Annotated in this window: 54 protein-coding genes and 4 pseudogenes (2 of these 58 cut by a window edge); 47 read left to right on the top strand and 11 right to left on the bottom strand. The window is 34.7% G+C overall.

Features of this window, described 5'->3' with window-relative positions; all coding sequences use genetic code 11:
• From MHH42_RS16230 to MHH42_RS16135, 20 genes and pseudogenes are all read left to right on the top strand, one after another.
• On the top strand, positions 1-362 hold the 3' end of the coding sequence (locus tag MHH42_RS16230) for an MATE family efflux transporter (RefSeq protein WP_000706168.1). The gene continues 1,075 nt to the left of window position 1, outside the view; the window shows 362 of its 1,437 coding nt (coding positions 1,076-1,437); the start codon falls outside the window, past its left edge; the stop codon is at positions 360-362.
• A gap of 45 nt (positions 363-407) precedes the next feature.
• Positions 408-689, top strand: a complete 282-nt coding sequence (locus tag MHH42_RS16225) for a cupin domain-containing protein (RefSeq protein ID WP_000464526.1) — start codon at positions 408-410, stop codon at positions 687-689.
• Positions 690-878: 189 nt separating this feature from the next.
• On the top strand, positions 879-2,339 hold the full coding sequence (locus MHH42_RS16220) for a CoA-acylating methylmalonate-semialdehyde dehydrogenase (protein ID WP_000261824.1): 1,461 nt from the start codon (positions 879-881) through the stop codon (positions 2,337-2,339).
• Positions 2,340-2,369: 30 nt separating this feature from the next.
• Positions 2,370-3,725 carry an aspartate aminotransferase family protein gene (locus MHH42_RS16215; protein ID WP_165406227.1) on the top strand — a complete coding sequence of 452 codons (1,356 nt, stop codon included), beginning with the start codon at positions 2,370-2,372 and terminating at the stop codon, positions 3,723-3,725.
• 91 nt (positions 3,726-3,816) lie between these two features.
• Entirely contained in the window at positions 3,817-5,436 is a 1,620-nt protein-coding gene (locus tag MHH42_RS16210; RefSeq protein ID WP_000642584.1) for an amidohydrolase, read from the top strand.
• Positions 5,437-6,204: 768 nt separating this feature from the next.
• A complete protein-coding gene (locus MHH42_RS16205) occupies positions 6,205-7,440 on the top strand; it encodes a CapA family protein (RefSeq protein WP_000903056.1) in 1,236 nt (411 codons plus the stop codon).
• A gap of 48 nt (positions 7,441-7,488) precedes the next feature.
• Complete coding sequence (locus MHH42_RS16200) at positions 7,489-8,220, top strand: M15 family metallopeptidase (RefSeq protein WP_000241997.1); 732 nt, start codon at positions 7,489-7,491, stop codon at positions 8,218-8,220.
• A 444-nt stretch (positions 8,221-8,664) separates the two neighbouring features.
• A complete protein-coding gene (locus tag MHH42_RS16195) occupies positions 8,665-9,087 on the top strand; it encodes a hypothetical protein (RefSeq protein ID WP_000883458.1) in 423 nt (140 codons plus the stop codon).
• A gap of 26 nt (positions 9,088-9,113) precedes the next feature.
• Positions 9,114-9,419 carry a WXG100 family type VII secretion target gene (locus tag MHH42_RS16190; RefSeq protein WP_000014533.1) on the top strand — a complete coding sequence of 102 codons (306 nt, stop codon included), beginning with the start codon at positions 9,114-9,116 and terminating at the stop codon, positions 9,417-9,419.
• A 22-nt stretch (positions 9,420-9,441) separates the two neighbouring features.
• The gene (locus MHH42_RS16185; protein WP_070173504.1) at positions 9,442-10,161 is read left to right on the top strand and encodes a DUF5081 family protein; all 720 of its coding nucleotides are present in this window, start codon (positions 9,442-9,444) and stop codon (positions 10,159-10,161) included.
• Positions 10,161-10,487, top strand: a complete 327-nt coding sequence (locus MHH42_RS16180) for an MFS transporter (RefSeq protein WP_070173503.1) — start codon at positions 10,161-10,163, stop codon at positions 10,485-10,487. The genes MHH42_RS16185 and MHH42_RS16180 overlap by 1 nt, the downstream gene beginning before the upstream one ends.
• 32 nt (positions 10,488-10,519) lie before the next feature.
• A complete protein-coding gene (locus MHH42_RS16175; protein WP_255253920.1) occupies positions 10,520-12,277 on the top strand; it encodes an AHH domain-containing protein in 1,758 nt (585 codons plus the stop codon).
• A gap of 22 nt (positions 12,278-12,299) precedes the next feature.
• Positions 12,300-12,809, top strand: coding sequence for an ankyrin repeat domain-containing protein (locus tag MHH42_RS16170; RefSeq protein ID WP_048529192.1), 510 nt, complete (start codon positions 12,300-12,302; stop codon positions 12,807-12,809).
• Positions 12,810-12,946: 137 nt separating this feature from the next.
• The gene (locus MHH42_RS16165; RefSeq protein WP_079998551.1) at positions 12,947-13,138 is read left to right on the top strand and encodes a hypothetical protein; all 192 of its coding nucleotides are present in this window, start codon (positions 12,947-12,949) and stop codon (positions 13,136-13,138) included.
• Positions 13,139-13,210: 72 nt separating this feature from the next.
• Positions 13,211-13,952 (top strand): annotated as a pseudogene (locus MHH42_RS16160) (HNH endonuclease).
• 32 nt (positions 13,953-13,984) lie between these two features.
• Positions 13,985-14,377 (top strand): SMI1/KNR4 family protein, encoded by a 393-nt coding sequence (locus tag MHH42_RS16155; RefSeq protein WP_340894752.1) that lies wholly within the window; start codon positions 13,985-13,987, stop codon positions 14,375-14,377.
• 35 nt (positions 14,378-14,412) lie between these two features.
• Positions 14,413-14,889, top strand: coding sequence for an SMI1/KNR4 family protein (locus tag MHH42_RS16150; protein WP_340893601.1), 477 nt, complete (start codon positions 14,413-14,415; stop codon positions 14,887-14,889).
• A 490-nt stretch (positions 14,890-15,379) separates the two neighbouring features.
• A pseudogene (locus MHH42_RS16145) lies at positions 15,380-15,990 on the top strand (DNA/RNA non-specific endonuclease).
• Positions 15,991-15,992: 2 nt separating this feature from the next.
• Complete coding sequence (locus tag MHH42_RS16140; protein WP_070173498.1) at positions 15,993-16,478, top strand: antitoxin YezG family protein; 486 nt, start codon at positions 15,993-15,995, stop codon at positions 16,476-16,478.
• A gap of 642 nt (positions 16,479-17,120) precedes the next feature.
• The gene (locus MHH42_RS16135) at positions 17,121-17,447 is read left to right on the top strand and encodes a DUF3895 domain-containing protein (RefSeq protein ID WP_001071903.1); all 327 of its coding nucleotides are present in this window, start codon (positions 17,121-17,123) and stop codon (positions 17,445-17,447) included.
• Positions 17,448-17,549: 102 nt separating this feature from the next.
• Here the strand turns inward: MHH42_RS16135 and MHH42_RS16130 are convergent, their stop codons facing one another.
• A complete protein-coding gene (locus MHH42_RS16130) occupies positions 17,550-18,257 on the bottom strand; it encodes a DNA alkylation repair protein (RefSeq protein WP_070173497.1) in 708 nt (235 codons plus the stop codon).
• Positions 18,258-18,623: 366 nt separating this feature from the next.
• Between MHH42_RS16130 and MHH42_RS16125 the strand changes: the two genes are divergently transcribed.
• Positions 18,624-19,082, top strand: coding sequence for a hypothetical protein (locus MHH42_RS16125; RefSeq protein WP_340893599.1), 459 nt, complete (start codon positions 18,624-18,626; stop codon positions 19,080-19,082).
• Between the two features lie 171 nt (positions 19,083-19,253).
• Here MHH42_RS16125 and MHH42_RS16120 read toward each other — a convergent pair whose 3' ends face one another.
• Positions 19,254-20,498: an MFS transporter gene (locus tag MHH42_RS16120; RefSeq protein ID WP_070173496.1), complete on the bottom strand. Its 1,245-nt coding sequence runs from the start codon at positions 20,496-20,498 to the stop codon at positions 19,254-19,256.
• A 226-nt stretch (positions 20,499-20,724) separates the two neighbouring features.
• On the opposite strand from MHH42_RS16120, the gene MHH42_RS16115 reads away from it, so the two are divergent.
• The 12 genes from MHH42_RS16115 (at position 20,725) to MHH42_RS16060 (ending at position 33,188) form a co-directional block, all read left to right on the top strand.
• Entirely contained in the window at positions 20,725-21,306 is a 582-nt protein-coding gene (locus tag MHH42_RS16115) for a TetR/AcrR family transcriptional regulator (protein WP_000113325.1), read from the top strand.
• Between the two features lie 467 nt (positions 21,307-21,773).
• A complete protein-coding gene (locus MHH42_RS16110) occupies positions 21,774-22,430 on the top strand; it encodes a uridine kinase family protein (RefSeq protein WP_053445829.1) in 657 nt (218 codons plus the stop codon).
• 321 nt (positions 22,431-22,751) lie between these two features.
• The gene (locus tag MHH42_RS16105; RefSeq protein ID WP_070173494.1) at positions 22,752-23,489 is read left to right on the top strand and encodes a DnaD domain-containing protein; all 738 of its coding nucleotides are present in this window, start codon (positions 22,752-22,754) and stop codon (positions 23,487-23,489) included.
• Between the two features lie 72 nt (positions 23,490-23,561).
• On the top strand, positions 23,562-25,952 hold the full coding sequence (locus MHH42_RS16100) for a penicillin acylase family protein (protein ID WP_340893595.1): 2,391 nt from the start codon (positions 23,562-23,564) through the stop codon (positions 25,950-25,952).
• 286 nt (positions 25,953-26,238) lie between these two features.
• The gene (locus MHH42_RS16095; RefSeq protein ID WP_000025021.1) at positions 26,239-26,604 is read left to right on the top strand and encodes a hypothetical protein; all 366 of its coding nucleotides are present in this window, start codon (positions 26,239-26,241) and stop codon (positions 26,602-26,604) included.
• Between the two features lie 81 nt (positions 26,605-26,685).
• Positions 26,686-27,459, top strand: a complete 774-nt coding sequence (locus MHH42_RS16090; protein WP_000738998.1) for a DUF6612 family protein — start codon at positions 26,686-26,688, stop codon at positions 27,457-27,459.
• Positions 27,460-27,639: 180 nt separating this feature from the next.
• Positions 27,640-28,707 carry a glycoside hydrolase family 113 gene (locus tag MHH42_RS16085; protein WP_016108788.1) on the top strand — a complete coding sequence of 356 codons (1,068 nt, stop codon included), beginning with the start codon at positions 27,640-27,642 and terminating at the stop codon, positions 28,705-28,707.
• A gap of 89 nt (positions 28,708-28,796) precedes the next feature.
• Positions 28,797-28,988 (top strand): DUF378 domain-containing protein, encoded by a 192-nt coding sequence (locus MHH42_RS16080; RefSeq protein WP_000670800.1) that lies wholly within the window; start codon positions 28,797-28,799, stop codon positions 28,986-28,988.
• A gap of 207 nt (positions 28,989-29,195) precedes the next feature.
• A complete protein-coding gene (gene serC / locus MHH42_RS16075) occupies positions 29,196-30,278 on the top strand; it encodes a 3-phosphoserine/phosphohydroxythreonine transaminase (RefSeq protein ID WP_016108787.1) in 1,083 nt (360 codons plus the stop codon).
• Between the two features lie 12 nt (positions 30,279-30,290).
• Positions 30,291-31,463, top strand: coding sequence for a 3-phosphoglycerate dehydrogenase family protein (locus tag MHH42_RS16070; protein WP_000490244.1), 1,173 nt, complete (start codon positions 30,291-30,293; stop codon positions 31,461-31,463).
• A gap of 13 nt (positions 31,464-31,476) precedes the next feature.
• Positions 31,477-32,724 carry a DUF1015 domain-containing protein gene (locus MHH42_RS16065; RefSeq protein ID WP_340893594.1) on the top strand — a complete coding sequence of 416 codons (1,248 nt, stop codon included), beginning with the start codon at positions 31,477-31,479 and terminating at the stop codon, positions 32,722-32,724.
• 86 nt (positions 32,725-32,810) lie between these two features.
• On the top strand, positions 32,811-33,188 hold the full coding sequence (locus tag MHH42_RS16060; protein ID WP_000776365.1) for an enoyl-CoA hydratase: 378 nt from the start codon (positions 32,811-32,813) through the stop codon (positions 33,186-33,188).
• A gap of 200 nt (positions 33,189-33,388) precedes the next feature.
• Here MHH42_RS16060 and MHH42_RS16055 read toward each other — a convergent pair whose 3' ends face one another.
• Together MHH42_RS16055 and MHH42_RS16050 are read right to left on the bottom strand one after the other, a co-directional pair.
• Entirely contained in the window at positions 33,389-33,784 is a 396-nt protein-coding gene (locus MHH42_RS16055; RefSeq protein WP_000454076.1) for a DUF3224 domain-containing protein, read from the bottom strand.
• A gap of 194 nt (positions 33,785-33,978) precedes the next feature.
• Positions 33,979-35,010: a S66 family peptidase gene (locus tag MHH42_RS16050; protein WP_016108784.1), complete on the bottom strand. Its 1,032-nt coding sequence runs from the start codon at positions 35,008-35,010 to the stop codon at positions 33,979-33,981.
• A 288-nt stretch (positions 35,011-35,298) separates the two neighbouring features.
• Between MHH42_RS16050 and MHH42_RS16045 the strand changes: the two are divergent.
• A pseudogene (locus MHH42_RS16045) lies at positions 35,299-35,673 on the top strand (hypothetical protein); the annotation flags it as partial.
• A gap of 182 nt (positions 35,674-35,855) precedes the next feature.
• On the opposite strand, the gene MHH42_RS16040 reads toward MHH42_RS16045, so the two are convergent.
• The 4 genes from MHH42_RS16040 to MHH42_RS16025 form a co-directional block, all read right to left on the bottom strand.
• Positions 35,856-36,560 (bottom strand): alpha/beta hydrolase, encoded by a 705-nt coding sequence (locus tag MHH42_RS16040; protein ID WP_445286051.1) that lies wholly within the window; start codon positions 36,558-36,560, stop codon positions 35,856-35,858.
• A gap of 268 nt (positions 36,561-36,828) precedes the next feature.
• Positions 36,829-37,209 carry a DUF6262 family protein gene (locus tag MHH42_RS16035; RefSeq protein WP_340893592.1) on the bottom strand — a complete coding sequence of 127 codons (381 nt, stop codon included), beginning with the start codon at positions 37,207-37,209 and terminating at the stop codon, positions 36,829-36,831.
• Complete coding sequence (locus MHH42_RS16030) at positions 37,202-39,313, bottom strand: tyrosine-type recombinase/integrase (RefSeq protein ID WP_340893591.1); 2,112 nt, start codon at positions 39,311-39,313, stop codon at positions 37,202-37,204. The genes MHH42_RS16035 and MHH42_RS16030 overlap by 8 nt, the downstream gene beginning before the upstream one ends.
• Positions 39,237-40,448: a tyrosine-type recombinase/integrase gene (locus MHH42_RS16025; protein ID WP_340893590.1), complete on the bottom strand. Its 1,212-nt coding sequence runs from the start codon at positions 40,446-40,448 to the stop codon at positions 39,237-39,239. The genes MHH42_RS16030 and MHH42_RS16025 overlap by 77 nt, the downstream gene beginning before the upstream one ends.
• 224 nt (positions 40,449-40,672) lie before the next feature.
• On the opposite strand from MHH42_RS16025, the pseudogene MHH42_RS16020 reads away from it, so the two are divergent.
• The 8 genes and pseudogenes from MHH42_RS16020 to MHH42_RS15985 all read left to right on the top strand — a co-directional run.
• A pseudogene (locus tag MHH42_RS16020) lies at positions 40,673-40,981 on the top strand (hypothetical protein); the annotation flags it as partial.
• 179 nt (positions 40,982-41,160) lie between these two features.
• A complete protein-coding gene (locus tag MHH42_RS16015; protein WP_000438987.1) occupies positions 41,161-41,430 on the top strand; it encodes a 2TM domain-containing protein in 270 nt (89 codons plus the stop codon).
• 352 nt (positions 41,431-41,782) lie between these two features.
• A complete protein-coding gene (locus tag MHH42_RS16010) occupies positions 41,783-42,622 on the top strand; it encodes a YitT family protein (RefSeq protein ID WP_000747489.1) in 840 nt (279 codons plus the stop codon).
• A 181-nt stretch (positions 42,623-42,803) separates the two neighbouring features.
• A complete protein-coding gene (locus tag MHH42_RS16005) occupies positions 42,804-43,481 on the top strand; it encodes a response regulator transcription factor (protein ID WP_000781963.1) in 678 nt (225 codons plus the stop codon).
• A gap of 1 nt (position 43,482) precedes the next feature.
• A complete protein-coding gene (locus MHH42_RS16000; protein WP_000839538.1) occupies positions 43,483-44,859 on the top strand; it encodes a sensor histidine kinase in 1,377 nt (458 codons plus the stop codon).
• Positions 44,860-45,059: 200 nt separating this feature from the next.
• Positions 45,060-45,530: a DinB family protein gene (locus MHH42_RS15995; protein WP_000831964.1), complete on the top strand. Its 471-nt coding sequence runs from the start codon at positions 45,060-45,062 to the stop codon at positions 45,528-45,530.
• Between the two features lie 329 nt (positions 45,531-45,859).
• Positions 45,860-46,924, top strand: coding sequence for an ABC transporter permease (locus tag MHH42_RS15990; RefSeq protein WP_070173469.1), 1,065 nt, complete (start codon positions 45,860-45,862; stop codon positions 46,922-46,924).
• Positions 46,924-47,595: an ABC transporter ATP-binding protein gene (locus MHH42_RS15985; protein ID WP_000202616.1), complete on the top strand. Its 672-nt coding sequence runs from the start codon at positions 46,924-46,926 to the stop codon at positions 47,593-47,595. The genes MHH42_RS15990 and MHH42_RS15985 overlap by 1 nt, the downstream gene beginning before the upstream one ends.
• Positions 47,596-47,659: 64 nt before the next feature.
• Here MHH42_RS15985 and MHH42_RS15980 read toward each other — a convergent pair whose 3' ends face one another.
• Both MHH42_RS15980 and MHH42_RS15975 read right to left on the bottom strand, forming a co-directional pair.
• Positions 47,660-48,772, bottom strand: coding sequence for an LPXTG cell wall anchor domain-containing protein (locus tag MHH42_RS15980; RefSeq protein WP_340893589.1), 1,113 nt, complete (start codon positions 48,770-48,772; stop codon positions 47,660-47,662).
• Between the two features lie 147 nt (positions 48,773-48,919).
• Complete coding sequence (locus tag MHH42_RS15975; protein WP_070173467.1) at positions 48,920-49,501, bottom strand: AAA family ATPase; 582 nt, start codon at positions 49,499-49,501, stop codon at positions 48,920-48,922.
• Positions 49,502-49,716: 215 nt separating this feature from the next.
• Between MHH42_RS15975 and MHH42_RS15970 the strand changes: the two genes are divergently transcribed.
• From MHH42_RS15970 to MHH42_RS15950, 5 genes are all read left to right on the top strand, one after another.
• Positions 49,717-50,637: a class I SAM-dependent methyltransferase gene (locus MHH42_RS15970; RefSeq protein ID WP_081339595.1), complete on the top strand. Its 921-nt coding sequence runs from the start codon at positions 49,717-49,719 to the stop codon at positions 50,635-50,637.
• Positions 50,638-50,847: 210 nt separating this feature from the next.
• Positions 50,848-52,389, top strand: a complete 1,542-nt coding sequence (locus MHH42_RS15965; RefSeq protein WP_070173465.1) for a serine hydrolase domain-containing protein — start codon at positions 50,848-50,850, stop codon at positions 52,387-52,389.
• A gap of 197 nt (positions 52,390-52,586) precedes the next feature.
• Complete coding sequence (locus MHH42_RS15960; RefSeq protein WP_070173464.1) at positions 52,587-53,819, top strand: DUF4073 domain-containing protein; 1,233 nt, start codon at positions 52,587-52,589, stop codon at positions 53,817-53,819.
• Between the two features lie 354 nt (positions 53,820-54,173).
• Positions 54,174-55,169, top strand: a complete 996-nt coding sequence (locus tag MHH42_RS15955) for a D-cysteine desulfhydrase (RefSeq protein ID WP_097895776.1) — start codon at positions 54,174-54,176, stop codon at positions 55,167-55,169.
• A 637-nt stretch (positions 55,170-55,806) separates the two neighbouring features.
• A complete protein-coding gene (locus tag MHH42_RS15950; RefSeq protein WP_070173462.1) occupies positions 55,807-57,285 on the top strand; it encodes an MDR family MFS transporter in 1,479 nt (492 codons plus the stop codon).
• Positions 57,286-57,549: 264 nt separating this feature from the next.
• Here MHH42_RS15950 and MHH42_RS15945 read toward each other — a convergent pair whose 3' ends face one another.
• Positions 57,550-57,671, bottom strand: partial view of a PhzF family phenazine biosynthesis protein gene (locus MHH42_RS15945; protein ID WP_070173461.1) — the 3' end only. Its footprint extends 736 nt past the window's final position; the window shows 122 of its 858 coding nt (coding positions 737-858); the start codon falls outside the window, past its right edge — the gene reads right to left on this strand; its stop codon occupies positions 57,550-57,552.

The raw sequence follows: 57,671 nt of genomic DNA, 5'->3' as shown, positions 1-57,671 counted from the left end.
CAATTGTGTCATTTTTTTCCGGTGGTAATCCTGAATTGCAAAAACTGGGCATTTGGACGACGGTTGTATTCAATTGTTTGTTTACACTTAGTGCAGTTAGCTTGCTTGTCTCTGGTTATTTTGAATCACAGGAGAGAAACTGGTCCGCAACGTTTATTAGTGTTAGCAAAATATTGTTGTTCATGATACCGTTTCTATTTGTTTTTCCGAAGTTCTGGGGTGTAGAAGGTGTATGGTACGCTGCTCCTGCTGCCGAAATTCCAGGCGTTCTCATTGCCATATACTTTATGAGAAAAGAGTTCAAACGTTTAAAGGTTACCAATGTTAATACAGATACCAATGTTAAAACAGTAGATGTATAGGAACGTATTCCGTCAAAATTACTAATAAGAGAGAGGGGTATCATCATGTTTTTTGCGAAAAAAATTACAGCAGAAGAAGCAGAGCAACTAGGTGCCAACACATGGGAACCATGGGTAGGTGAACCAAATAAAGGAACGTGGCATGTAGAAGAACAGGAAGTTTTCTATGTGACAGACGGTGAAGTGTTTATTACTGTTGATGGAAAAAAGTATCATGTTACAAAGGGCTGGGTTGTTTCCTTGGATAAGGACCTTGTTTGTGAATGGGATTGCCCAGTATTTTTGAAAAAGAATTATAAGATGAACCATGAGATTAATCTGAAATAATGTGAACTGGAGAGTGGACAAATGCTAAGCAGATGACTGCTCCTGCATATGCAATCGATAAGAGTAAGATTAGTAATGTTAGAGAAATGTATATAAATAAGTTTATATACCGTCTAATGAATGCGCTTTCTTTTTTTGAGAATGCAATACATACATAGGACGGCTATCTTAAAATTAGGAGGTTTCACCATGGTAGTAACCAAAAATGTACAAACGTTAAAAAATTATATTGGTGGACAATGGATAGAATCTAAAAGTAAACAAGTAGAAGATGTACCAAATCCAGCAACAGGAGAGACTATTGCTCGTGTGCCGCTTTCGACTAAAGAAGATTTGGATAGAGCTGTAGCAACTGCGAAAGAAGCATTCCAAACATGGAAAAAGGTTGCTGTACCTCGGCGTGCTCGGATTCTATTTCGCTACCAACAGCTTTTGATTGAAAACTGGGAGGAGTTAGCGAAACTCGTTACCTTGGAAAATGGAAAAAGTTATAAAGAAGCTTACGGTGAAGTACAGCGAGGGATTGAATGTGTTGAATTTGCAGCAGGTGCACCTACTTTAATGATGGGAGAGCAACTTCCTGATATTGCTACTGGTGTTGAATCAGGGATGTATCGTTATCCAATCGGAGTAATCGCAGGAATAACGCCATTTAACTTTCCGATGATGGTGCCATGCTGGATGTTCCCACTCGCGATTGCATGCGGAAATACGTTTGTATTAAAACCATCTGAAAGAACACCGTTGCTGGCGAATCGCATAGCTGAACTGTTTACAGAAGCAGGTCTTCCAGATGGAGTACTAAATGTTGTACATGGTGCACATGACGTCGTGAATGGCATTCTTGACAATGAGGATGTGAAGGCTGTATCTTTCGTTGGTTCTCAACCTGTCGCTGAGTATATATATAAAACAGCAGCAGCAAACGGCAAACGTGTACAAGCTCTTGCAGGTGCAAAAAATCATTCGATCGTATTAAAAGATGCGGACCTTAGTTTTGCAGTGAAAGAAATTACAAGTGCTGCCTTCGGTTCAGCGGGTGAAAGATGCATGGCGGCGGCTGTTGTTGTCGTGGAAGAAGACGTTGCAGATGAGCTCGTTAATAGACTGCTTCAAGAGGCGAATGCAATTACGATTGGTAATGGTCTGGAAGAAGATGTTTTTCTTGGTCCCGTTATTCGTGACGGCCATAAAGAGCGTACACACGGATACATTCAATCTGGTATAGAGCAGGGAGCGACACTTATTCGTGACGGACGTGAAGATGATGCAGCAAACGGTGACGGTTATTTTGTCGGTCCAACGATTTTTGACAATGTGACACAGGAAATGAAAATCTGGCAAGATGAAATCTTCGCACCGGTTCTTTCTATTATACGCGTAAAAGACTTGGCGCAAGCAATTCATGTTGCTAATGCATCACCGTTCGCAAATGGTGCATGCCTATACACCGATAGCGCGAAAGCAATTCGTGAATTCCGTGAAGAAATTGATGCAGGTATGCTTGGGGTCAATCTTGGGGTTCCTGCTCCAATGGCATTCTTCCCATTCTCAGGTTATAAGAAATCCTTCTATGGTGATCTCCATGCAAATGGAAAAGATGGCGTAGAATTTTATACGCGCAAGAAAATGCTTACGGCTCGTTATTGATAGAGTGATAGAAAATCATAAACGGATAGAATGGAGTTGGTGATTGTGCAAGTGACAGAGCAAACACAAAGTTTGAAACAAGCAGATGAAAAGTACCTTTGGCATGCAATGAAAGGAGCATCCCCTAATCCAACGAATTTAATTATTACAAAAGCAGAAGGAGCATGGGTGACGGATATTGATGGAAACCGTTATTTAGACGGCATGTCCGGTCTTTGGTGCGTGAATGTTGGATATGGCCGTAAAGAGCTTGCAAGAGCGGCTTTTGAACAACTGGAAGAAATGCCATATTTTCCTCTGACACAAAGTCATGTTCCTGCTATTAAATTAGCAGAGAAATTGAATGAATGGCTTGATGATGAATACGTTATTTTCTTCTCTAACAGTGGATCGGAAGCAAATGAAACAGCGTTTAAAATTGCTCGTCAATATCATCAGCAAAAAGGTGATCATGGACGCTATAAGTTTATTTCACGCTATCGTGCTTATCATGGTAACTCAATGGGGGCTCTTGCGGCAACAGGACAAGCACAAAGAAAGTATAAATATGAACCACTTGGGCAAGGATTCTTGCATGTAGCACCGCCTGATACGTATCGTAATCCAGAAGATGTTCGTACACTGGCAAGTGCTGATGAAATCGATCGTGTCATGACATGGGAGTTAAGTCAAACAGTAGCCGGCGTAATTATGGAGCCGATTATTACTGGGGGCGGCATTTTGATGCCTCCTGATGAATATATGGCAAAAGTAAAAGAAATTTGCGAGAAGCACGGTGCGTTGCTCATTTGTGATGAAGTAATATGTGGATTTGGGCGGACAGGGAAGCCGTTTGGATTTATGAATTACGGTGTCAAACCAGATATCATTACGATGGCAAAAGGTATTACAAGTGCGTATCTTCCTTTGTCGGCAACAGCAGTTAAACGAGAGATTTATGAGGCGTACGTAGGCAGCGAAGATTATGATCGATTTCGCCATGTGAATACGTTCGGAGGAAACCCTGCAGCTTGCGCCTTAGCTTTGAAAAATTTAGAAATTATGGAGAATGAGAAACTCATTGACCGTTCCAAGGAATTGGGTGAACGACTGTTATATGAACTAGAGGATGTAAAAGAACATCCAAACGTAGGAGATGTTCGCGGAAAAGGTCTTCTTTTAGGTATTGAACTAGTGGAAGATAAGCAAACAAAAGAACCGGCTTCCATTGAAAAGATGAACAAAGTCATCAATGCTTGTAAAGAAAAAGGTCTAATTATCGGTAAAAATGGTGACACTGTTGCCGGTTACAATAATATTTTGCAACTTGCACCGCCATTAAGCATTACAGAGGAAGACTTTACTTTTATCGTTACAACAATAAAAGAGTGTTTAGCTCAACTTTAATTTGTTAAAAGGCGGAAGATCCTATTGAGAGATGTAACTGTAAATACGGAATGAATTACTCGAAAAGGGTAATTCCGAAAGGGTTGAGTTTATGAAAGCTGATGTTGTCTTGTTAAATGGAGAAGTTATTACAGTCGACCAAAAGAATACAGTAGTCGAAGCTGTGGCAATACAAAATAATCGTATCGCATTTGTTGGTTCAAATGAGGAGGTTAAGAGTTTTATAGGAGAAAAAACGGATGTAATTGACTTGCAAGGAAAAACGCTTCTTCCTGGATTCATTGATTCCCATCTTCACCTCATTTCTTATGGACAAAATCAGTTGGCTGTCAGTTGTAAAGCTGAACATATTGATTCTATCGAAGCTTTGTTAGATGACCTAAAAAAGAAGGCATTAGAAACGCCAAAAGGTGAATGGATACGTGCTTGGGGCTTTAATGAAACCGCTGTGAAGGAAAAGCGTTATCCAACAATTACTGAGCTGGATGACATTTCAGTTGACCATCCTATTATTATAACTCGTACTTGTCACCACATAAGCGTAGTGAACAGCAAAGCATTAGAAATTGCGCAAATTAACGAGAACACACCGAACACGAGTGGGGGAGTTATTGAAAAGGATCAGGCAGGAAAGCTTACAGGAAGGTTAATTGAAGCAGCAAATATGGAGATGAGTGAAGTTGCAAGTTATAAAGAAAGTGAAATGATGAAGGCTGTGAAAATTGCATCAGATCATTTCGTTGCAGCTGGTATAACGAGTATACATGACGCAGGTGGAGATGGACCTGAGAGTTTTCGTTTACTACAACGAGCTGTGAAGAGTAGGGATATTCGTGTCCGAATATATGCAATGATATGTCAAATAAATAACTCCCATGAATTTGTTAATAAAATGGTCGAAGCTGGTGTGATAACTGGTACGGGAGATGAGAGGTTCAAGGTTGGACCAGCTAAACTGTTTACAGATGGAAGTAGTACTGGACCTACAATTGCAACCCGTGAGTCGTATTCGAGTGATCGTAACAATTATGGCATTCTTTATTATAATGAGGAAGAAATTTATCAAGTGTTAGGCGAAGCACACAAAAAAGGTTATCAAATCACTGTGCATGCACAAGGTGATAAAGCTATTGAAATGTATTTAAATTGTGTAGAAAGGGCGTTAGAGGAATCACCAAGAAAAAATCATCGTCATCGAATCGAGCACGCGGGAATTTCTTCACCAGATTTACAAGAGAGAATGAAAAAACTTGAGATAGTTCCAATTCCAAACCCTCCATTTCCATATGAATTCGGAGAGATATATTTACGGCACTATGGTGATCGTGTTAATCATATGTACGCTGCTCGTGATTATATTGATCGAGGCATCATTGCAGCAGGTAGTTCGGATGCACCAGTTACCGACTATAACCCTTTATTAGGAATTCATGTTGCTGTCAATAGAAAAACGAAGTCTGGAATAGAGGTTGGTGTGAATCAATCTATAAGTGTAATGGAAGCTATTAAACTATACACATGGAATGGCGCTTATGCGAGTTTTGAAGAAGAGATAAAAGGAAGCATAGAGGTCGGAAAGTTGGCGGATTTAGTTATATTAAATGACAGCATTTTAAGTGTGAATCCAAACCAAATTAAAGATTTAAAAGTAGAAATAACTATTATTGATGGTGAAATTATTTATCAAGAAGAACAATCAGTGAAAATTTAATATTTCATCGTTTACATACCACGTAACTCTTGTAATGTTACGTGGTATTTTAGTTTGTTAGTTTTATGGAAATATAACGGTGCCATCGTATAGTCGTTTCATACCAGTATTCATTTACATAATTTTCGATATAGGAAATAACTATTTTTTTCTTTTAACTGTTGTTAATAGTACAGATTAACTTTTTTAATACTTGAGCTACATCATCTTTATCAATTGTACGATAGAGATAACGACTTCCTTTTTCATTTCTCCTAATTGTCTTCTTTATATGAATCGCAGGTGATATTGCTACTTTTTTAATATATTGGTAAAATAAGTTCTTGGGTCTTACTTATTGTGATTCGTATAATGATTGTCGCTCGACTTAAAGAAAATAGGTACAAAAATTTTGCACTATCTAAAGAGGGGACGTCAACGATTCCCTCTTTTTGGAGCCACTCACAAATGTAAAGCAAGAGAAGAGGCTATATCTCCTCTCTTGTTTAGATTAACCAGCTACTACAATTGGAACAGGTATATCAAATTCAATATATGGAGGATGTTGATTGGAATCTAGTCGGCATCCTGGTGGATAATGCTTTTTTAGCAATCTATCAATTCTAATAGAATCGATAGATTGTTAGAAAGTGGAAAACGGTTATCCGTATATTCCGAAGCAGATGTAACAGAGTGTCCTTCCATAATGAAGTGTAAAACCAAAATACGTTGTTTAAAAAGTTATTTGTTAAAATTGGTTATAAGTAATAGAACAGAAAAGAGGATTACATGTTACATAATTTACAGAGAAGTAAAAATAAATTTTTATTATGTCTTATTTTTTTAGTACTTTTAACCGCTTGTGATAATACAGATGTTAAGTCATCTAAAGCTTCATCACCACCGGCTCAATCAAATACAGATACATCATTAAAAGCACCAAATTGGGTAGAGAAAAGTCCTATTCAACAGTCTCCTAATTTTATTGAAGATAAAAAAGTAAAATCGGTTGTGAATGTAATGGCAACGGGTGATAATTTATATCATGATGCAGTAATTAAAGATGGCAAACAAAAAGACGGTTCATATGATTATCACTATATTTATGAAAATATCAAAAAAGCTGTTCAATCAAGTGATCTTGCTATAGTGAACCAGGAGACTCCGATAGCAGGAAATAATCTAAAAGTACAGGGATATCCGACTTTCAATACACCTGAAGAAGTAGGTCAATCTTTAGTGGACACTGGATTCAATATAGTGACGCAAGCGACAAATCACGCTATGGATATGGGTATTAAAGGTGTTGCGAATACAAGAGAATACTGGAAGAAATATCCGGATGTTATCCCATTAGGCATTAATGAGAATCAAAATGAGCGTAATGAAATAAAAACGATTACAAAAAATGGTATTCGTTTTGCGTTACTAAATTATACATACGGTACGAATGGAATTAAAATTCCAGCTGATAAGTCTTGGGCATTAAATGTAATGGATAAAAAAGCGATACAAAATGATGTGGAAAAGGCAAAGAGTAGCTCTGATATGGTGATTGTTATGGTGCATTGGGGAGTAGAATATACCTCTACACCTTCAAAGCAACAAAAAGAAGTTGCTCAATATTTAACAGATTTAGGTGTAGATGTAGTAATTGGAAATCATCCACATGTAATTCAACCAATTGAGTGGAAACAAAATAAAGATGGACATGAAACGCTAATCTATTATTCTCTTGGAAATCTTATTTCTGCTCAAGAAAAATTAGAAACATTGGTAGGAGGATTATCTTATATACAATTTGTTAAGTATGAAGATAAAACTTTTGGTATACGACAAGCGGCACTCGTACCGACAGTAACCGACTATGCTGATGGTAAGAAACAATTTAAAATTCAATTTTTAAAAGATTATTCGGATGAAGATTCTAAAAATCATGGGATTAAAAAATTTGTCGGCCCCGTTTCTTTAGAGAATTTCAAGGAGATTCCTAGAGATGTGTTGGGAAATTGGTATAAAGACTAATAAACAAAAAGGGAATGAGATACAATTAAAAAATTTATAATTTTAGCATTGGTATTGGCAATGGGATGGAGCCTTGCTGCTTGTAGTGGAAAGCAAACATCTCAGGAAACTACTAATAATAACGATAAAAATAAAAATGAGATAAATGCGAATAAAAAAGATGTTTTACCTATCTCTGATGTTAATGATTGGAGAATTATCCTTGTAAATAGAGAGCATATGTTATCAAAGGAACTAGGAATTGAATTAACAAGTATTACCCAAAATGCGAAGCCAAATATGAAAATAGATAGTAGAATTGCAACTTCCTATCAGGATATGGTAGCAGCTGCAAAAAAAGAGGGAATCAATCTTTATTTAAGATCAGGTTATCGAGCTATAAAATTACAACAAACTTATTATGATGCTTCAGTTAAAAGCTATAAATCTCAAGGTTTGTCGGATAAAGAGGCTAGTGCTAAGGCATTGGAATATCTTCAGTATCCTGGTGCAAGTGAACATCATACGGGATTAGCGTTAGACATTATTTCAGTTGAATGGCAGAATACGGTAGAAGATTTAAATGCAAAATTTGAAACGACTGATGCATTCAAATGGTTAGATAAGAATGCTGCAGAGTATGGGTTTACTCTCCGCTATCCGAAAGATAAAGAGAATATTACTGGCATTAAGTATGAGCCATGGCATTATCGTTATGTAGGAAAAGAAGTTGCTGTGTATCTAAAAGAAAAAGGGTTAACTTTAGAAGAGTATAGCGAAAAAATTAAGTCAGGCAAGTAAAAATACACTTGGATTCTATTAAAAATTATGCACTGCCACAGGAAAAGGTGGATCTGAGGATGTGTTAACCTTCCGCCTAGTATTGTAAAAACTGTGTATGATAATTTGAGCACGTATGAACCAGTTATCGTATGAAACGATGTATGTATTAAGGAATTAAATTTATAAAAGAAGCAATGAAAAAGGATCTGATATTTATATCAGATCCTTTTTCATTCGTAACATAGAATACTTACTTAATTAGGCCTTAAAGACTGCCTGCTTTTCAGGTATTACAATTGAAGAAAAATGCGAAAGCTATTTATAAAATATGGAAATGTTAAAACCCCTTTGATAAAATAGCAATATGCAAAAATAATTATTTGTTAATTCTTAATGTAATGAATATTCATGTTTATATATACGAATTTAACTACATAATTATTGTAATAAAGGGGGAGAAAGATGTTAGATGAATTGTACAATGCTTTTTTAAATGCGTCTGGTTTTACAGAAAGTGCGAGGAAACGAGATCGGTATGATGATTTACATGATTATTTAAAAGATAAAGAAAGAGAGTTAAAGCAATTCATTCAAGAGGCTGAATCAGCGAAGAGAGATTATGAGAGTAAAAGTAATGGCTTGGAAGCTAATAAAATTCCGGCAGTTGAATTTGAACAAAAACGTCATGAAAAGGATGAAGAATTAAATACATTAGTATCCTATTTTAAAAGTGCATTAAGCGATGTTGGATCTGCAAAAGGTACAGCTTATGCAAAGTATTTGGAATATAAAGCTAAAGCAGAAGCGGAGAAAGCGTCAGCATACGCTGCAGCGACTAAGGCTTTTGAAGAAAAGAAAAAGGAAATTGAAAAACTTATCCATTAAGCATACAAAGAATGGAGGGAACCAACATGAGTGGTAAAGAGGTTGAAATTATAGGAAGTAACACTGCAAGTGCCATTTCTTACGCACAAAACATAGAAAATGGTATGAAGGATTCTTTAAACGAAGCGAAAAACTTAAAAGCATACGTTACATGTGCGAACTGGAATGGAAAAACGAGAGATGCCTTTTTAAGTTATCTAGATTTAATCATTCAATATAACTCAGAACTGGTAGATGCATTTGAAGGACATACGAAAGCTTTGAAAGAGTTAGATAAAAGTATTCAAACGTACGGAGATAGATCGGAAGTAAGGGCGATAAAACAGTTGTGATGGAGAAATGAGGGATAAAAGAATGGGAAAAGAAAGGAATTTTGCACCAGCTGAATTATATGTTCTCGCAGGTGCAGCCGGGGTTACGGATATATTTGGATTGCCAAACCGTGACGTAATTATTTTACTTGATGAAGAATGTGTCACGAAAGCAACTATGAGTTTAAAAGAAAAAGGCTTACTTACAAGTGAAAATGGAATTACCTCTGCAGCTTTTCAAATGATTGAGCTATTAAAGGAATATGAAAATTGTCATGAATACACGAGAATGAATAATGTATTAATTGGCTTTTTGAAACATGATAAAGACCGAGTGGCTGTATTAACAGAAGTAGAGCCAAATAAAAAATACGAGATCGACTACATACCAAAGCCAGACGTATATTTTTCATTATTAACACGCATCCCTTTCTTATTGAGAGAACCGAGAGAAATAGAAGATACATTTTTCTCAAAGAGAATGACAGAGGCAGAACAACAAACATTTGAGGGAAAAGATTTATCAAATAAAGACGTTATAGCGATAGAAACGTATACGAGGCCTCGAAGTAATAGAGGAGGAAAATGGGAATGTTTCTTATATTTCACTGAAGGAGAAGATTTCGTTCAAATAGATGTAGATCGTAATCGATATGACTGGGTGAGCCTCTATGCGGTTAATAAGAAATTGTATGACGTGTTAAAAATGCCATATAAAAAGTTAATTGACCCGAGACAATTCTCGTTAGGAGGTATTCAATAATGCAAGTATCAATGGGAGATAGTGGTTCTGGTGGTGGAGAAGAAGTATTAGTTAATTTTCAAGAACTACTTGATATAGTAATGAAGTTAGAAAATATATATAAAATCCATGTAGACGTCATTGGAACAAATATTGAGAGTTTATTAAGCAGTGATTTTTATCAAAAAGGTGAAGCGATGAGAGTAATTGAAAAATATCCTGATATATTACACAAAACACTTGAATTGTCTGAACACTATTTGAGGTCGGCGAAAGTTGTAGGAAATGTATGTGTAGAAATGCTTGAAAAGGACGAACAATTACGTGAAAGATTAAGTAAGTTGTAGAAATCACCATACGGCTGGGGGATGAAAACGAAATGGATGTGAAATATAGACCTGAACCATGGCAAAACATGGGAGATGGTATGAATCGAATTACAAAAGATGCACTCATGAAATTACGGGAAGCAAATGAATCATTAAAAAGAATTGATGGAAGAATACGAGATTTAGACTCAGATGGTAGTATACATTTTAGCCCAAAAGATCAATCGCAAAAAATAGGGGAATTACTTGATAGCTATTCGACATTACAAAAATATTGCGGAGAAGCAGGGCGATTGGTGTCTGAACATATAGATAAACCTTTTTTAGTAGAAATGGATAAATTCGCTCAAAAAATGAGAGATACATCTATTCTTAGCTTCGAAACAAATAACCGAATTGGCTCTACAACAACGACAGTATTACCAGATGCGCACGCGGGATACGGAAGTGTACCGCAAACAATACAAACAAAAAAAGATAAAATAACTGTAGAAGATATTTTTAAAGATTCACCTGCATTTGATAACGTACTGAAAGCGGAGTACAAAGAACTAAAAAAACAAAACCCAGATGCAAAACTAAATTATGAAGAATACAAGAAAGTAGTCCCATCCACACGAGGATTTGAATACAAATCGATAGAAGATGAACAGAAAAAACTAGAAATGATACGAGACATAGGAATAGGCGCAGGAATCATCATCACAACAATCCTTTGTCCACCACTCGGGGCCGCTGCCGCAGTTGTATACGGCGCTGTACAAATAAAAAGCGGTATCGATGGAGAAGACTGGGGAACACACCGGAAATTGAGCCAAGAAGAGCGGGTAGGAAACATCATTTTTGGCGGATTAGATGCAATCCCAGTTGTTGGAGCAGTAGGAAAAGGAGTAAAAGCATTCAAAGGAACGAGTGAATTAGCTGATTTAGCCAAATTATTAAAATTCAAAGAAGGAATGCCTGGTTTTAATCCAAATTTGGGTAAAAATGTGGTACAATCATTGCGTGATAATAAAGCTACTATGCTTGACCGTTTGAAACTAGCAAGCCTTAAAATGGAGAAATCTGGAAATGAAAAGATGTATCAACTTGGCGAAAAAATAGCCAAAAGCATAGATGATAGGACAGCCAAATCAGCAAGTTTTGAAGTTGACGGAAATGGCTTACTAATATCTAAACAAGGTGGTACAGATTTCCAAAGCAGGGTGAATAAGCATCATACAGAAAGTAATAAGATTATAGATGATAAGATTAAGGGTGTAGAGGCTTCTCTTGCTAGTAAGGGTACGGGTAAAACCGTAAGTGATTATCTTGATGATATAATTGTGAATGGGAATGTCGATGCCGCTAAGATGAATAAACTAAAAAATGCTATTCAAAATAATACTTTTAGTGTAGATGAGCTGTCTGAGATTAGTAAAAAGATGTCTGATTTAGGCATTACTAAAGAATATAATGAAGCATTAATTAAAATTGATTTTGGTAAGTACCTTAGAGGACTTATAGGTGACCCACCTGCTGCTATGATAAAACCACATGCACATCATATTTTATTTAAAAAAGGCCTTCGTCAGAAGCAACAAGAACTGGTTCGAGAAGGTCAAGAAATATTAAGAAGGTATGGAATAGATCCAATAATTGGTAAAGAAAACCTTGTTTGGGCACCAAATGCTGTAATAGGACAACATAGTTTTGATGCTTTGGAGAATGTCGTAACTCGATTAAGGGCTGTTGAATTTGAGGGTGGTGAGCTTGACGATATCGTTGAAGCTCTTGAAGAATTAGGTGAATTAGCTAGCAGAAGATAATTGAATTTAAGGAGGATATGTTTTGGATAAAAAAATTGTAAACAAAGCAATAAGGAATGCAATTAAATTGGGGGATACTAATGAAGTAAAACAATTAATAGGTGATGATAATGAAATTTTAAACACAATGACTTCATTTGGCACGTGGTTACATGTAGCTGCCAAGAAAGGACACCTTGAAATAGTTGAGTATCTAATTAATAAAGGTATAGATATTGATGCTAAAGGTGGTACATTTGATGCTTCTGCATTAAATTTAGCAGCAGGAGAGGGGCATTTGGAGATAGTAAAGTATTTAATAGAGACCGGCGCAGAATTAGATGTGAGCTTAGCGAAAAGAAATCCATTATTTGGAGCAATTTATGGTGGGCATAAAGAAGTAGTTGAGTTTCTAGTTGAAAAAGGAATAGATATTTCAATTAGATATACTGGAGAGAGTATTAAGAATTTGGATGCATATGAATATGCTAGAGAATTTGGGCAAACTGAAATTGCTGAATATTTAAAGCAGAAGATGGATGAAAAAAAATAAACTGTTAAAAAAGTAAATACTCTATGATGGTTGTACCATCATAGAGTATTACGTGCAATGATAGAATAGAAAACGAAGTATGAGCTTAGGTAAGATGACATTTTACTTGGTGGCGAATATAAACACATGGATTGTATATTAAACTAACGAACTCGTACAAACTCGTAAGTTTTAACGTAGTAGTTGTTACCACATATAAAAGGTGTCAAACTGTTACTACAAAACTTACAAATTTATGCTATTTAAAAATACATGAACTTAAAGCACTTGATTGTCGACTAAAGGCAATGAGTGCTTTTTTAATAGATAAGCATGCTATAAATTTATAAAAATTATTTTTGTGAATTAAGGCCAACCCAAATTACTGGTATTATATAATTGGAAATACATTAGCAAAAGGTGTGGACTCCGTAACCCCATTCGTTAAAGGTGTAGAAATACTGCCAGATGGAAGTGTCGTTAGATCTGGAACGAACTATAGCGGGAAATTCCAAGAAGCTCATGATGCCTCAAAGGCGAGTATTCAGAGTAGGATTTCGAATTTGGAGAGTGGTGGGGTTAAGGGTACGGGTGAAGGTACTCAAACTAAAAAAATTAAATCGACTAATGAAAGAACTGCAGAATATGAAGAAGCTATGACAAAAGCAGCTAGAGATTTACCTCCTTATAGTAGAAAACCTAATAAACCAAGAGATTTTTGAAGAAAAAGTAGTAGATGATTCTACAGGAATTACTACTTATACATTTACATTTAAGAAAAATGCGGAAACTTATAAAGTTAAATATGATAAAGATGGTTACCCAATTTTTAATTCAAAATATGAAACATCTTTATCAGAGTCATATCATATAGAGCCTGACTCAGTGCAGTTAAAATATCTCTCACAAAAATTATAGGACGATATAATGAAAGATCCAAACTTAGCAAAACAATTCAGCCAAACAGATATTGAGTTATTCAAATTAGGTAAGAAGCCAAAATCAGTCACATGGCATCATCATCAAGAGACTGGTAAAATGCAACTTGTTGATTACTATGAACATCAGGTTGCGGGTCATACAGGTGGTAGAGCAATTTGGGGTGGTGGAGATGACGGTAGAACAGGTAAACTGAAGAAAATTATTTTGGAGATGATAAAATGAGCTGAGTAACTTGGCTATTTACGGATGGAGCGATAGATGAGCAAGTAATTATTGCTGTGGAGAATTCATTTGGTGTCAGATTTCCAGATGACTACCGTGAATGCATTAAAAAAAATAACGGTGGTTATCCTGAGCCTAATATTTATGATATTAATGATGATGAGGGTGGAGCAGTCTTTGATTGTCTATTAAGTTTTACAAGCAAAGATGCAAATATAGAAGTTGTTTATGAATTAACTTCACTTCCGGAAGGTATTATTCCATTTGCAAGAGACCCATTTGGGGGGCTTATTTGTTTTAATTACTGTGATACTAAAGATTCTCCGTCAGTAGTTTTCTATGATCAGGAATCAGTGAATGAGGATAAAATTAAATTAATATGTGACTCTTTTTCTGAATTGATTGAGAGATTATACTCTGATTGAGAAAAACAAAATGAACAGGAAAGAAGGTTAATTGTATGAGGAATTTAGATTTTGAATATACTTTTACCCCTATTGGCATTGAAGATATCGAAGATTTCGAAAATAAGTATGGTATATTGTTACCTGATGATTATAAACAATTTTTGCTGTCTAAAAATGGAAGAAAAACTGAGCAACGAAGATTTAAAACTAATGATACAACTAAGAAAGGCGTAATAACATCGTCTGTTTCAATGTTTTTTCCTCTATCAATAGAAAATGAAATAAATCTAGAAGAGAAATTAAGAAGTTATAATTTGATGCAAGTGGTACCAAGTAATTTTCTTCCAATTGGAATTGACCCCGCGGGGAGTTTGATTTGTTTATCAATTGATGGGAAAGATAGAGGTAGTGTATATCATTGTGATATGGATTACTTTGAAGAAGATAACGAGTTAAGAGAGGAATACATCCGACTAATTTCTAAAAGTTTCTCTGAATTTGTGGATAATTTATATATTCCTGAAAACTAATGATAGGATTTTATTGATTGGAATTAGTTAATAGTTGGTTAATCTCTTTAATTTAAACGGGGCTTTCTTTATGGTCTAACGACCTAGAGAAAGCCTCTTCTTTTTCCCCGAATTATTTAAAAGTACAACATAGGGGACGGGTGAAGTTCCTAAAGTTAATCCGAAAATTAAAGTGAATTTTAAGACTGGTTATGATAAGCATTTAATTGAAGTAAAAGGTTTTAAAGCAAAACCGACTATAGGTATAAAAGGTGGATACAACCTTGAAAACTTTGAATAGTACATTTTAGACAACTTCGGTGATCCGATAAAGAATATTAATCAAGGTGTAACAAAAACGCCACATCCGGATATTCTAGGTATTTATGAAGTTAAATACAAGCTCCCTGTTTATGACGGAATGAGCACGGCTTAACGGTGGAAAAAGGAATATCAGAATGTTCCAATTCCTGTTAAGGTTAGGCTTAGTCAAACGGCTGATTTATTCGGATTGAGGTCCCTCCAAGTTGATACGGAAAAGCTTGGAAATCTAATTAGCAAGTTCGAAAGGAAAGTCGATGAAGTTCCTAAGGGTACGGGTAAGAATAGTGAGATAACTGAAATAACAGGAGAAAATTTTGGGGAACACATCATTAAAGGGAAGAATGGAAGGAAGAACTTACACCAAACGTACGTTATATTACTGAGGAGAATTATAAATATACAACAGATGAACTTGGTAGAATAATAGATGTAAATGCGGAAGAGTTAATACTTCAAAAAGGAACGCGAAACCCGGGAATGCAAGTGGCAGCAGGTCGACAAGATAGATTGGTTGATGATGATGGTGGACACTTGATAGGAACTCAGTTTCGTGGTTCGGGAGATATTGATAATTTGCTTGCTCAGAATAGGCAAATTAATCGCTCTGGTGGAGAGTGGTACAAGATGGAGACTGAGTGGACAAACGCTCTGAAAGAGATTCCCCCAAAAAAAGTATCTGTAAAAATTAAGCCAGTTTTTGTTGGGACTTCATTAAGACCAGATTCATATAAAGTAGTTTATGAAATTGAAGGTAAAGGAATATTTAAGAAAACCATTGAAAATAGAGCAGGAGGTTGAGTATGGAAAAGGAAATGAATAGATTATATAGAGAGATAGCTGAAACAGTTAATGAAATGATTCCAGAAGATTGGAATAAATTTTACTTTTATGCTCAAATATCAGAAAATGGGGGAGGAACTTACTTTTTTTATAATACACTTGAAAATAAGCAATATAAATATAGTGTAGAAATTCCTTTCAAATATCAAATTGATGAAGATGAATTTGAGAGAAAAGAAGATGTTTTATATAAATTGAGTAAGGAACTTAGAAAGGCTTTTAAAGATAATGAGCAAGAACTTTGGTATTGTTTTACAATTTACCTAGAGAGTAGTGGGAAATTTAAGTTACATTATGATTATACAAATTGGTTTGATACGGAATATAGTTTTAGTGACCAAATGATTATTTGGAAAAATAAATACTTAGGCGAAGTACCAAATGATGAAAATTATAAAGCGTTAATCGATAAGTATTATAGTGAATTTCCGAATAATCCTATTTAACTAAATAAAAGACAGAAAAAATAATAGGCTGTTTGAAAATACATACTCCATGATGGGTGTACCATCATAGAGTTCTGTGTGCAATGATAGAATAGAAAATAAAGTACGAGCTTAGGCGAGATGACATTTTAATGGGTGATGAATATAAACACATGGAATGTATATTAAACTAACGAACTCGTACAAACTCGTAAGTTTTAATATAGTATTTGTCATGATGTACAAAAGGTGTCGTACTGTTACTACAAAACTTACAAATTTACGCAACTTAAAAACATATGAGCTTAAAGCACTTGATTGTCAATTAAAGGAAAAAAGTGCTTTTTTGCGTTTTAGCATAGAAAATTTATAGGAAATTATAATTTTGTTATGTAAACTTTTTCTCTTTTTTACATGGTTTATAAAACTAAAAAGGAGATAAATATTCACTATTACTCTCATTCCTGTTATAAAAAATTCTACAATAGAAGACAGAACGTATATTTGGTATAATCGAAACATACTATATGGAATTACGGACATGAGTTTGAAATTCATGTAATAAGGTAAGTACTACATAACAATACATAATATTTAAAGTTCCAGTACATATAGGATTCAGTTCATGTTATATAAATCAATTGTGAGAAAGGAAAAGATGTAATGAATCAAATTTCATTTGAAGATTTATTTGAAGAAGAAAAAGAGAAGGTGGAGGTAGCTGAGATACCTGTACCGTTATCGCCATTGCAAAAAGCTATTTTGGAATTACTTAATTCTGAAGAAATAAGTGCACTTGAGCTATGCGAACGATTAATACGATCTGGTAAAATACCCGATGAAAGATTCACAACAAATAAGCCTAAAGCATATGGTCAAGTATGCTTAATATTAGAAGGTTTTGTTAAAGAAGGAAAACTTATTTTTATCAAAGATGATGAGAAAAGAGATAGAGTATATAAATTGAAAGAAGAAGTTTTAGATGTATAGAGGGAAATGAATGATTGGTTCTCTTTAACTTTGAGTCCCATTAATCTAGTAATGTCCATAAAAAAAGGTGTCAATCTCACTTAGATTGACACCTTCATACTTTTAACACCTTACATATTTACGTTTGAAACCAAGTCTGCCTCTATCAAGTTCTTTTTGAATACTTTCTGAAGCATTTAGTAAACTGCTTTTTTTCTTATCACGTTTTACTTCAACTATACCAACTTCTTTTGCAGTCTCAACTGCCTTTTCGTGTAGCGGTACATATGAAATTGCCACAGTGTTTAGGAAATTATTCATAGCGGATTTTGTTCGTTCTGGAGAATGATGAATTGTATTTTTCACCATTTCAAGCATATCGGAAATTTTGCTTTCAGAAAACTCATTGTCTTTGCGATTCCCTAAAAGCCAGCAGTAGCAACTCCAGCCTGCAGACATTTTAAGCTCATCCCCACTTGTAATCCATTTATCAGCAACATCTTGTGCAATATTTGCCTCTGATAAAGTTACTGCCACTACATAATCGGATAGCATATAAAAATATGCCCCGTCCATCCAGCGATCAAAATCAGACTCACTCATAGATTTTGGATCTGCAATAATGCCTGCAAAGTACATAGCATCGTAGTTACCTGTGGCATAAAGTTCCTCAGCCAACTCTTGATTTAATTTTATTTTCTTAGCGATTGGTTTCATAGCGCCCGTAGCTACGCCGAAAACTGGCTCGTGTGCACCGTTAGATATGTATATTTTTTTCGTTCTTTCCTTACCGAGGGATTCAAGCTCTTGCATAACTGTTTTAAAATCCATAGCTGTGCACTTCCTTCCTTAATATAAAGACCATTTTAATTGTAATGATATAGTTTATAATTTTTTATCGAGTTTTCCATACCTCTCAAATTTAATACTAATCGTATGTGAGTAGGATGTCTACTTTCTATAATTCCTTGGCAATTCAGTTTGTGATTTTGACCTTCCATCTAATTATAATCATGAGAATATTACATTAAGGTAAACGGGAAAGAGACAAAATAGATGTATAACTTTCCGCATCGGTTTTTAAAGTGGGAGAATGTAAATAATATTTTATCTTTGGCATCTTCTCTGTAGTGTTATGTTATTATTTGGTAAGGGGATAAATGGAATTTAAAGTTAAACATGTGAGGTTGGTTACAAATGATAAAGAAATTTACTAGAGTAGTATTAATAGTGGTTATGCCAATCAGTCTTATTACAGGTTGTGGGGCTACTGAAAAAACGGAAGCACAAAAGCCGAAAGTGGTACAATCTGAGAAAAAAGACTATATGGATTATTCATATGGTAGCAAAGGTATATTAGTAAGTGGCAAAGCGAAAGAACGGCAACAATACGAGATTGGATATATGGATGATAATAAGTTAATTGGGATTGACGAAAGTATTGAGGACTGCATTATTTTAGATAATAAAGATGAAGCAGGTCTCATTTGGAAACAAATAGAGCGTGGATCTATTATTGAAGTGCAATATGGTAAAGACCGAAAAGACATCGTAGGGGTACAATTAGTAGAAGATCGTAAGCCATACGAAATTAGTGATAAGTTTGATCGAAATACGATAAATGAGATTGTTGGACAAGTTAAAGGTAATTTGTAATAGAGGTATTTCGTTAGTATAGGAACCATTAACATGACATGGCGAATCGCATACATAAAAGTTTGGAATCAACGGCATTTTTAATATGAAAATGCCGTTGATTTATTTTAAAAAGTAAATGGTATTCTATAGTCTTGTAGAAAAATGCATATTAGAAAATATATAAATGAATTATTCTTTTTTTAGTTGTGATGATTGCTGTAAGGTCATTGCCCAAAATAAAAGAGCAAAAGCACTAACGGATACACCTAATAGGCATACTCCGTTCCATCCGTATTTTGCATAAACATTTGTTGAAAGAATGGCACCCGTTGCACTACCGATAGAATAAAAAATCATGTAACTGGCAGTGATTCGACTTCTTGCTTCAGGGCGCACTGTGAAAAGCATACTTTGATTGGTGACATGTACAGCTTGCACAGCTAAATCTAAAAGGATAATGCCGAAAATTAGTAACAATAGAGAGTAGTTAATAAATTTAATTAGGAGCCATGAAAGTACTAATAAAGATAAGGCTATGCCAGTTGTTCGTTGTCCTAATCCTTTATCAGCTAATTGTCCCGCTTTCGTAGCAGCTAATGCACCTGCAACTCCAGCAAGGCCGAATGCACCAATAGCTGTATGTGATAGATTATGAGGTGTAGCACTTAGAGGTAATACTAAAGAAGTCCATAAAATACTGAATGAAGTGAAAATGAGCAATGCTAATATTCCGCGAATGCGTAAGAATCGTTCTTCTACAAATAATAAGAGAACAGAACGGATTAATTTTCGGTAAGGCATAGTTGTCATTCTTTTCTGTTCAAGAGTAGGTAAATTCCGATGTAATAAAAAAGATACGAAGAGTAAAAGGGTAGCGGAGGTGAGATAAACGGACCGCCATCCAGCTATATCTGTTAATGTGCCTGCAAATGTACGAGCAAGGAGAATACCTATTACAACGCCGCTTGTCACGAAACCTACTATGCGTCCACGTTCTGCTGGATTAGCTAAAATTGATGCGTATGCGACGAGAGTTTGCGTAACAGTTGCAAGAAGTCCTACTAAGGCCATACCTATAAAAAGTATGGTGCTGGAGGGAGCGATCCCGATTACAATTAAAGCGAAAACAGATAAAAGCATTTGAACAATAATGAGTCTCTTTTGGTTTAATAAGTCACCAAGTGGAACGAATAAAAGTAATCCGAGTGCATAACAAACTTGAGTAATCGTAATCACAATACCGATAGTTGAATGACTAATCTTAAATTCATTTGATAAAGAATCAAGTAGTGGATGAGCGAAGTATATATTCGCCACAACCATCCCGCAAGCTATTGCGAATAATAGAGTCATATAGCGTGACATGGTTGCATGAATAGGTGAATGTATATGAGTATGTTTTAGAGTGGTCATCATTTTTTCTTTGCTACTCATAAAATCAGCTCCTTTTTGTGTGATTGGAAATAACGTACCGAACGGTATGTTATTTCGTAAGTAAAATATAATCTCGAAGAAATAGATATGTCAAGTTTATTTTGAATTAATAACGTTTTCTTTTGACATATCGTTTATAATTTAATACGATGTATAATATACTGTTCGGTACATAAAGTGATAATGTATAATCTTAAAAAATAGATGGAGAAGGAGAGGGTTTTAAATGGCTCGACTACGCGAATTTGATGAAGAAAAAGCTTTGGATGCTGCTATGCAACTTTTTTGGGAGAAGGGGTACGCTGCTACTTCATTAAGTGATCTAACTGCTAAAATGGAAATACAAAAGCCGAGTTTATATTCAGCCTTTGGTGATAAAGAGGGTTTATTTGAAGCGGCATTAAGGAGATACACAAATTTACATGCGGCTCGTATACGAACAAAACTTCAAAGCGGAAAATCTGTAAAAGAAGCAATTCGGACATTGTTTGAAAATATAGTGGAAGAAGAATATAAAAAAGAATTAAGTAAAGGTTGTTTTTGTATTAACACAATGGTTGAGCTTGCTCCTCATAATGAAAAGTTTGAAGTGCTAACTAGAGAACATCAAATGTATCTCTCAGTTATATTTCAAGAATTAATTATGAAAGGAATTCAGTCCGGAGAACTGGAAAGTGATTTGAACGCTAAAGCAGTAGCGCAAACATTAGTTACGTCTTTAATAGGATTAACAGTATTAATGAAATCACGCCCAGAACGTTCCGTTATAGATAATTCGGTATGTATAATCGTATCGTTACTAAAATGATTTGTAGAAGTGTATTTCAACTAACCTTATTAATAGTAGCCACTTTCATTTATAAGTTTTCAATCGTCAAGTACTGGATTATCTACGAAGAAAATTCAGTACTTTTATTTTCGGAAACAATATAATTTTATAGGTGTACACAGTATAAGAAGATTGTAGGAGGCGTGTGTAATTAAAAATTAGACGAGAATAAAACATTATATAGCCCCTTCAAAGCCCCTCATAAGCACCTACCAAGTAATAAATCACTAAGAAAAAACAAAACAAAAACAACTACAAGAACAAAACAAGCGCGAAAACATAAAAACGTCGTTGTAAGTGTTCACAAATAATATAGTTGTATAAAATTAGAGATGGTACGATGGATAATTATGCTATTTTTTCTTTCATGTATAATAAGATGAGGGGACATCTCAATATTTAACTAATTAAAATAAGGGCAGTATATCAGTAAAAGGGGGAGAAGGATGGATAAGTTATTGCAAGAAATCATAAATTGGATTAGTAGGACTAATGAACAGGTTGTTATTGGTGTTTCAGGACATGGCGCTGCTGGAAAAACAACGTTTGCTAATATGCTTGTAGACCTACTAGATCAAAATGAAGTGAATTATATTAATACAGATCCATATATTGTTAGTTCAGACATACGAAAGCATGCAATTATTGACTATACATATCAAAACGAAAATCATCATTATAAAATGACGGCTTGTCATCCATCAGCGCATCATTTGTCTGCTTTAGAAAGAGATGTTCAGATGGTAAGGGCTGGTTTAGATTTTTATACGATAGATACGCATTATATGAAAAGCGAGTTAATTTCTTCAAAAAACAAAGTGACAATTGTAGAAGGAATGTGTGTCGCATTTATTAATCCCAATCTATTTGATTTAAAAATTTACTTCTATACAGATGATGAAACGGAATTAATGAGAAGGTCTAGCCGAGATATTGCTGAAAGGGGAGCCGATATCAATTATTTAAGGCGGTCTCATGCAGAACGTCGGATTCAGTATAAAGTGTTTATGCATCCATACAGTCAACGTTTTGATATTATTATTAAAAGTTCCGATGAAGCAATATGTCTAGAAAAAAATACATTTGAGTTTTATAAAGTTTAAATGCAAATACTCTATTTGTTATGTTTATTATGAGGGTTCATTTTCATTATTTGGTTCTCAAATGAAGAAACTTTATTATTCACCTAAAAATCCATTGTCTATGAAACAACTAGATTTTTAAACGACTTTAATAGACATCTGTCATTTACATAGACAGATGTCTATTGTATTTTTGGTAGCAAGATTAAATAACCTTTTTGTTACTTTACAGTAAGTAGTAAAAAAAATTGTAATTCGAATGCCAAAACGGCTCCCACATTCCTATATTTATATTGAAGGATTGGGATTTCTTATTTGCTAGCAAAGAGTAGAGGGAAATAGATGGCGGTGTACCGTAATGTGCAGGTGAACTTTTGGCAAGATGAATTCATATTAGATTTAACGCCAGAGGAGCGTTATTTTTACATATATTTGTTAACGGGAACGAAAACGAAGCAATGTGGTATTTACATATTACCGAAGCGAGTGGCAGAGCTTGAAACAGGTTACAGTATGGAAACTGTTGAGAAGCTATTAAACCGGTTTGTTGAATATGGGAAGATTTTTTATGATATGGAAACGAAAGAGTTATTCATAGTAAATTGGCTACACTATAACCCTATTTTAAATACGAATGTAGAGAAGTGTGTGTTACGTGAGTTAAAGACTGTGAAAAATAAAGAATTCATACATACGTTTTTACGTAAATGTCTTGAAGAAGAATGGAAGATTCCATTGTTATTGCAGCATTTTGGTATGCCTGAAGAAGAGGATACTAGTAGTTTACAAGAAGTTATTGAAGAGAAAGAAGTAGAAAGTATAGAAGAGGCCGTTCCCAATTGTAAAGTGTACAAGTTTTATGAACAACATATTAGTAGTTTATCCCCATATATCGTGAAGGAATTGAAGGATTGGATACAAAGAGTTTCAGGAAAGGTAGTACTAGAAGCACTTAAAATTGCGTTTGAACATAATAAGCGAACGTTCGCTTATGTGAAGGGGATTTTGAGGAATTGGTGTAAGAAAGGGCAAGTAGATTTAAGTGAAGAAAAGGAAGGATTCATTTTGTATGATCCGTAGCATATAAGGATTTTTCTATTTTAAAAGGTTCTTTCAAAATAGAAGCGAATAGTTTGAGAAAGGAGGGGTTATATGGAAGTTGTTATAAAGAAGAAACGAACTAGAGGTAAGAGAATTTTTATTTGGTCTAGTAGTATCGTTCTTTTATTGATTATTTGCAGTGTGATTTTTTTGAACGTATATACGCTGAGATCTATGCCAAAGATAGATGGAACGAAAAAGCTAGAGGATTTACAACATGCTGTTACGGTGAAACGAGATAGTAACGGGGTACCGCATATTAAAGCGGAAAATGCACATGATTTATATTTTTCGCAAGGGTATGTGCAAGCACAAGATCGCTTATTTCAAATGGATTTAAGTAGAAGGCAAGCTTCTGGTATGTTAAGTGAAGTTGTTGGAGAAGCAGCCGTTGATAGAGATAAATTGTTTCGAACGCTCGGTTTACGGCGAGCAGCAGAAGCGTCTGTTAGTCAATATGATGGGGAAGCAAAATTTGCTTTGCAGTCATTTGCTGATGGGGTGAACGCTTTTATACGTGAAGCGAAAGCGGAAAAGAGATTGCCAGTTGAGTTTACTATATTAGGTTATGAACCTGCTGAATGGTCAATTGTTGATACTTTAACGATTGGGAAGTATATGGCGTTTGATTTAGGAGGACATTGGCACGGGCAAGCGTTTCGTTATTGGGCGCTGAAAAATCTTCCGAAAGAGCAAGCAAATGAGATATTTCCTACATATCCGAAAGATGCCCCTAGATTGCTCGCTGAACTGAAAAATACAAATGTGGACGTAGCACAAAGTTTTTCAAAAACGATAATTCCGCCGGAGTTTAACGGTAGTAATAACTGGGTTGTGAGTGGTGAGAAGAGTGCGTCAGGTAAGCCAATTTTAGCGGATGACCCTCATTTATCTCTTGCGACACCTTCTATATGGTATCAAACGAGACTTGAAATGAAAGATTTAAATGTGAGTGGCGTTATTTTCGCTGGAGTGCCAGGTGTTATATTAGGACACAATGACAAAATAGCATGGGGCGTTACGAATACCGGTCCTGATGTGCAAGATTTATATATTGAAAAGAGAAACCCTAATAATGAAAATGAATTTTTGTATAACGATAAATGGGAAAAAGCTACTGTTGTTGACGAATCTATTAAAGTAAAAGGCGGGAAAACAATTCCGTATAATGTGACGGTTACGAGGCATGGTCCAGTCATTTCAGAGTTTGCGGATAAAGGAAAAGAGAAAACGAAAACAGTATTCGCTTTGAAATGGACTGCTTTGGAGCCTTCTGCTGAATTAAAGGCTGTATTAAATATGAATAAAGCGAAAGATTGGAATGAGTTTGAAACGGCACTTCAAGATTTTCATACACCAACTCAAAACTTTGTATTTGCATCAAACGATGGCACGATTGCTTATAAAGCGAATGGAAATATACCAGTGCGTAAAAAAGGTGATGGGAGTTTGCCAGTGCCAGGGTGGACTGATGAATATGAATGGGAAGGGTATGTCCCATATGATCAACTGCCAAAAGTAATAAATCCAAAACAAGGGTTTATTTCAACTGCGAATAATAAAATTGTGGATGATAATTATCCATACCATATTAGCAATACGTGGGCGCAGCCATATAGACAAATGCGTATTCAAGAGTTTTTGCAAGAGAAGGACAAGTATACGGTGAAAGATTTAGAAGAATTACAGATGGATCAAAAGAATTTATATGGGAAAGAGTTTACTCCAATATTTTTAAAAGAGTTACATAAAACAGCTTTAAATGAAGTAGAGAAAGAAGGCGTAAAACAATTAACAAAGTGGAACTTTTACGATAGTAAAGATGAAGCGGCACCATTAATTTTTCATTTGTTAATGAAAGAGATTTCGAATACGTTATTTTCAAAAGAAATACCGAAAGATGTGATGGAGTTATTTGAAGGAAAGTCACAAGTTGTTGATGAATTGATTCGGAAACAAGTAGCCGGGGAAAATAGTGTATGGTTTTCTAAGTATGGAGGCTTCACAAAAGTTGTGCATACATCGTACGAGAATGTAATGAAGAAATTGCAGAAGGAGTATGGAACCGATGTTGCAGAGTGGAAGTGGGGCGATTACCATCAACTTGCTTTTACACATCCAATTTCGAAATCATCTAGTATGTTAGCGTTATTTGCTTTTAATCGTGAGAAACCAGTTCCGATTGGCGGAAGTCAAGTTACCGTTCAAGCCGCGAGTTACGGCGATAACGGTATTGTAAATCATGGTGCTTCTTGGCGATTTGTCATAGATACGAAAGATATGTCAAACGGTTATCATATCGTAGGGCCAGGACAGTCAGGACATTTTAGAAGCGATTGGTATCATGATCAAATAGATGATTGGGTAAATGGCACGTATCATATGACTACTTTAAATACAGATGGAATTGAAGGGAAAGTATTAACTTTACAGCCGAAGTGATAGTATGTTTTTGTTTACGGATGAGACTGCTTAATGAAGTAATAACCCTTCCGCTAATGAAAGTGTTACTTTAGAAAAAAGACTCTTACTATTGTAAGAGTCTTTTTTCTACGATAATGGATAAAATATCCTTTTTGTAGAAACGCGACAAATTTTGACAAAATATTGTACAGGGACTTGTTATAATACCTTTTGGAATATTGTGTTTATTAAACGGAGGATGAAGTAGTGTGCAACAAGGGGAATTTCTTAATAGTTGCAGTGAAATCTAATAGGGGGATTTAATATGAGCATTAAAGTAATAAGAGCAACAGGGATAATGGGCGGAGCAGCAAGAGTTGCAGTAAAGGTAGATAACGAAGTAGTAATGAAACTTGAGAATAACGAAGAATATACGCTTCCTTTTGAATTAGGTGAAGCGAATATTAAAGTAAAACAATTCTTTTTTGGAAGTAAAGAAAAGAAAGTAAAGGATGGCGACATAGTAGAAATTAAGATAAATAGTATCGCCATGCTATTACTGATGGTGTCAATGATGGCTGTTTTATTCGGTTCATCAATTGGTATAAATATTGTTGTTTTTGGTGTAATAGGAGCATTAGTTACGTTAGTATACGGATTGAATAACTGGTTTAGTTTAGAGGTTAAATAATTATTGTATATATATTTATTTCAGTTGATTTACTATACATGAAATGAAAATATTTTTAAGCGGGAAATGGGGAGAATCAGTATGAAGAAAATGGTTGTAATATCTAGTTTGGCTCTAATAGTAGGTTTAACAACTGGTTGTAGCAGTGAAAAAACAAGTGGACCTAAAACAGTATCTGTAAAAAAAGAAAAAGAGTTAGTAGCGAAGGATATTTTTAAAAAAGCAGCTGACGGATTAAAACAAGAGGAATATCTTACATTGACATCTCTTATGTCAATGAAGGGGAGCAGCCAATCAGAAGAGATTAAAATGAAAATACAGATGGAGCCGAAACTGAAGAATTCTAGAGCTGAAATGAAAATAAGTGGTACAGATATTGTAACGTATGAAGTAGATGGAAAGGTCGCTGCTCAAGTGAAAAACCCTGATACAGGAGAGTTAGTTACGATACCTAATGATCAATTTAATGTAAATGATGTAATGGTCAGTAAAAATTTACTGAATGAGTTAGATTTACCGGAAGCTTTGGCTAAGAAAATGAAAGCAAAGAAGGATGGGGACACATATAAACTTACACTTGAATTAAAAGGAAAAGAAGCAGTAGATACGTTACAAAAAATTAATGGAGATATGAAAAAATTAACGGAAGGATTTAGTATGGATGCGTTTAACATTGAATATATAATAACAAAAGATTATAAATTTGAAGAGATGCGAACAACTATAAAAGTGAGTGAAAGTAACGCAGATAAAAAAGCTAGTACAGATAAGGAAAAGTTGGATGCAGTTGTGAGTATAAAGATTGATTCATATGAAAAATTTGATTCAATTAAGTTACCAGAAGGGATTCAATAATTTCAATTGTAAAAGGATAAAAAAGAGCGGAAATCCGCTCTTTTTATTTATCTTACTATTTTTAGGAGAATTATATGAATAATGCTTTTATTAATGAAAACTTCATGTAATTTTTTCTGGAATATATGTGAAACATTGTATAAAATAATCAAGAAAGTCAAAAATTATAGGGGGAAAGTTGTGAAGAAAAATAAGAGTTTAATAAGTTTTTTAGGAGTGTTTATTATGTTGTTTTCTTTTTGTTTTCAAGGAAACGTACAGGCAGATGTAAATACTGTTCAACCTGGAAAAATAAAATCAGGAAACGTAACGGTATGGGAAGTTGGAAATGTAGCGAAAGTGTTAGCTGATGTAGAGCGCTTAAATTTAAATACAGTAAATGTACCGATTCAAGTAGATATTCCGAATGTGACTTCTGCTAACATGGTAATTAATCAGGCGCAAAAGAAACAGGCTATCATTTTAATTCAAGAATTATTAAAGCGTAATATTCAAGTTATAGTGGAACCGTTCCCATATATTCAGCAGGGGAATGTTGGAGAAACAGAATGGAATCCAAGTAATATTAATGATTTCTTCTGGAATTGGAAAACGGTTATTCTACAAGACATCTTTCATTCGATTACAAGTAAATACAATGTGTACGGGCTCAAGATTGCTTCTAATTTCGTTAATATGGAATATGCAGAAGGATATTGGAACGATACGATTAATTTTGTCCGTCAGCAGTATAAAGGAAATGTTTTGTATCAAATGAACTGGTGGTTAACAGCAAGCTGGGACCCTTCGTATGAAGCGAAGTTTAAAGAGAAAATAAATCGTCCGTATTTAAAAAAGGTGGATATTGTTAGTATCGATAGTTGGTTTGAAGTTTCAGGAAAAAGGAATCCATCATACGAAGAAGTGAAGCAAAGTTTATTCGCGACAACAGTATATAATCGTGGACAAAATGTTGTTCAACAACTGGAACAATTACATAATGCAACAGGAAAGCCAGTTTATTTTGGTGGATTTAACGTACCAGCGCGTGAACTAGGACTACAAAATCCATGGAATCCAGATGTTTCAAATGTATTTTCAAAGGATGTACAATTAAATGGCTGGCGCGCTTACCGAGATGTATTAGAACCGAAACCATATTTTAAAGGTTTTTCAATTTGGTTTATTGGCTCTAATGATAGTACACATGCGTATCAAATACATAGTAAAGAAGCAGAGGCAGTTATTAACGGATGGTATCGAAAATAAATTTTATAAAATAGGTAAGTTTTGAAGTTTCCTACATATATTTCTAGTGAAAGGCCTTTCACCATCTTATCACCTAGGGGGCAATCATAATGAAATTTTTGTCTTACCTTACAGTAATTTTGGTGATTCTTGGCGGTTTGAATTGGTTGTTTGTAGCGTTAGATTACAATGTAGTTGAGAAATGGTTTGGTTCTATGCCGGCGCTTGTGGACACTATTTATTGGCTCTTTGGTCTTTCTGCTATTTATCAAATTTTTGATCGGTTCTTTACGGACAATTAGCTATTATTCTTCTATTATTAAAGTGTTAAGTACGATTATGTACTTAACACTTTTTTATATGTTTACATATAGTATGCACGTGCGAGCGATTCCATCGCGTCTTGAGACATAATAATAGAAAAGAAATTGACCGTATATTGTATTATAGGGTATAATTCAGAAAGTTTAAAAAATAACAAAATGAGAAATAGGGAGGTCATCCGGGTGATGGAGAGAGTGTATAATTTTTCTGCAGGACCATCAATACTCCCTTTGCCAGTTTTAGAGAAGGTGCAAAAGGAGCTTTTAAATTATAACGGGACAGGCATGTCTATTATGGAAATGAGTCATCGATCTTCTTATTTTCAAAGTATTATTGATGAAGCGAGTAGCCTGCTTCGTGAATTAATGAACATTCCTGATGAGTATGAAGTTTTATTTTTACAGGGCGGTGCATCATTACAATTTTCTATGATACCGTTAAATATAATGAATACGTACAAAAAAGCAGGTTATGTACTGACTGGCTCATGGTCTAAAAAAGCACTGCAAGAAGCAGAAAAAGTAGGGGAAGTACAAGTGATTGCTTCTTCTGAACAAGAGAAGTTTACTACGATTCCTAAATTGGATGGTTTACTCGGTAATGAAAAACTAGATTATGTACATATAACAACGAATAATACAATTGAGGGGACAAAATATGTGGATATTCCACATCTCGAAGAAGTGCCGCTAGTTGCGGATATGTCCTCAAATATTTTATCAGAACGATATGATGTTACGAAGTTTGGCCTCATATATGCGGGAGCACAAAAGAATTTAGGGCCAGCGGGCTTAACGATTGCTATTATAAAAAAAGATTTAATTGGCGGGGCAGATTGCTCTTGTCCTACAATGCTAAACTATGAAACTTATAGTAAAAATAACTCCTTATATAATACACCGCCATCCTTTAGTATTTACGTAACGAAGCTTGTACTAGAGTGGTTAAAAGAACAAGGCGGGGTATCTGCGATTGAAGAACAAAATAGAATGAAATCGTCACTTCTTTATCATTTCTTAGATGAATCTAAATTGTTTACTTCACCAGTTGATCCTACGTATCGATCACTTATGAACATTCCGTTTACAACACCGTCAGAAGAATTAAATAATCAGTTTTTACAAAAAGCGAAGGAACGCGGGTTCGTTACGTTAAAAGGACATCGTTCAGTAGGTGGCATGCGTGCTAGTATTTACAATGCGATGCCAGTGGAAGGTGTGCAGCAATTAGTAGATTATATGAAAGAATTTGAGCTTGAAAATAGATAGGGAGATGGGGATATGTTTCGTGTTCAAACGTTAAATCAAATTGCAGAAAAAGGTTTGCAAGTTCTTGGCGGGGAGCGCTATGAAGTAGGGGATAGAATGGATCATCCAGACGGCATTTTACTTCGCAGCTATTCTTTACATCAAGAAGAGTTTTCAAAAGATTTAAAGGCGATTGCAAGAGCTGGTGCGGGTGTAAATAATATTCCTGTCGATCGATGTACGGAAAAGGGAATTGTAGTATTTAACACGCCAGGGGCTAATGCGAATGCCGTAAAGGAACTTATTATCGCAAGTCTTATTATGTCTTCACGTAACATTATTAATGGGGTAAGCTGGACGAAAAATCTAGAGGGTGAAGAAGTACCTCAGCTTGTTGAATCAGGGAAAAAACAATTTGTTGGATCAGAAATTGCGGGGAAACGTCTAGGGGTTATTGGCCTTGGTGCAATTGGTGCTTTAGTCGCGAATGATGCGCTAGCTTTAGGAATGGACGTTGTCGGATATGATCCTTACATTTCAGTTGAAACAGCTTGGCGCCTTTCTACACATGTGCAAAGAGCGTTTAGCCTAGATGAAATTTTTGCAACGTGTGATTATATTACACTTCATATTCCTCTTACGAATCAAACGAAGGGGCTTATTGGTGAACATGCTATAGAGACGATGAAAAAAGGAATGCGTCTATTCAATTTCTCAAGAGGGGAACTTGTAGATGAAAATGTTCTTCAAAAAGCATTAGAAGAAGATGTTATTACACATTACGTAACGGATTTCCCGAATGAAAATGTGATTAAGATGAAAAATGTAACAGCGACGCCCCATCTTGGTGCATCTACATCTGAATCGGAAGAAAATTGTGCAGTAATGGCTGCACGTCAATTACGTGAATATTTAGAGACAGGAAATATTCGTAATTCAGTCAACTATCCTAACGTAGAACTTCCGTATATCGGAAAGAAACGTATTACAATTATGCATCAAAACGTTCCGAACATGGTAGGACAAATTACAGGATGTTTAGCAGAACATCATATAAATATTGCGGATATGATTAATCGTAGTAAACATTCTTGGGCGTATACAATGATTGATATTGATAACGGAATTGATGATATAATTAAAGAGAATGTTGTGGAAAATATAAGCAAAATTTCAGGTGTTGTAGCCGTTCGAATGATTGTGTAAAGGAGAGAGGAAGTTGGCAAAAATCCGACCGTTTCGGGCCATTCGTCCAGTAGAAGAAAAAGCAGCACAAGTTGCGGCTTTACCGTATGACGTATTAAATAGTGAAGAGGCAAGAGAAGTTGTAAAAGGCAATCCGTATTCTTTCTTACACGTTGATAAAGCAGAAATCGATTTAGATCCGGCACTTTCACCGTACGATGATCGCGTATATGAAAAAGCGGGTGAAAATTTAAAGCAATTTATACGAGAAGAAGTGTTCATTCAAGATGAGGAGCCAGCATTATACATTTATGAGCTGACGATGCAAGGAAGAACGCAGTCAGGACTTGTCGTTTGTACATTTATTGATGAGTATGATGATGATACAATTAAAAAACACGAAAGAACGCGTCATGAAAAAGAATTAGATCGCATCCGTCACGTTGATGTGTGTGATGCAAATACGGGCCCTATCTTTTTAACGTACCGTACAAAAGATGAAGTGAAACGTTTCATTAGCAGCTGGAAAGAAGAACATGCGCCAATTTATACATTTACAGCAGAAGATGGCGTTGAGCATGTTGCTTGGAAGGTTGCAGATGAAAGTGTAATTGTCACTTTAGTAAACGCATTTGAAGATATTCCGAACTTGTACATTGCAGATGGACATCATCGCTCTGCATCAGCAGCAAAAGTAGGACTTATGCGAAGAGAACAAAATCCGAATTATACAGGAGAAGAGGAATTTAATTTCTTCTTATCCGTTCTATTCCCTCACGATGAATTATCAATTTGGGACTATAACCGAGTTGTGAAAGATTTAAACGGCTTATCAGAGGAACAGTTTTTAAAGCAAATTACGCAGTATTTTTATGTAGAAGAAGCAAATGTTTCTCCGTATAAACCGAATGAGCCGAAAACATTTGGTATGTATATAAACGAGAAGTGGTATAAGCTCACTGTGAAAGAGGAAACGTTTGATGCGAACGATCTTGTGAAAGGTTTAGATGTGTCTATTCTGCAAGACCATCTATTAAGCCAAGTACTTGAAATACATGATCCGCGATCTGATTCACGCGTCGATTTTGTAGGCGGAATACGCGGGTTAGAAGAACTAGAGCGCCTTGTGAACAGCGGTGCATATAAAGCAGCGTTCTCATTATATCCAACGTCAATGGAAGATTTATTAGCAATCGCAGACGCTGGGGAAGTCATGCCGCCAAAATCAACGTGGTTTGAACCGAAACTGCGCAGTGGGTTGTTTGTACATTCTTTAAAGTAAATATAGACTTCTTTAGATTGAAAAACCGAAATGATTTTTAGTTTCGGTTTTTCTTATTTTAAAAGTGTTTTCGAGGAGGGGTATCAATGAAATTGCAAGTAGGCGAAAAAATCACCTTTGAGCGAACGTTTACAAGAGAAGATGTTGTTTTATTTACAGAGGTATCTAAGGATGAGGGAGTTCATCATGTTACACCTGATGAACAAGGACGATTTGTTGTACAAGGACTTTTAACATCAACACTGCCTACGAAAGTTGGCGGTGATTATAACGTATTAGCTCGCAAGATGGATTTTGAATTTTTACGTCCCGTTTTTAGTGGGGATACGATTCGATGTGACGTAACAATTGAAAAATTTGAACCCGATGAAAAAAATCGTACGAAGATTATTGCGATGTTTACATGTATGAATCAACTTGAAAAAGAAGTATTGAAGGGGAGTTTTTCAGGGATTATTCTTTAATTGGTAGGAGAAGTAATGAATAAGTGGGGGCCCATGCCTCTCAGGCTTAGAGTTTTAATTCCCATCCATAACGAAAATTTTATGTATTATACTCTGTTCTTTTCTTAACGATTAGAAAATAGTTGAATAAGCTCGTCAATAAAAAGGACATTCTTAGTATTATAAGAAATGTCCTTTCCACTAAATTATAGGGTATTTTGCTAAATTTCAAATTCTAAAATTAGTTTACTGGTTTGACCTGTAAACTGATAGTTATAGGACCCTCTCAGACTTTCTAAGTTACCGGTAGCTTTAATAATTGTTCCTGGGGAATCTAAATTTCCTTTATCAAATATTCCTTGCTCTATAGCTGTAAATGTTCCTTGTTGCCCCTTATAAATTCCTTCAAAGTGTAAAAATCCAGAAATTTTAGCAGTAGCCAAGTGACCATCATTTATATTTGAGTCTAAATAATATAATAAGTATTCAACAAAAGCTTTTCCTTTTAATTCCCCATCAATATCATATTCAACATGGGCAATATTAATAGGGAAATCTTTTCTAGTATCATCAATTGGTTTTTCATCCCATTTCCTTACTGTAAATGTTACTTCCATACACGTAAATCCCCCTTTATCATTAGATAAGTAATCTCCATATCATTTAAAAAGTAACAATTCACAGTCATATCTCATAGGAGTGTTTTTATTGATTTGAGTCCTGCCATATCGCTATCAAGCTAATAAAATAAAAATACGCTAGGATCAGGAAAACATAATTATAAAACTTATGGCTTTACTTATTGAAAGTTTCACTCCACTCCACTTTCCAAAATAGAGAAAGATCCATTTTCACAATCAATTTCTGCCATCGCACCGTAAGGTAAAATAAACTTCGGTTCAGTATGGCCAAAATTTAAATTATAAAGAATCGGCAAATCTTCTAAATTATTTTCCTTCATAATCTTAAGTATTGCCTGTTTATATTCTTCATAATATGTTTCGTCTTTCGGTTTACCGAAGATGATTCCCTTTGCTTTTTGCAGAATGCCTTGCGCTGCATAATTTCGCAACCAATACTTTATATAATTTGGTTCTGGATGTTCTTCAGATGTTTCAAAGAATAGAATACTATTCTCCCAATGCTTTTTCTCAGGCCAAAGTTCCGTTCCTTTTACGAATTCCAATACTTCAATACAACCACCAATTAAACGTCCTCGTACAGTCCTAGATCCTTGAAGGACCTCATATCCGTTGTTTTGCTGCATCGTACGTCTTGTATCCTTATTTATTTCTATCCATTCTAAACGCTCACTCGTCCATTCGTTAGCTGGTTGAATTTCACCAATAATCTCATTTGAAAAGAGAGTTCGATTCACTGTTTCAATCGTATATGAATCCATCTCTATATTTTCAGCAAAATCGGTTAAGATTGCTGGACCGTAAAAAGAGGAAATTCCTGCTTTATGACAAAATAAGTGTGACACGGTATCGTCAGAGTACCCCATAAAGATTTTCGGATTTTCACGTATCACATTAAAATCAATATAAGGTAGTAAACGGATACTATCTTCGCCACCAATATTCGTAATAATTGCTTTAACACGCGTATCTTTAAATGCTGTCATTAAATCTTCCGCACGAGCCCCTGGATTGTTATAAAGGTATTCGCTACCTTTTAAACTATTTGGCATTGGGATAACTGTAAGCCCGAATACTTCTTCTAATCTCTTTACTCCTTGCTCATAACGCCATCTTAGCTTAGAATCACCCGCTCCTCCCCATGAAGCACTTACTGTTGCTACGATATCTCCTGGCTGTAATCTCTTTGGTTTTATTAACATATGAATTCCGCCCCTACATAATGTAATGAACTACGATTATACAAACCGTAGCATTGAAAAATATGATGCATGACAGTAGTTTCTGCATCATCAATCCGTTTACCTGCTGTTATTCAAGAATTTAGCAGTAGTGCTGAATATAGGAATAGTCGATTAATATTTAAAAATTACAGTATGCAACATTGCATGAGAAAAGTGGTTGTTAATTTTATAACCTGTAACTATAATGATTACAGGTTGGTCGTAGCCAATCAAAAAATAAAATCATCATGAATGGAGAGGTTACATATGGGTATGAAAAAATTAATTTTAGCAGGTGCTTTAGGTATCGCAGCATTATCAGGAACGAATGTACCAGGATTAGAAGTAACGAAAGCGAGTGCCGCTTCTATTGAGTCAAATTTCTCGACGTTAGAAGGGCGAGTAGTAGAAGTAGATAACGGTGTAATTGTTGTGAAATCTAAGCAATATGAGGAGCCTGTTAGTGTGTATATGGATTCACTTTCAAATGTGAAAGTAGGAGACGAAGTAAAAGCGACTGGATCTATGATGCGTAATTTTACAGAATATATGGTTGCAACTGCAGTTGAAAATACAACAAACAAGTTAGGTATGCACATTGAAAGTTATCAAGACCTAATTTTAAAAAAGATAGAAAAATTAAAGGGTTCTACATATTAGTCATATCTAATATGTAGAACCCTTTCTTCTTTTATTAAAGCACCCGTTTGTTTAAGTTAGTAAATTCACATTCATAATATCTCTCAAATATACTACCAGTTTATATATTCATAATTCTTCTCTAGCAGGATCTTCATTAAATCTCTTAGATAAATTGTAATTTGTTAATCTATATGCTTGTGTAACCACTGTTCAAATACCTTCAACTGTTCTTCAGTATGAAAGTAATGTTCACCTGCTTCCAGGACTTCTAATTCACAACGGTGTTTTTTTGTAAAATAGTTAATAGTTTCAAATTCGCACAGTTCATCCTTGGCTCCATACATAATATATGTATCTGTATTCCATGTATTAATAGGATGTTCTTTTACATAGCATAAATAATCCCAATTTAACTTTTGACCAATAGGTGTTTCTATAGTCATTTCTTTTTGCAAAAGCTCTGGTGTTACATTAAACCATTTCATCATATTTTCGATAATTCGTTCCATATTAACTACGGGTGATAAAAATAATGCCTTTTTTAACACATCATTTTGATACGCCAAAAGGCTAAAATAAGCTCCCATACTACATGCAAACACACTTACTTCTTTCCAGTGTTCTTTTGCGTAATTCATAATTATAGATAATTCACTAACACAAAGCTGTACCTTGCAAGGAGTATTATCATTTTTTCTTTCTCCATGCTCAGGTAAATCAAAGCTTAATACTTGATAACCTTTTTGATTGGCTTCTTCAGCTAATAATTGAATCACTGCATCTTCCTTATTTGACATATTTCCATGTACTGCAATAAAAATTTTTTCACTCTTTTCTCCCCATAAAACCGCGGGAATATTACTAATTTTAAAGTTATCTTTAAGCATATTTCCTCCATAGAATAAGACATATAGGATTGGGTAAAAAATCACATACATTTTATATTCTTCTACGTAGTCTCAAACAAATCAAACTATTCCTAATTTACCACAAATGAATTATATTATCTCTCTACATCTGTATAACATATTCTACTTTGTATTTAAAACCCTTCTTTTGTCCACTTCTTCAGAAGCTTACAAGTTCTTATTTTGATTCCTTATTGAGCTAACCTGCCAGTTAGTTGAAGAAGAAGGGGGAGAACAACGTTCTCCATCATAACTTTTTATACACCTCTGCGTAAGCAACTTTCAGTTGTTCTCTTAATTGCTTGTTTTCCTCTTCTAACTTTTGATTTTTCCTTTTTAGAGAGGCGATAAGGGCATCCTTATTGCTTTCGTTCATTTCTCGTTTTGCTTGTTTGGGTGTAGGTACTTGTGCTTGCTGTTCTCGTAATGTTTCGATCCTGGAACGGAAGTCCTTGTTGTTATAGAGTGTTGATTTTGATACATTAGCTTCACTGGATACACTGTTAAAGTTTATCTTTTCATTAGCTTTTATAAGCCTTTTAATGGCTTCATCTACCTTCTGATAGGTGTTAGCCTTACGGTTGGCGTGAATCTCTTTCAAATGTGTAGAACGGTCATATTCAGACATTTTTAACACCTAACTTTCGTTTCATCCGACCTTGTCTACCAAAGATAACATTTCCATCTTGGAGGGTATTTAAAATATTTTGGTAACGTTGTAGATTCTTTTGGTTCCTCTCCGCAATATCCTCTCTACCACGTTGTTTTGCTATTTCAATTGCTTTCGTAGTGGTGTTAATGTGAAGTTCATATTTTTGTTTATCTAACTCTGAAAAACCCACCGCTAAGTCTTTACATGGAGTTTGATTATCACCACAAGTTAGACAAGGCGGGGCTTCCATATGAGGGCAGTTTCCGTTTAAACGAGCGTGACACGTTCCATAAGGGGTGTCCATCGCATTTAGCTTGTGGTCTTGCCATAAGGCATCCAATATATCAGTTGGAATATCTTCTCCTGCTTTAATTTCTTGTACTTCACCATTTAAGTCAAAACTAAAAACACCTTGCTTTATGACTGACTCAAATGCTTTTCTTTTTGTATCATCTAATAGCTTTGCATACCGTAGGGTCATTTCAGGTGATGAGTGAGCTAATAACTCTTGTACTGTTAAGATATCCGCGCCACCATTCAACATTTTCACTCCATAAGTATGTCGGAACTGGTGAGTTTTGAAGTGAAATAAGTTACCATTTTCCTCCTTAATATTTTTTTGCTGCGCTAATTGATTTAAATAGTTTCTAATAAAGCCTTGGGTAAATGGTTTACCTTTTCGTGTACCACGATAACGAACAAAAATATACCCTTCGGGATTGTTGTCTTGATTGCTAAGTTTTTTTGAGTTCTCAATAAGAACCGCAAGAATATTTGCTAATTCATCATCAATTGGAATTCTATGCCCTTTTACATATGTTTTTTCAATATCTGTTTCAATAGAATATTTACCATTGAGTTTTACTAAACAATCAGAAGTTAAACCTAATACATCAGAAATTCTAAGCCCCGTTTTAAAAGCAATCCATATCACTGGTATAACATCGCTATGTAAATCATTGAGGTGAGTAAAGAGTTGCCCTAATACGTAGTCAGGTATATAGTCAATTTGATCAATTGACTTTTTTCTTAACTTCGGTTTATCTTCTGGAAAAATCAATAATCGTACAGGCGTTTCAGGCGCAATGTCGTACTCATATCGCTGAATATCTTCAAGAAATTTTTGTAAGATTGATAGTGCTGTATTTATATATAGCTCAGGATGCGAGTTCCGTTGTTTCAAATTATTTTTAGCGTATATATGTAAGTGTTTAATATAATTTTCAATATGAGTTCTTTTTAAAGGTTTTAAATTCTTCCATGTGGGTTCCACTGAAAATATAAAAGTAAAAAACTTTTGTAAGTAATTCTGATAACTTGTTGCTCTACCGAATGAAAAATTATTTTTGCTAAGCAATCGTTGTTTAACATATTTTTTTACTTGTTCTTTAACCTTTCCATCAATCTGTGAGAAATCAAGGTAATAGTTGGGCCTACTTTTGTTATAATGAATATTGTATTTCTCATGTAAAATACGAACATCCCATCTATCTTTTTCCCATTCATCTTGTTTATCAGTGTACTGGGAGAGTATCGTGTAAATAGTTCTTAGAAAACTAGCTACTGGGGTTTTAATATAACTTTCATAATTAAATTTTTTTCGATTATAATGAGTTTTAATTCCTTTACTATGCAACCAAAACAAATACTCTTTTTCAGTTTTATCGATATCCAATCCCAATAGGGATGATTGTTGGGGATATTTCTCGTTTAAGAACTCGGACATTCGTTTTAATGGTGTATTCTTACCACCAAATATGGTCTGAATTGTCCATAAATCCTTAAACAATTGCTGATAATAGACATATTTCACTTCTAAATTGATTGAAGGATTGCAAAATCGAAAACAAACACTTTTGGTTGGGAAGTTACGGTTTGCTATCACTTCTTCGAACTGCTTAATTCCACTGATAAAGTTAATATTCCATTTGTCATTAACTAAGAAATAAGGGTTGTTTACTTGTTCAATAGAAACAGAACCATCTGCATGTATTAACTTTTCTTTATATATTGAAATTTCTTGTTGTAAACCTTCGTGAAAGTTTATGTTTTCTTTCTGGACATTTTTGATTTGTTTCATATAATAATTCCTTTCGCTTATATTTATTTATGTTAAATTCGGACTGTACCTTATTCCAATCTTCTCGGATATCTTCATCCGAAGGATGTAAGTATAGATTCATTGTTGTCTGAATTTGAGAATGTCCTAATCGTTCTTGTACTTGCTTAATATCCTTTGTTTTCTGGTAGAAAATTGTAGCGTGTGTATGACGAAATAGGTGAGGATATAGGCTTATCTCTGTTTTCTTTTTTAAACGCTTAAATAGAGACTCAACGTTCCAATATTCCATTGGTTTTCCCACATCTTTTCCTCTCAGTTTTACAAAAACAAAGTTTGAATCCAATTCTAATTCATCAAGCACTTCATACAAGTAATCATCATATAAATCCATTAAGGATGGTGATACATAAATTTCACGTTCTCCTGTTTTTAACATCGCACCGTTTTCTAATTCCCCTCGTTCCACCAAACGAATCCGATGCCCTTTTTTATGGTCATAAACAAAATCCTCCATGAAAAGAGAGAGAGCTTCTCCAATACGCAATCCCGTTTCAAATAACAACTGAATTAAGAATTTATCTCGTATATTAGTAGTTGCTTGTAATACTTGTTGTACTTGTTCTTTTGTGAGGGTTTCTACTCTTTTGCGTGGTTCTTTTAACTTCAATATGTTTCTTTTTGATGGCTTGTCCCTATTAACATGGTGTAAAAAACTTTTATAACGTGAGTATCCTCCTGTAAATACTTGCTTCATTAACTTTTCCATCATGTCATTTTGTACTTCTTCATTTCGATAGAGGTATTCATAGAAGTTTGCTATAACGGTAATTGTATGGTTAATTGTTTTTTCCGTTCGCTTTGCTTTCTTTTGTTGGAGAGGAGTAACGTTTGAACTCTGATAGGGGCTTCTTAACCACCCTACAAAATCAACTAAATCTTCTAATCTAATAAACTTGTAATCTTTGTTTGTTTCTTCTAAGTAGGTATAAAAATGTTTTAAGGAATAACAATATGCTTTTTGAGTATTAGGTCTTTTTCCTGTCTTATCTAAATACTTTATATATTTCATAACTGGCATTACAGGGAATCCTTCTTGATCCAGTAATATGTATCTTTTGCTGTTATTCTCTAAGACAACCTCTTGCACCCTCATAGTACTTCACCCCTAAAAGATATTAACGCTCTGCCTAAAGACCTCACGACGTATCCCACTATGGGATACGTCCTCTAACTTAAGTGTACATACTTTTCTAAATATTTCATACGTATTGAACTATATTTTTAATATCTGTATAACTTATCTAATATGTATAAGAAAAGAGGATATATGCTCATATATTGAACATAATATCCTCTTCCTAGTTTAGTCTATTTAAGAAAGAAGATGGCTCACCTGATTATGTAATTGGCGAAGTATCAAAAATAGGAACGATGGAAGATGAGGGAGACGGTTCTACTAAGTATGTCGTAGTTGAGTATCCATCACTAAATGGGAAGAAAGATAGTATTGACGTTTTCTTAACGAAGGGACAAGTATTTCATACAAGTGAGAAAGTAAAAATTGATATGAAATATGTAGGCTGGGGCGGAAGTTCTATTAACTGGAACACAACGGACAACATTGAAAAAGTTCATGAGGTAAAGAGCGACGTTGAAAATAATGATGATGTTTGGATTTGGTCTTAATTAGACGCTTGTAAATAACAAATGTATCATGCAGTACCCATCGAATCATCATATGTATGATAATTCGATGGATACTTTTTTGTTTTATGTTTTTTTGAGAATACTGGATTTCCGATTAGAATATGATGTTAACACTGGAGCGAAGGTGAAAAAAACAATATTGAAAGAGGTGTTTAAGGGTGGAGCGAGATGATGTTTATTTACGAGCTAAAAAAAGAATGGAGAATTTAAAAGCATTTTACATTCATTTAACGGTTTATATACTAGTGAACTTAATGCTTTTTATTATAAATATAAGTTCTGATTCAAGTAAATTATGGTTTTTATATCCACTTGCAGGTTGGGGGATTGGTATCGTTATACACGGATTGACGACTTTTCCATTTGGGATATTCGGAAAAGAGTGGGAAGAACGAAAGATTAAAGAATATATGGAGAAAGATAAGTAAATTTATTTCTGGAATTTATGAATATAAAATCTCATATAAATCTCTATGATTACACGCTTGGTGCGAAGTATATTCTATAGCTTCGCCTATTTGCTTTGTATTTGAAGTTTGTGCGAGTGAGAGTGTTCATATACATTTTTTAGGGTGAACTGCATGTGAAATCAAAACTTTATTTGTAGTACATAATAAATACAGTTATTTTACTTTTTAAATTACATGTGGATATAGGATAAAGTTGATTTATTACCCTATATTAAAATAAAAATAAACCACTGTTCGATTTGAATATTCCACGATATAATGGTGAGAGTTTATATCTGAAGAAATATTTGCATAAGAAGTGAGGTACTGTATGAAAAAAAGAACGACAGACATTATTTTTATTATTATTGGTGCATTCCTTTTTGCTTTAGGTGTCAATTTGTTTGTTATCCCGAATGAGTTCGGTGAAGGCGGGGTAACAGGTATCACGATTATTACGTACTATTTATTTGAGTGGTCACCAGGTTTAGTCAACTTAATATTAAATGCGATTTTGTTAATAGCTGGTTATAAATTTTTAAACAAGATCACAACAATTTATACGATTATCGCTGTAGTTACGAACTCGCTATTTCTTCATTTGACAGAAGGTTGGACGATTACTTCTGATGAAATGCTCGTAAATGCTATTTTCGGTGGAATATTTATTGGGTGCGGGATTGGTCTTATTATTCGCGTTGGCGGAACAACAGCAGGTACTACCATCTTAGCAAGGATGACGCATAAATATTTAGGATGGAGCATTAGCTATGGTTTACTGTTCTTCGATTTAATTGTTGCGTTTTCATCTTATTTCATCATTGGTGCAGAAAAACTGATGATAACAATTATTATGCTATATGTAGCAACGAAAGTGATGGAGTTTGTAATTGAAGGTTTAAATCCGAAGAAAGCCATTACGATTATTTCTGATAACCCGAATGAAATTGCCGGGAAGGTAACTACCTTAATGGGCAGAGGGGTTACTGTGTACTCAGGTCATGGCTATTACACGAAAACTCCGAAGGAAATTCTTTATGTTGTTATTAATAAGCAAGAAGTAGTGAAGCTAAAACGGATTGTTCAAACTACAGATCCGGCTGCGTTCATCGCTATACACGATGTTCGTGATGTGTTCGGAGAAGGATTTGTTGATATTTCTAAAGCATAGAAATTACTTTTCATTAAAATAATCTTAATACTAAAACGTAAGAATTTATTTTGAATAATCTTTTTTCAAAATAGATTCTTTTTTATTTATCTTAAAATGTTGGTTTGTTTTTCTTTTTCTTGCAAAAAATCCAATTGTTTCTTAATGTAAGGATGTAGAAGGATGAACGAGAGAGGGTTTAATGAAGATGATACATATTTTATTAGCTGATGATGATAAGCATATTAGAGAATTATTGCATTACCATTTACAAAAAGAGGGGTTTAAAGTTTTTGAAGCGGAAGATGGAAAGGTAGCGCAAGACGTTTTAGAGAAGGAAAATATTCATCTTGCGATAGTAGACATTATGATGCCGTTTGTTGATGGCTATACGTTATGTGAAGAAATCCGGAAGTATCATGATATACCGGTTATTTTATTAACTGCGAAAGATCAGTTAGTTGATAAAGAAAAAGGATTCATTTCTGGTACGGACGATTATATTGTAAAACCGTTTGAGCCAGCTGAAGTCATTTTTCGTATGAAAGCTTTGTTGCGCCGTTATCAAATGCTGAGTGCAGACATTATTACACTTCACGGGACGACAATTGATCGTAAAGGTGTTGAAGTAAAGTGTAACGGTCAAACGATTTTGCTTCCGCTGAAGGAATTTGAATTATTATCGCAATTAGCTAGTTATCCTGGAAGAACATTTTCAAGAGAAGAGTTAATTGAATTAGTATGGGGAATGGATTTCGAAGGGGACGAACGAACGGTTGACGTTCATGTGAAGAGACTACGAGATCGTTTCTCAAAAAGAACAGATGATTTTCAAATTACGACAGTGCGCGGACTCGGCTATAAGTTGGAGCTGAGATAAGATGAAATCACTATATTCTAGATTTGTTTTTATGACAGTCGGTATTATGCTTCTTAGTAGTATTATCGGTTTTTTATTAACGAACGTATATTATCAAGTGAAGTTAAAACCGTATAATAGTGAAAAGATTTTAACGTATGCAAAAGAAGTTAAGTCATTATATGAAAAGCAAAGTGAAGGAAATCAAGAGGCGTACTTGCATTCTATTGCGAAATTAGGATATGAAATTTATATTGTTGATGATCAAAAGAATGGAAAGCGTATCGGTAATGCGTTCCGTAAAACGTCAATTAGTGATGATACCGTTCATAAAGTATTGCAAGGGGAAACGTTTAACGGCGTTTCCACATATCCAACACGCCTCTTTATTACAGGTTTTTTCGATAATGAATTAATTAATAGTGTCGGTGTACCAGTGCAACACGGTGATAAACAATATGCTTTATTTATTCGTCCTGACATTCAGAACCAATTTGGTGAGATGCGAATTTTCTTAGCGGTATTGCTTGGGTTTATCGTTCTATTAAGTATTATTTTTATTGCGATTGCAGCAGGATATATCGTTCGCCCAATTCGTAAATTTACGAAAGCTACGCAAAAAATTGCAAGTGGTGAATATGAAATTGAATTAGACGTAAAACGAAAAGATGAAATAGGAACGTTATCTACAAGCTTCCAAAAGATGACGAAAAGTATAAAAGAATTAGATGAAATGAGACAAGAATTCGTTTCGAACGTTTCGCATGAATTTCAATCGCCGCTTTCTTCCATACAAGGATTTTCGAAAACATTGCAAACAGAAAAGATGAGTGAAGAAGAAAGAAACCATTACTTACAAATTATCGAGGGCGAAAGTAAGCGAATGTCTAGTTTATGTAAACAGTTACTTACGCTAGCTTCTTTAGATAAAGAAGAAAAAGTATTACAAATAAAAGAATTCAATCTACAAAAGCAAATTAAAGACGTCATTTTTATGCTCGAATGGAAATGGCGTGAGAAAGATATCACCGTTGAGTTTGATGTGCCGGACATTACAATACAAGGTGATGAAAACTTACTACATCAAGTGTGGAGTAACATTTTTACGAATAGCATTAAGTTTTCAAATGATGGTGGGACGATTGAGTTTTTTGTCGAAGAGTTAGAATCTAGTGTCATTATCTCTATATCCGATAACGGGATCGGTATGGAAAAAGAAGAAATGGACCGTATTTTTGATCGTTTTTATAAAGTAGATACGGCAAGGGCAAGAAACGTAGAAGGTAGTGGCTTAGGATTATCAATCGTGCAGAAAATTGTTGAACTGCATAAAGGGGCAGTTTCGGTGTATAGTACGAAAGGGGAAGGGACGACTGTTCGGGTTGAACTTCCGAAATAGATGGAAGAGGCTGTTTGCGAACGCCTCTTCTTTTTTTGTCCGTTATTCTACATGTAAAGTGAAAAAATACGAGTAATCCTATTCTATAATTGGACTTGTTTGTGGAATAAGATTAGGAGGAAGTTTATTTAAAAATGTAGAATCTCTACAGAGTTATAAGGATTTTATTGAAACTTTAACTATTTAGGGAGGAAATTACTTTGAAACGAGTTGACTTGTTTTTAAACGTACTAGATTCAACATTCGATAAAGAGAGTTGGTATGCACCGTTTAAACATGCTATAGAAGGACTTACAGCCGAACAGGCTATGTGGAAACCATCTGGAGAGGGAATGAAAACCATTTGGGAGAACGTTAATCATCTTATTTATTACAAAGAGAGACTTGCTGCAAACTTGGAAGGCCGTGAATGGACACATAATCTCGACGGTGATGAAACCTTTTATCTTACTAAGCAATCTAGTGGTGATAAGGAATGGAAGGAGGTCGTTGAACGTTCTGAAAATGCTCAATGTAATTTAAGACAGGTATTAAGTGCAATTTCTGAAAAAGAACTTGAACAAAATTCACTTGAGGGTAAGTTACTGGATATTATGCTTCACGATGCTTATCATACTGGCCAAATTATTCAATTAAGGAAAATGCAGGGGGCATGGCCATCAAAACGTTAACTGAACGTATTAGTTATTCCATTAAAGGGCGCTATTGTTGAATGGAATTTAGATTTTTCAAATGAATTTATTGTTATATATTTATTTTAGTATCTTACATCCAAAAGTAAACAAGCATAACCCCGTCCTAAATTTAGGACGGGGTTATGCTTGTTTGCGCTTTATAGCAAAAAGAAAATATTTTCTTTATTTGCTATAAGGCAGTACCTTTCACCTGTTCTTCCTTGAACCGAAGCTCAAAAGTATCCTCTGTAATCTTCTGTTCATATTCCGTTCATATTTCTTTTTTATGATAAGTGCATAGAAAGAAAGAGGAAGGAGCGAGCAAAATGTTTTTAGCTCTGCGTGAATTGAAACAATCAAAATTAAGATACGGATTAATCGGACTTATTATGGTGTTATTATCATTTTTAGTCCTTGTTATTTCAGGATTAGCAAATGGATTATCATATGATAATGCGTCATCGATTCAAAATATGGAGGCAAATAAGTTCGTTTTAGCAGATGATGCGGAAAATAAATTACTTCGTTCACAAATTAAGAAAGACGATGTAGATAACGTAGTAAATCAAGTAGGCGAGAAAGAGGCAGTTCCGTTTCGTGTAAAAGTTTCAACGTATGAAAAGAAGGATAGTTCGAAAAAGGTTGATGTCGCTATTTTTTCAAGTGAACGTGATACATTTTTAGAACCGAACATTGTAAAAGGTGAGAAATTAGGTGCAGCAAATAATGAAATGGTTGCTGACGAATCAATTAAAGAAAAAGGAATCGATATTGGGGATACAATTATCGATCCTGTTTCAAAGAAAGAATTTACAATTGTTGGATTTACGAAAGACCAAATGTTTAGCCATACACCAGTTGTATATGTAAACGAAGATGTATGGGGCGCTATTTCACAACCAAATCAAAAAGATTATAGTGCAATTGCACTTAATACAGATAAAGAGATTAAAAATGCTCATGTTATTGATAAGAAAGAAGTACTGCAAAGTATTCCAGGATTTAAAGAAGAGCAAGGAACATTAACGATGATCATTGCATTCTTACTTGTTATCGCTGCGTTATTAATCGGTGTATTCTTCTACGTCATTACGTTGCAAAAAACACAGCAATTAGGCGTATTAAAAGCAATTGGTACTAAGAACTCGTATTTAGCAAATAGCTTAGTCGTGCAGGCGTTATTCTTATCAGTCGTTGCGATGGTAATCAGTATTGTTCTTGTACAAGGATTAGAACAAATTTTACCAGCAGGTATGCCGTTCTTATTAACAACACCGATGATTGCACAATATGCAGCAATCTTTATCGTCATTAGTATTTTAGGAACACTTATTTCGTTATATCAAGTATTAAAAGTTGATGCATTAGAAGCAATTGGAGGCGGGATGTAATGACTTCATTATTAAAATTAGACAATGTAAGTAAAGTGTACGGAGAAGGGAATACGGAAGTAACAGCCCTTCATCCGATATCGCTTGATGTGAAAGCCGGAGAATTTATTGGAATCGTCGGTCCTTCTGGATCAGGGAAAAGTACGTTATTATCAATCGCGGGTGCTTTATTATCGCCGTCAAAAGGGGATATATACATTCGTGAACAAAATATTACGCAGTTATCCGAAAAGGAAATGACAGATATACGTTTGAAAAAGATCGGTTTCATTTTCCAGTTCGCAAACCTTGTTCCGTATTTAAATGTGAAAGAACAGTTACTTTATATTGCAAAGCTGAAAAAAGACAACAAACAAGAGTCTGAAAAGCGTGCGGATCACCTATTAGCGGCATTTGGATTAGGAGAAAGAAAAAATCATTATCCAAATCAACTATCTGGTGGAGAAAAACAAAGGGTGGCAATCGCTCGTGCGTTCATGAACAACCCAGATTTAATACTAGCAGATGAACCAACGGCAAGCTTAGATTCAAAACGTGCGCGTGAAGTCGTTGAAATGATGAAACGCGAAGTGAAAGAAAGTCAAAAAGCAGCCATTATGATTACGCATGATGAAAGAATGCTTGATGTATGTGATCGTATATTGACGCTTAGAGATGGACAGTTAATATAAAGAAAAAGGCCAACCGCACATGCGGTTGGCCTTTTTATAATTGTTTTTAATAAGTATAATGGCTTTATTTTGAGAATAACGTTTTAATTTTATTTCGTGTTACTAATAAAGCGCCGCCTAATACAGATAACATACCTAAAGCCATATTATTTGATTGCTCACTACCAGCGTTAGGAAGTTCTCTAGCATTATTGTTTTTAGTGCTATTATCTGCTTGCGTTTGTTTCGATTGTGATATTTCATTAATTTTGTTATCAACATTTTGCTTTGTTGTATGTAACTCAGCTAATTTGTCATCAATTTTTTTTTCAGTATGTTTAAAGTCGTTGATTTTAATATCTAAGTCTTGTTTTTTCTTTGTTAAATCGTCTGAAACAGTTTGTTTCGCTTGTTTAATTTCGTTAATTTTATTTAGTAAGTCTTGTCTAGCCTTTTGTAATTCAGCTAGCTTATTTTTCACATCTTGTTTAGCTAGTTCTAAGTTAGCGGAAAGACTATCTAAATTGCCTTTAATTTTCTTAAGTTCTTCTAACGTGTTACCAGTATTCGGCTTATTTTCTTTTAGCTCAGCAAGTTTATCCTCAGCAGTTTGTTTCGCTTTCTTTAACTCAGCTAATTTTTCATCTACTTGTTTTTTAACTTCCTTAAGTTCATTAACCTTCTGATCGATGTTTTCTTTATGTTGCTTAATTTCATTTACTGTTTCATCGACAGTTTGTTTATGTTCTTTAATCTCATTAACCTTTGTATCAATATTTTCCTTATGTTCTTTTATTTCAGCAACTTTGTCATCTACTTGTTTTTTATGCTCTTTAATTTCAGCGATTTTATCCTCGGCGATTTGTTTGTCTTGCTGAAGTTTTGCATCTAACTCTTGTTTACGTTGTTTCATTTCGTTAATTTTTTCATCAGCAACTTGTTTACGCTCATGTAGTTCATTAACCTTCGTATCAACATTTTCCTTAACTTGGTTAAGTTCATTCAATGTTTGATCAACGTTTTCTTTGTGTTGCTGCAATTTCGCATCTAATTCTTGTCTATGTTGCTTAATTTCAGCTAATCGATCTCCCGTACTTTGCTGTGGAGTAGTATCATTTACTTCCGCATGGGCCGAGTTTGCGCCTGCAATCATAGCTAAAGCTAGTGTAGACGCAGCGATTGTTTGTTTTGTTTTCATATTTTTGTACCTCTTTTCTTTCATATGCATGAGCTGTTTTGTGTAGAATTGAGCATATAGAAGTAGATTATTTTATTATATACCATGTTAGGCGCTCAGAGGAAGGATTTGCATAATAATCTATGATTATGAAATTCTTATAGTCATTTATTTTTGGATAGGGGACAAATCTTTAGCTATATGAACAATTTCTTCTATAGTAGTGTTCACATCTTTACTATCGTGAATAACAAACAAATAATCAGCCTCATTTTCTATAGGATTCACCACATCTTCATGTAGCGATTCAGCCTGTTGTCGATCGAGTACTTCTTTGAAATTAGAATAACCACCTCTAAAAATATTGGTACTTCGCGTGCTTCGAGCTACTCTTTCATAAAGTACATCATCTGGAATGTCAAAGTGAACGAGTATGCGTACATATTCATTTTGTGGAAATAATTCGTTTAATAAATATAACCTTCCGTTTTTACTGCGATTAGAGTTACAAATAATAAGGTGTAAACTTGTATGTCCTCTCGCATAATCAACAATGAATTTCGAAAGACCGTGCTTAAATGTATTAGGGCCTTCAGTTAGTTGTAATTTCTCATAATGTGTGTTAATAAATTCTGCTTGGTTATCTTGGTCCATAACGAAAGAGTGGGGTAACTCTTTTTCTAATACTTTTGCAAATGTAGTTTTTCCGCTGTGGGTTTTTCCTACTGTAATGATAACTAATCTTTTCATGACGGCCTCCGTTGGTGTTGTTATAAACTGGAATATTCTATGCAAGAAGGAGTATTCTTGCTAGAAAATACACAAATTGCTAGAGTGAAGGTGAGCTGAAAACTTGACAAAAAAACTTATTTATGCTATAATTTACCAATATAAAAATAAAGTGTATAATAGGGTTCTCCTGGCCAGGGGAACCCTATTTTTGTTGTGAAAATGAAGGAGAGTGTATGTGCGTGAAACAAGGTGAAGCAAGTGTAACGTCGTTAGTATCAGCTTTTGGAAGGGCATATCATAGTGAATTTGATAGTCCTAAAATCTTTGATGATTATGTAGCTAAAGATTTCATTTCACAAAAAGAACGTAACAATATTGAAACGAATATGGTTCAAGGGATACATTTTTTCAATAAAGATATTGCAGAGCAGTTTCAAGATAATCCGAAAGAAATATTAAAATGGATTACACAAGTTCAGTTATCACCAACACCTTTAGCACGTGCAGCATATTGTGAAAAGGTATTACTACATGAAATTACACTAGGAGCAAAACAATATGTCATACTCGGTGCAGGTTTGGACACGTTTAGCTTTAGGCACCGAGAATTAGAAAATAAAATAGAAATATTTGAAGTGGATCACCCTTCTACGCAAGCGTTTAAGAAAATAAGAGTGAAAGAGGCAGAATTTGAAATTCCAAATAACCTTCATTTTGTTTCCATGGATTTTACGAAAGGATTTTCCTATGAACAGTTACGCAATGAAGGATTTGAAAATAAAAAGACTTTCTTTAGCCTTTTAGGTGTTACGTACTATTTAACGAAAGAGGAACTTTCCAGTTTAATAGAATGTTTATTCGAGTTGGTTCCAGCAGGGAGTTCCATCGTTTTCGATTATCCTGATGAAAACTTATTTATAGAAAAAGGGTTGTCCAATCGAGTTGAAAACATGGTGAAAATGGCTGCGGTAGGCGGAGAACCGATGAAATCATGTTTTTCTTATACCGAAATGGAAGCACTGTTAGAGAAGGCGGGCTTACTCATTTATGAGCATTTATCGCCAGAAGATATAAATAAATTATATTTTGAAGGACGAAACGATTGTTTAGAAGCTTTTGAGACGGTACATTATGTGCATGCAGTGAAGAAGTAGAGAATTGGTGGGCATGGGGAGAGATCTCTATGTCTTTTTTGTATTAAATTTCCTGCCCTCGAATAAAGAACAGTAAAACCCCTAAGTATGTAGATCTTTGATTTTTATTACAATTTTGTAAGGTTAAGTAATAAAAATCGATAGAACGGAATATTAGAATGGGATACTCTGATTTATGGATAGAATATTCTGAAAAAAAGGGTGGAGCAAATGAAGAATAGGCAAAAAGCATCGATAATATGCAAAAGTATTTTATGTTTAATGATTTGTATATTCATTACGAATGAAGTATGGTTTACAAATGTGGTGAGGGCAGAATCGGGCACGCTGACTGATAGGAGTATAGAGGATTTCAAAAAAAAGATGGATGAACAGGTACCAAAATGGCAGGAGAATTATGAGGTACCAGGGGCTGCAATAGGTATCGTACATGAGGGGCGTATTGCTTATACACTTAACTACGGTTATGTAGACAAAAAGACAAAAAAAGCGGTGAATGATGATACATTGTTTCAAGCTGGTTCCATATCTAAAAACCTTACAGCGTGGGGAATCTTGCATCTTGTAGATGAAGGACGTTTATTACTAGATGATCCCGTTGGAAAATATCTGACCAAATGGAAATTACCTAATTCAGAGTTTAATAATAATGAAGTCACGATAAGAAGATTGTTAAGTCATACAGCAGGGCTGTCTGCACATAAAGGATACCTCGGGGTTGTACCAGGGAAACATCTTGACTCTATTGAGGAATCTCTGTCTGGAAAAGGATGGCTTAATGAACCAGTGGAGGTTACCAATAAACCAGGTTCAGAAACAATTTACTCTGGTGGCGGATATACAATTTTACAACTTGTAATTGAAGAGGTTACCGGAATACCGTTTGATCGTTATATGGAAGAACAAATTATGAAACCTTTAGGAATAAAATCTAGTTCATTCTTACAACGTCCTGAAAACCATAACCTTTCGAAAGCTTATGGATATTTTGGAGAGGAGCTCCCTAGTTACCAATTTACCGAACAGGCTGCTGCAGGTCTTAAGACAAATGTTACGGATATGATGACATTGATACTTGCAAGCATGGATGCAAATAATAAAGGGAATGGTGTCATCAAAAGTGAACATGTTGAAGAAATGCAAAAGCTAGTATTAGGGGAGAATGGTTTAGGTATATTTGAAAAAAAACTATCTAATCAATGGAAATTACTTTATCATTCTGGTGACAATCGAGGCTGGCATTCTTTTTATGGTTTCATTCCTAATACAAAGGATGGATTGGTAATCCTTACAAATGGTGAAGGTGGTATAGACTTACGACAGGATATTTACCACGCATGGATTGAATATGAAACGGGAAAATTACCTGAAAGTTACTTCTCTCTAGCTGAGCAGAGAAAAAACAACTCTATTACATCAATTGTTATTGGAGCCACACTTGGTTTATATTTGCTGCTATTTGTGATTAGATTGTACAAAGGTAGAAGAACTTTCATTTTTAAGCAAGAGAAGAGATCTTACATCGGATTAGTAGTTAGGACATTTTTACTTATTATTACTGCTATCCTCGTATTTTGTGCTGCCTATTTGTGGAGAGTTTTCAGCTTGAATTCCGGTAATACAATAAATTTTATTCTAATAATGGTATGGATTATAACATTATTAATTAGTGGATTTTTCCCGAAAATTAAAAATAATAAAAAACAACGTATGAAACGAAAAGATTTAACATCAAAATTTACATGTATGTAATGTTAAAGGCTAGAAAGCTAGATTGGCGCGAATCTCGAATTGTGGAGTGCAATGAAAAGACAAAATCTCTTAAAAAATAATTAATTTTTCACTCCATTAGCCTTTACAATCTCGCCCTATAATATGAATTGGACAAGCACCTAAGAGAAAGCAGAATATGTCAGTTTGTACATTCTATTATTAGGGGGAGAATTTGTATGAAAAAGACAGTTGCTTCGTTAGCAGTTATGGCAGCATTATTACCGACGTTTTCAGTGCATGCGGAAGGGAAAGAGCAAGTCCGAAAATCAGCTACAACTTTTAACGTTATTAGTGATATTCAAGGGGATTTAGGGGACTTTGATCACGTGTTAAAAGATATGAACAAAGTGACGCCACTTTCTAGAGCGCTTATTATGAATGGGGATATAACGCCAACTGGACAGCAGTCACAATATGATGATGTGAAGCGTGTGTTAAACAAAAATAAACATTCGGAAAATGTATGGTCAACTGTTGGGAATCATGAGTTTTATGCTGGGAAATGGACAGTTGACGGGAAACTTTCTCAAAATACATGGCCAAATGGTGTAACTGAGGAAACGCTATTTAACCGTTATCTGAAATTCAGTGGGCAAGAAAAGGTATATCATAAAAAAGAATTAGACGGTTATCCGCTTTTATTTTTAGGAACTGAAAAATATATGAAATACCACGATTCAAAAATGTGGGACGAAGTATATATGAGTGATGAGCAATTAGGTTGGCTTAAACAAAATTTAGAAGAGTATAGTCAAAAAGATAAAAATAAACCAATTTTCATTTTCTCTCATCACGTTTTACCTGATACGGTATCCGGATCGAAACAATCACCATATTTACAAGATTATTTAAACGTGGATAAATTGTATGATATATTAAAAGACTATCCGCAAGTTGTTTTCTTCACGAGTCATACGCATTGGGATTTAAATTTACCTGACTGGGCTGGTAAAAAGAAAATTAAAGGCGGAGATGAAAAAGGTTTCACTGTTGTAAATACAGGCGGGATTGAAACAGGCTGGATGTCAGCAGGACCAAATGGTGGAGAGAAAACTGCTCCTGATGGATATTCATTTAAACAAGGACTGCAAGTGAAAGCATACGGTAACGATGTTGTCGTAACGGCTTACGATTATAAACGTGATAAGGATATTAAGAAATTATTAGTTAGTGATTCAAAAGTTGCGCAAATGGCACCAGATGTAACAGCTGATGATAGTAAAAACGTAATTGCCGATGCAACTGAATACATGGAGTACTCTATAGAAGGAACGAATGAGTGGTATACGTATAATAAAGCAAATCCTCCGAAATTTGATGGAGATAAAACTGTATACGTACGTCATAAAGGTGAAATGAATTTAGAGCCGGGATTAACGCAGTTACTTCGTTTTTCGGTAAATAAGTGATTGGAGGGAGTCCGCATTTGAATGTGTGGGCTCTTTTTTGTTGATGAGAAATGGGTGCTTGTTTGTCGTTTTTTGTCGATAGATCGATATATTAAGAAAATCGTTGATATATTGCAAGTTACGATCGATATATTTGAAAAATCGTTGATATATTGTAAGTAATGAACGATATATTTAAAAAATCGTTGATATAAATTTCATGTACCGTAATTAAGTTAAAATCATTAATACGGTTTTACTTATCAAAATGAAATTCTAATACATTTTTAACCCAGAAAGGTGACTTCATCATTTTTACATGTAATAATAGTATCGTTACATATATTGTGAAAGAAGTACAAAAGGAGCGTTACAATGAATTTAGCTAAATTCCCGAGAAAAAAATATACAGAATCATATACACCAATTGAAAAGTTAAACAATTTTTCTGAAGTACTTGGTGGGCCGACTATTTATTTTAAACGAGATGATTTACTTGGTTTAACAGCTGGCGGTAATAAGACGAGAAAGTTAGAATTTCTAGTTGCGGATGCACAGGAAAAGGGTGCAGATACGTTAATTACAGCTGGTGGTATTCAGTCAAATCATTGCCGCCTGACGCTGGCAGCTGCGGTAAAAGAAAAAATGAAATGTATCCTTGTATTAGAGGAAGGGCTTGAGCCAGAAGAGAAGAGAGACTTTAATGGAAACTATTTCTTATATCACTTATTAGGTGCTGAAAATGTAATTGTTGTACCAAACGGAGCAGATCTTATGGAAGAGATGCAGAAGGTAGCAAAAGAAGTAGGTGAAAAAGGTAGTACACCATATGTAATACCGGTTGGTGGATCAAACCCTACTGGCGCAATGGGATACGTTGCTTGTGCGCAAGAAATTATGGCGCAATCATTCGAGCAAGGAATTGATTTCAGTACAGTTGTTTGTGTAAGTGGTAGCGCGGGTATGCATGCTGGTTTAATTACTGGTTTTTCTGGAACGCAAAGCCAGATTCCTGTAATCGGAATTAACGTAAGTAGAGGAAAAGCTGAGCAAGAAGAGAAAGTAGCAAAACTTGTAGCTGAAACTTCAGCTCACGTTGGTATCCCAAATTTTATCCCGCGCGAAGCCGTTACATGCTTTGATGAATATGTAGGACCAGGATACGCTTTACCAACACCAGAAATGGTTGAAGCAGTTCAGTTACTTGCGAAAACTGAAGGTATTTTACTTGATCCAGTGTATACAGGTAAAGCAGTGGCGGGACTCATTGACTTAATTAGGAAAGGTACATTTAATAAAGAAGATAACATTTTATTCGTACATTCAGGTGGCTCTCCAGCTTTATATGCGAATACATCTCTATTTGCGTAAGTGTAAAAAGCATTGGGTATCCAATGCTTTTTTTGTTATATAGCGAAATTGTTAGAAGGTGAGAAGTGGATTACATGGGTTCAAATGTAAAGTAATTCAGATATCGTTATAATCGATTGTTTAAAAATATTATGAGATGGACCTTAGTATGTATAAAGTTCGTTCTGTTTGCTACTGTTTTGTTTGATGTTCAGTATTTTATTACTAGATTAGCAAGTGATAAATTCAATAAGTTTTAAAAAGTTATAGGTGTTAGTTTGATTAAAGTATTGCTACAAATATTGACTTTATAAATAGAAGAAACCCAAACAATTTAATCAAAATGTTTGGGTTTTAATTTTAGATTCTTTACATTTTTATAAAAAAGATTGATCGTTTTATGTGGTCTACTTAAATATTTTGTCATTTTCAAAAAAAGTTCATTTATATATTCCTTCAAAATCTTATTCACATGTGTATAAAGGATTTAGTCAATAAAGAAGATTTAAAATGTTATGGTGAGAAAAGGGAATTGCTAAAAAGAGAATATCTATTCGAAGAGTTTGGCAAAATACTGCAAGGATAAAGTATTCTTGTGCAGATATGCAAACGATTTAAACGAATCAATGAAATTTATAATGAGGGAGCAAACAAATATATGAGTGAAACATTACATAAAAGAAAACCACCATATTTAATGCTTGTAATTCTTTTTATTGGGGCCTTTGTTTCATTTCTAAATAATTCGCTTTTAAATGTAGCTTTGCCATCAATAATGAAAGATTTAGACATTCAAGATTATTCAACGATCCAGTGGCTTTCTACAGGATATATGCTTGTTAGTGGTATATTAATTCCGGCATCAGCATTTTTAATAACCCGCTTCTCAAATAGGAGCTTATTTATTACATCTATGGTGATTTTTATTCTTGGGACTGCCTTAGCGGCTGTAGCACCGAACTTTGGTTTATTACTTACTGGTCGGATGGTTCAAGCGGCAGGCTCTTCAGTTATGGGACCTTTGTTAATGAATATTATGCTAGTAAGCTTTCCGAGAGAAAAAAGGGGAACAGCAATGGGGATTTTTGGACTAGTTATGATTACAGCTCCAGCAATTGGACCGACACTATCAGGTTATATTGTAGAGTATTATGACTGGCGTTTGCTTTTTGAAATGATTTTACCGTTAGCAATCATTAGCTTACTATTAGGGATTTGGAAATCTGAAAATGTCATGAAACAAAACAAAAATGCAAAACTTGATTATCTCTCATTATTATTATCTTCTATCGGTTTTGGCGGTTTGTTATATGGGTTCAGTTCTGCAAGCTCAGATGGTTGGACGGATACAGTTGTCGTAACAACTTTAACTATAGGCGCTATTGCCCTAATTGCTTTCATTATTCGTCAATTAAAAATGGATGAGCCGTTATTGGATTTACGTGTTTACAAGTACCCAATGTTTGCACTTGCGTCTGTAATTGCAATTGTCAATGCGGTGGCCATGTTTTCAGGTATGATTTTAACACCAGCTTATGTACAAAACGTCCGTGGCATTTCGCCGCTGAACTCTGGGCTGATGATGCTTCCGGGTGCGGTAATAATGGGGGTTATGTCACCAATTACAGGTAAACTATTTGATAAATATGGCCCTCGGATTCTTGGCATAGTAGGACTTTCCATTACAGCTGTTTCAACTTATATGCTGGCAAACCTGCAACTCGACTCTAGTCACACGCATATTATTCTTATTTACACACTGCGGATGTTTGGGATGGCGATGGTGATGATGCCGCTTATGACAAATGGTCTTAATCAATTGCCAACTCGCTTAAATCCGCACGGTACAGCTGTTAATAATACAGCTCAACAAGTGTCCGGTTCGATTGGTACTGCTATTCTTATTACGATTATGAATTCTGTAACAAAAACAAAAGCTGAAAGTCTAATGGCTGATGTAGATCCAACAACCTTCACAGAAGCTACGAAGGCAATGTTAACGCAGAAGGCTTTATTATCCGGAATTCAGCATTCATTCTATGTAGCGCTTGGCATGAATGTTGTTGCACTACTATTAGTTTTTTTCGTTAAACGTGTAGATACAAGTGCGGAAGCTGTCGAGAGGTTAAATCGTTAAAGCAAAAAAACTCTTGATAATGATTCCTATAAGTTTCTTGCTGATTAGTTAGGCTGTGAAGAAATACAATTTTTTGTTGCTAAGGCGTCGGTATTTAAAGTTGGAAAAGAACCAGTGAAATAATTATATATAGTAAAAAGGATCTGATATTTATATCAGATCCTTTCAGATTGAAGACAAACACATTGTTCAATTAAATAATGTGTTTGTTTTTTATCTATTTCTCTATCCTTCTCAACCTTTTTATTCGGTGTTTTTTTATTTTTACTCAATATTTTCTACATGTAAACACTTAGTTTCACAGTAATAGCCTTTGCCACCAACATAAACTTTTTCTATTTCATTCTTGCTATTGGTTGCTAATTTAACTAATATTTCGGAAGGCG

It is taken from the genome of Bacillus sp. FSL L8-0099, assembly GCF_038006385.1.
Taxonomy (GTDB): domain Bacteria; phylum Bacillota; class Bacilli; order Bacillales; family Bacillaceae_G; genus Bacillus_A; species Bacillus_A toyonensis.
Note: the sequence above shows the minus strand (reverse complement) of the source record. Positions and strands in the feature narration are given on the sequence as shown.

Coding starts and splice junctions, on each gene's coding strand:
- MHH42_RS16185 (WP_070173504.1), top strand. CDS start 9,442: ATGGGAAAAGAAAGGAATTTTGCACCAGCTGAATTATATGTTCTCGCA.
- MHH42_RS16125 (WP_340893599.1), top strand. CDS start 18,624: ATGATAAAGAAATTTACTAGAGTAGTATTAATAGTGGTTATGCCAATC.
- MHH42_RS15965 (WP_070173465.1), top strand. CDS start 50,848: ATGAAGAATAGGCAAAAAGCATCGATAATATGCAAAAGTATTTTATGT.
- MHH42_RS16105 (WP_070173494.1), top strand. CDS start 22,752: ATGGCGGTGTACCGTAATGTGCAGGTGAACTTTTGGCAAGATGAATTC.
- MHH42_RS16195 (WP_000883458.1), top strand. CDS start 8,665: ATGTTAGATGAATTGTACAATGCTTTTTTAAATGCGTCTGGTTTTACA.
- MHH42_RS16040 (WP_445286051.1), bottom strand. CDS start 36,560: ATGCTTAAAGATAACTTTAAAATTAGTAATATTCCCGCGGTTTTATGG.
- MHH42_RS15980 (WP_340893589.1), bottom strand. CDS start 48,772: ATGAAAACAAAACAAACAATCGCTGCGTCTACACTAGCTTTAGCTATG.
- MHH42_RS16115 (WP_000113325.1), top strand. CDS start 20,725: ATGGCTCGACTACGCGAATTTGATGAAGAAAAAGCTTTGGATGCTGCT.
- MHH42_RS16215 (WP_165406227.1), top strand. CDS start 2,370: ATGGAGTTGGTGATTGTGCAAGTGACAGAGCAAACACAAAGTTTGAAA.
- MHH42_RS15990 (WP_070173469.1), top strand. CDS start 45,860: ATGTTTTTAGCTCTGCGTGAATTGAAACAATCAAAATTAAGATACGGA.
- MHH42_RS16005 (WP_000781963.1), top strand. CDS start 42,804: ATGAAGATGATACATATTTTATTAGCTGATGATGATAAGCATATTAGA.
- MHH42_RS15960 (WP_070173464.1), top strand. CDS start 52,587: ATGAAAAAGACAGTTGCTTCGTTAGCAGTTATGGCAGCATTATTACCG.
- MHH42_RS16025 (WP_340893590.1), bottom strand. CDS start 40,448: ATGAGGGTGCAAGAGGTTGTCTTAGAGAATAACAGCAAAAGATACATA.
- MHH42_RS16070 (WP_000490244.1), top strand. CDS start 30,291: ATGTTTCGTGTTCAAACGTTAAATCAAATTGCAGAAAAAGGTTTGCAA.
- MHH42_RS16225 (WP_000464526.1), top strand. CDS start 408: ATGTTTTTTGCGAAAAAAATTACAGCAGAAGAAGCAGAGCAACTAGGT.
- MHH42_RS15955 (WP_097895776.1), top strand. CDS start 54,174: ATGAATTTAGCTAAATTCCCGAGAAAAAAATATACAGAATCATATACA.
- MHH42_RS16095 (WP_000025021.1), top strand. CDS start 26,239: ATGAGCATTAAAGTAATAAGAGCAACAGGGATAATGGGCGGAGCAGCA.
- MHH42_RS16030 (WP_340893591.1), bottom strand. CDS start 39,313: ATGAAACAAATCAAAAATGTCCAGAAAGAAAACATAAACTTTCACGAA.
- MHH42_RS15985 (WP_000202616.1), top strand. CDS start 46,924: ATGACTTCATTATTAAAATTAGACAATGTAAGTAAAGTGTACGGAGAA.
- MHH42_RS15975 (WP_070173467.1), bottom strand. CDS start 49,501: ATGAAAAGATTAGTTATCATTACAGTAGGAAAAACCCACAGCGGAAAA.
- MHH42_RS16210 (WP_000642584.1), top strand. CDS start 3,817: ATGAAAGCTGATGTTGTCTTGTTAAATGGAGAAGTTATTACAGTCGAC.
- MHH42_RS16050 (WP_016108784.1), bottom strand. CDS start 35,010: ATGTTAATAAAACCAAAGAGATTACAGCCAGGAGATATCGTAGCAACA.
- MHH42_RS16010 (WP_000747489.1), top strand. CDS start 41,783: ATGAAAAAAAGAACGACAGACATTATTTTTATTATTATTGGTGCATTC.
- MHH42_RS16000 (WP_000839538.1), top strand. CDS start 43,483: ATGAAATCACTATATTCTAGATTTGTTTTTATGACAGTCGGTATTATG.
- MHH42_RS16190 (WP_000014533.1), top strand. CDS start 9,114: ATGAGTGGTAAAGAGGTTGAAATTATAGGAAGTAACACTGCAAGTGCC.
- MHH42_RS16120 (WP_070173496.1), bottom strand. CDS start 20,498: ATGAGTAGCAAAGAAAAAATGATGACCACTCTAAAACATACTCATATA.
- MHH42_RS16180 (WP_070173503.1), top strand. CDS start 10,161: ATGCAAGTATCAATGGGAGATAGTGGTTCTGGTGGTGGAGAAGAAGTA.
- MHH42_RS15970 (WP_081339595.1), top strand. CDS start 49,717: ATGTGCGTGAAACAAGGTGAAGCAAGTGTAACGTCGTTAGTATCAGCT.
- MHH42_RS16060 (WP_000776365.1), top strand. CDS start 32,811: ATGAAATTGCAAGTAGGCGAAAAAATCACCTTTGAGCGAACGTTTACA.
- MHH42_RS16205 (WP_000903056.1), top strand. CDS start 6,205: ATGTTACATAATTTACAGAGAAGTAAAAATAAATTTTTATTATGTCTT.
- MHH42_RS16130 (WP_070173497.1), bottom strand. CDS start 18,257: ATGGATTTTAAAACAGTTATGCAAGAGCTTGAATCCCTCGGTAAGGAA.
- MHH42_RS16140 (WP_070173498.1), top strand. CDS start 15,993: ATGGAAAAGGAAATGAATAGATTATATAGAGAGATAGCTGAAACAGTT.
- MHH42_RS16100 (WP_340893595.1), top strand. CDS start 23,562: ATGGAAGTTGTTATAAAGAAGAAACGAACTAGAGGTAAGAGAATTTTT.
- MHH42_RS16175 (WP_255253920.1), top strand. CDS start 10,520: ATGGATGTGAAATATAGACCTGAACCATGGCAAAACATGGGAGATGGT.
- MHH42_RS16150 (WP_340893601.1), top strand. CDS start 14,413: ATGAGGAATTTAGATTTTGAATATACTTTTACCCCTATTGGCATTGAA.
- MHH42_RS16110 (WP_053445829.1), top strand. CDS start 21,774: ATGGATAAGTTATTGCAAGAAATCATAAATTGGATTAGTAGGACTAAT.
- MHH42_RS16035 (WP_340893592.1), bottom strand. CDS start 37,209: ATGTCTGAATATGACCGTTCTACACATTTGAAAGAGATTCACGCCAAC.
- MHH42_RS16055 (WP_000454076.1), bottom strand. CDS start 33,784: ATGGAAGTAACATTTACAGTAAGGAAATGGGATGAAAAACCAATTGAT.
- MHH42_RS16135 (WP_001071903.1), top strand. CDS start 17,121: ATGAATCAAATTTCATTTGAAGATTTATTTGAAGAAGAAAAAGAGAAG.
- serC (WP_016108787.1), top strand. CDS start 29,196: ATGGAGAGAGTGTATAATTTTTCTGCAGGACCATCAATACTCCCTTTG.
- MHH42_RS16080 (WP_000670800.1), top strand. CDS start 28,797: ATGAAATTTTTGTCTTACCTTACAGTAATTTTGGTGATTCTTGGCGGT.
- MHH42_RS16220 (WP_000261824.1), top strand. CDS start 879: ATGGTAGTAACCAAAAATGTACAAACGTTAAAAAATTATATTGGTGGA.
- MHH42_RS16090 (WP_000738998.1), top strand. CDS start 26,686: ATGAAGAAAATGGTTGTAATATCTAGTTTGGCTCTAATAGTAGGTTTA.
- MHH42_RS15950 (WP_070173462.1), top strand. CDS start 55,807: ATGAGTGAAACATTACATAAAAGAAAACCACCATATTTAATGCTTGTA.